Origin of the sequence: Actinopolymorpha alba DSM 45243, from assembly GCF_000373925.1 — a bacterium.
GTDB classification, from domain to species: Bacteria; Actinomycetota; Actinomycetes; order Propionibacteriales; family Actinopolymorphaceae; genus Actinopolymorpha; species Actinopolymorpha alba.
The window spans coordinates 1-57,065 of sequence record NZ_KB892745.1 but is presented as its reverse complement, the minus strand read 5'-3'; the positions used below and the strand labels follow the sequence as shown (position 1 = coordinate 57,065).

At 68.7% G+C, this 57,065-nt stretch carries 54 protein-coding genes, 1 tRNA gene and 2 pseudogenes (1 of these 57 running past the window's edge); 16 read left to right on the top strand and 41 right to left on the bottom strand.

Annotated elements, in window-relative coordinates; genetic code table 11:
- The 3 genes in view from B141_RS0111150 to B141_RS0111140 are tightly spaced (at most 47 nt apart) and all read left to right on the top strand, a layout consistent with a single transcriptional unit that may run on beyond the window.
- Positions 1-188: the end of an FGGY-family carbohydrate kinase gene (locus B141_RS0111150; protein ID WP_020575246.1), read on the top strand. The gene continues 1,282 nt to the left of window position 1, outside the view; 188 of the gene's 1,470 nt are visible here — the last part of the coding sequence; the start codon falls outside the window, past its left edge; the stop codon is at positions 186-188.
- Entirely contained in the window at positions 172-801 is a 630-nt protein-coding gene (locus B141_RS0111145; RefSeq protein WP_202805737.1) for a class II aldolase/adducin family protein, read from the top strand. Before B141_RS0111150 ends, B141_RS0111145 begins: the two co-directional genes overlap by 17 nt.
- Before the next feature lie 47 nt (positions 802-848).
- On the top strand, positions 849-1,820 hold the full coding sequence (locus B141_RS0111140; RefSeq protein ID WP_020575244.1) for a ketose-bisphosphate aldolase: 972 nt from the start codon (positions 849-851) through the stop codon (positions 1,818-1,820).
- A 45-nt stretch (positions 1,821-1,865) separates the two neighbouring features.
- Here B141_RS0111140 and B141_RS0111135 read toward each other — a convergent pair whose 3' ends face one another.
- On the bottom strand, positions 1,866-4,154 hold the full coding sequence (locus tag B141_RS0111135; RefSeq protein WP_020575243.1) for a hypothetical protein: 2,289 nt from the start codon (positions 4,152-4,154) through the stop codon (positions 1,866-1,868).
- Between the two features lie 169 nt (positions 4,155-4,323).
- On the opposite strand from B141_RS0111135, the gene nucS reads away from it, so the two are divergent.
- Entirely contained in the window at positions 4,324-5,001 is a 678-nt protein-coding gene (gene nucS / locus B141_RS0111130) for an endonuclease NucS (protein WP_020575242.1), read from the top strand.
- A gap of 51 nt (positions 5,002-5,052) precedes the next feature.
- Here the strand turns inward: nucS and B141_RS0111125 are convergent, their stop codons facing one another.
- Positions 5,053-6,003: a helix-turn-helix domain-containing protein gene (locus tag B141_RS0111125; protein ID WP_020575241.1), complete on the bottom strand. Its 951-nt coding sequence runs from the start codon at positions 6,001-6,003 to the stop codon at positions 5,053-5,055.
- Between the two features lie 105 nt (positions 6,004-6,108).
- Here B141_RS0111125 and B141_RS0111120 point away from each other — a divergent pair, with 105 nt between their 5' ends.
- Positions 6,109-6,939 carry a phytanoyl-CoA dioxygenase family protein gene (locus B141_RS0111120; RefSeq protein ID WP_237742676.1) on the top strand — a complete coding sequence of 277 codons (831 nt, stop codon included), beginning with the start codon at positions 6,109-6,111 and terminating at the stop codon, positions 6,937-6,939.
- 15 nt (positions 6,940-6,954) lie between these two features.
- Positions 6,955-7,242, top strand: a pseudogene (locus tag B141_RS52765) (DNA glycosylase AlkZ-like family protein); the annotation flags it as partial.
- Here B141_RS52765 and B141_RS50260 read toward each other — a convergent pair.
- The gene (locus tag B141_RS50260) at positions 7,236-7,409 is read right to left on the bottom strand and encodes a hypothetical protein (protein ID WP_020575239.1); all 174 of its coding nucleotides are present in this window, start codon (positions 7,407-7,409) and stop codon (positions 7,236-7,238) included. The pseudogene B141_RS52765 and the gene B141_RS50260 overlap by 7 nt on opposite strands.
- Positions 7,410-7,461: 52 nt before the next feature.
- On the opposite strand from B141_RS50260, the gene B141_RS52760 reads away from it, so the two are divergent.
- The 4 genes from B141_RS52760 to B141_RS40060 are packed head-to-tail and all read left to right on the top strand — an operon-like array spanning position 7,462 to position 10,608.
- Positions 7,462-8,088, top strand: coding sequence for a DUF222 domain-containing protein (locus B141_RS52760; RefSeq protein ID WP_420313587.1), 627 nt, complete (start codon positions 7,462-7,464; stop codon positions 8,086-8,088).
- Positions 8,057-8,905 (top strand): HNH endonuclease signature motif containing protein, encoded by an 849-nt coding sequence (locus B141_RS47310; protein WP_420313586.1) that lies wholly within the window; start codon positions 8,057-8,059, stop codon positions 8,903-8,905. Before B141_RS52760 ends, B141_RS47310 begins: the two co-directional genes overlap by 32 nt.
- 32 nt (positions 8,906-8,937) lie before the next feature.
- Positions 8,938-9,900 carry an FAD-dependent oxidoreductase gene (locus B141_RS0111100; RefSeq protein ID WP_020575236.1) on the top strand — a complete coding sequence of 321 codons (963 nt, stop codon included), beginning with the start codon at positions 8,938-8,940 and terminating at the stop codon, positions 9,898-9,900.
- Between the two features lie 54 nt (positions 9,901-9,954).
- Positions 9,955-10,608: a DUF1707 SHOCT-like domain-containing protein gene (locus B141_RS40060; RefSeq protein WP_020575235.1), complete on the top strand. Its 654-nt coding sequence runs from the start codon at positions 9,955-9,957 to the stop codon at positions 10,606-10,608.
- Between the two features lie 33 nt (positions 10,609-10,641).
- Here B141_RS40060 and B141_RS0111090 read toward each other — a convergent pair whose 3' ends face one another.
- The 5 genes from B141_RS0111090 to B141_RS0111070 all read right to left on the bottom strand — a co-directional run bounded on the left by B141_RS0111090 (position 10,642) and on the right by B141_RS0111070 (position 17,067).
- Entirely contained in the window at positions 10,642-11,373 is a 732-nt protein-coding gene (locus tag B141_RS0111090; RefSeq protein ID WP_020575234.1) for a GNAT family N-acetyltransferase, read from the bottom strand.
- 152 nt (positions 11,374-11,525) lie between these two features.
- Positions 11,526-14,063, bottom strand: coding sequence for a M14 family metallopeptidase (locus B141_RS0111085; RefSeq protein ID WP_040421004.1), 2,538 nt, complete (start codon positions 14,061-14,063; stop codon positions 11,526-11,528).
- A gap of 211 nt (positions 14,064-14,274) precedes the next feature.
- The gene (locus B141_RS0111080) at positions 14,275-14,538 is read right to left on the bottom strand and encodes a UBP-type zinc finger domain-containing protein (protein WP_020575232.1); all 264 of its coding nucleotides are present in this window, start codon (positions 14,536-14,538) and stop codon (positions 14,275-14,277) included.
- 34 nt (positions 14,539-14,572) lie between these two features.
- Positions 14,573-16,150 (bottom strand): Na+/H+ antiporter, encoded by a 1,578-nt coding sequence (locus B141_RS0111075; protein WP_020575231.1) that lies wholly within the window; start codon positions 16,148-16,150, stop codon positions 14,573-14,575.
- A 47-nt stretch (positions 16,151-16,197) separates the two neighbouring features.
- The gene (locus B141_RS0111070; RefSeq protein ID WP_020575230.1) at positions 16,198-17,067 is read right to left on the bottom strand and encodes a 3-hydroxyacyl-CoA dehydrogenase family protein; all 870 of its coding nucleotides are present in this window, start codon (positions 17,065-17,067) and stop codon (positions 16,198-16,200) included.
- A 120-nt stretch (positions 17,068-17,187) separates the two neighbouring features.
- Between B141_RS0111070 and murA (B141_RS0111065) the strand changes: the two genes are divergently transcribed.
- Positions 17,188-18,516 carry a UDP-N-acetylglucosamine 1-carboxyvinyltransferase gene (gene murA, locus B141_RS0111065; RefSeq protein ID WP_020575229.1) on the top strand — a complete coding sequence of 443 codons (1,329 nt, stop codon included), beginning with the start codon at positions 17,188-17,190 and terminating at the stop codon, positions 18,514-18,516.
- A gap of 28 nt (positions 18,517-18,544) precedes the next feature.
- On the opposite strand, the gene murA (B141_RS0111060) is transcribed toward murA (B141_RS0111065), so the two are convergent.
- Positions 18,545-19,816, bottom strand: coding sequence for a UDP-N-acetylglucosamine 1-carboxyvinyltransferase (murA, locus tag B141_RS0111060; RefSeq protein WP_020575228.1), 1,272 nt, complete (start codon positions 19,814-19,816; stop codon positions 18,545-18,547).
- Positions 19,817-19,910: 94 nt separating this feature from the next.
- Here murA (B141_RS0111060) and B141_RS0111055 point away from each other — a divergent pair, with 94 nt between their 5' ends.
- A complete protein-coding gene (locus tag B141_RS0111055; protein ID WP_020575227.1) occupies positions 19,911-20,498 on the top strand; it encodes a cob(I)yrinic acid a,c-diamide adenosyltransferase in 588 nt (195 codons plus the stop codon).
- A gap of 1,018 nt (positions 20,499-21,516) precedes the next feature.
- Here B141_RS0111055 and B141_RS40055 read toward each other — a convergent pair.
- The 15 genes from B141_RS40055 to B141_RS0110980 form a co-directional block, all read right to left on the bottom strand.
- Positions 21,517-21,765, bottom strand: coding sequence for a hypothetical protein (locus tag B141_RS40055; protein WP_020575226.1), 249 nt, complete (start codon positions 21,763-21,765; stop codon positions 21,517-21,519).
- Positions 21,766-21,923: 158 nt separating this feature from the next.
- A complete protein-coding gene (locus B141_RS0111045) occupies positions 21,924-22,361 on the bottom strand; it encodes a DUF2550 domain-containing protein (protein WP_020575225.1) in 438 nt (145 codons plus the stop codon).
- A gap of 187 nt (positions 22,362-22,548) precedes the next feature.
- Positions 22,549-22,941, bottom strand: coding sequence for a F0F1 ATP synthase subunit epsilon (locus tag B141_RS0111040; protein WP_020575224.1), 393 nt, complete (start codon positions 22,939-22,941; stop codon positions 22,549-22,551).
- Between the two features lie 183 nt (positions 22,942-23,124).
- Entirely contained in the window at positions 23,125-24,582 is a 1,458-nt protein-coding gene (gene atpD, locus B141_RS0111035) for a F0F1 ATP synthase subunit beta (RefSeq protein WP_020575223.1), read from the bottom strand.
- A gap of 5 nt (positions 24,583-24,587) precedes the next feature.
- A complete protein-coding gene (locus B141_RS0111030) occupies positions 24,588-25,499 on the bottom strand; it encodes a F0F1 ATP synthase subunit gamma (RefSeq protein ID WP_020575222.1) in 912 nt (303 codons plus the stop codon).
- A gap of 5 nt (positions 25,500-25,504) precedes the next feature.
- Positions 25,505-27,148, bottom strand: a complete 1,644-nt coding sequence (gene atpA, locus B141_RS0111025) for a F0F1 ATP synthase subunit alpha (protein WP_020575221.1) — start codon at positions 27,146-27,148, stop codon at positions 25,505-25,507.
- 45 nt (positions 27,149-27,193) lie between these two features.
- Complete coding sequence (locus B141_RS0111020; protein ID WP_020575220.1) at positions 27,194-28,015, bottom strand: F0F1 ATP synthase subunit delta; 822 nt, start codon at positions 28,013-28,015, stop codon at positions 27,194-27,196.
- The gene (locus B141_RS0111015) at positions 28,012-28,554 is read right to left on the bottom strand and encodes a F0F1 ATP synthase subunit B (RefSeq protein WP_020575219.1); all 543 of its coding nucleotides are present in this window, start codon (positions 28,552-28,554) and stop codon (positions 28,012-28,014) included. Before B141_RS0111015 ends, B141_RS0111020 begins: the two co-directional genes overlap by 4 nt.
- A 30-nt stretch (positions 28,555-28,584) precedes the next feature.
- Positions 28,585-28,797 carry an ATP synthase F0 subunit C gene (gene atpE, locus B141_RS0111010; RefSeq protein WP_020575218.1) on the bottom strand — a complete coding sequence of 71 codons (213 nt, stop codon included), beginning with the start codon at positions 28,795-28,797 and terminating at the stop codon, positions 28,585-28,587.
- 33 nt (positions 28,798-28,830) lie between these two features.
- On the bottom strand, positions 28,831-29,619 hold the full coding sequence (gene atpB, locus B141_RS0111005; protein WP_020575217.1) for a F0F1 ATP synthase subunit A: 789 nt from the start codon (positions 29,617-29,619) through the stop codon (positions 28,831-28,833).
- Positions 29,620-29,677: 58 nt separating this feature from the next.
- Positions 29,678-29,896 (bottom strand): AtpZ/AtpI family protein, encoded by a 219-nt coding sequence (locus B141_RS0111000; protein WP_020575216.1) that lies wholly within the window; start codon positions 29,894-29,896, stop codon positions 29,678-29,680.
- A gap of 108 nt (positions 29,897-30,004) precedes the next feature.
- Positions 30,005-30,454 (bottom strand): Cg1360 family ATP-synthase-associated protein, encoded by a 450-nt coding sequence (locus tag B141_RS40050; RefSeq protein WP_020575215.1) that lies wholly within the window; start codon positions 30,452-30,454, stop codon positions 30,005-30,007.
- A gap of 243 nt (positions 30,455-30,697) precedes the next feature.
- The gene (locus B141_RS0110990) at positions 30,698-31,819 is read right to left on the bottom strand and encodes an MraY family glycosyltransferase (RefSeq protein WP_026257107.1); all 1,122 of its coding nucleotides are present in this window, start codon (positions 31,817-31,819) and stop codon (positions 30,698-30,700) included.
- Positions 31,820-31,984: 165 nt separating this feature from the next.
- Positions 31,985-32,599, bottom strand: a complete 615-nt coding sequence (locus tag B141_RS0110985) for an arsenate reductase/protein-tyrosine-phosphatase family protein (protein ID WP_026257106.1) — start codon at positions 32,597-32,599, stop codon at positions 31,985-31,987.
- A gap of 85 nt (positions 32,600-32,684) precedes the next feature.
- Positions 32,685-33,326, bottom strand: coding sequence for an L-threonylcarbamoyladenylate synthase (locus B141_RS0110980; RefSeq protein WP_020575212.1), 642 nt, complete (start codon positions 33,324-33,326; stop codon positions 32,685-32,687).
- 54 nt (positions 33,327-33,380) lie between these two features.
- Here B141_RS0110980 and B141_RS49180 point away from each other — a divergent pair, with 54 nt between their 5' ends.
- Positions 33,381-34,001 (top strand): DUF1707 SHOCT-like domain-containing protein, encoded by a 621-nt coding sequence (locus B141_RS49180; protein ID WP_020575211.1) that lies wholly within the window; start codon positions 33,381-33,383, stop codon positions 33,999-34,001.
- A 4-nt stretch (positions 34,002-34,005) separates the two neighbouring features.
- Here the strand turns inward: B141_RS49180 and prmC are convergent, their stop codons facing one another.
- The 12 genes from prmC to B141_RS50645 all read right to left on the bottom strand — a co-directional run bounded on the left by prmC (position 34,006) and on the right by B141_RS50645 (position 48,018).
- Entirely contained in the window at positions 34,006-34,851 is an 846-nt protein-coding gene (gene prmC / locus B141_RS0110970; protein ID WP_020575210.1) for a peptide chain release factor N(5)-glutamine methyltransferase, read from the bottom strand.
- Positions 34,848-35,933 carry a peptide chain release factor 1 gene (prfA, locus tag B141_RS0110965; protein WP_026257105.1) on the bottom strand — a complete coding sequence of 362 codons (1,086 nt, stop codon included), beginning with the start codon at positions 35,931-35,933 and terminating at the stop codon, positions 34,848-34,850. The genes prmC and prfA overlap by 4 nt, the downstream gene beginning before the upstream one ends.
- A gap of 96 nt (positions 35,934-36,029) precedes the next feature.
- Positions 36,030-36,254, bottom strand: coding sequence for a 50S ribosomal protein L31 (gene rpmE, locus B141_RS0110960; protein ID WP_020575208.1), 225 nt, complete (start codon positions 36,252-36,254; stop codon positions 36,030-36,032).
- A gap of 123 nt (positions 36,255-36,377) precedes the next feature.
- Complete coding sequence (gene rho / locus B141_RS0110955; protein WP_020575207.1) at positions 36,378-38,387, bottom strand: transcription termination factor Rho; 2,010 nt, start codon at positions 38,385-38,387, stop codon at positions 36,378-36,380.
- A gap of 331 nt (positions 38,388-38,718) precedes the next feature.
- Entirely contained in the window at positions 38,719-39,705 is a 987-nt protein-coding gene (thrB, locus tag B141_RS40040; protein WP_020575206.1) for a homoserine kinase, read from the bottom strand.
- 10 nt (positions 39,706-39,715) lie between these two features.
- Positions 39,716-40,795: a threonine synthase gene (gene thrC, locus B141_RS0110945; protein WP_020575205.1), complete on the bottom strand. Its 1,080-nt coding sequence runs from the start codon at positions 40,793-40,795 to the stop codon at positions 39,716-39,718.
- A 139-nt stretch (positions 40,796-40,934) separates the two neighbouring features.
- Entirely contained in the window at positions 40,935-42,263 is a 1,329-nt protein-coding gene (locus tag B141_RS0110940; protein WP_020575204.1) for a homoserine dehydrogenase, read from the bottom strand.
- Positions 42,264-42,427: 164 nt separating this feature from the next.
- Positions 42,428-43,828, bottom strand: a complete 1,401-nt coding sequence (lysA, locus tag B141_RS0110935) for a diaminopimelate decarboxylase (RefSeq protein WP_026257104.1) — start codon at positions 43,826-43,828, stop codon at positions 42,428-42,430.
- A 312-nt stretch (positions 43,829-44,140) separates the two neighbouring features.
- Positions 44,141-45,478, bottom strand: a complete 1,338-nt coding sequence (locus tag B141_RS0110930) for an RNA polymerase sigma factor (RefSeq protein WP_020575202.1) — start codon at positions 45,476-45,478, stop codon at positions 44,141-44,143.
- Between the two features lie 22 nt (positions 45,479-45,500).
- Complete coding sequence (locus tag B141_RS0110925; protein WP_020575201.1) at positions 45,501-45,842, bottom strand: YciI family protein; 342 nt, start codon at positions 45,840-45,842, stop codon at positions 45,501-45,503.
- A 122-nt stretch (positions 45,843-45,964) separates the two neighbouring features.
- A complete protein-coding gene (locus B141_RS45475; RefSeq protein WP_051114040.1) occupies positions 45,965-46,978 on the bottom strand; it encodes an O-methyltransferase in 1,014 nt (337 codons plus the stop codon).
- Between the two features lie 2 nt (positions 46,979-46,980).
- Positions 46,981-48,018, bottom strand: a complete 1,038-nt coding sequence (locus B141_RS50645) for a hypothetical protein (RefSeq protein ID WP_026257103.1) — start codon at positions 48,016-48,018, stop codon at positions 46,981-46,983.
- A gap of 337 nt (positions 48,019-48,355) precedes the next feature.
- Between B141_RS50645 and B141_RS47290 the strand changes: the two genes are divergently transcribed.
- Positions 48,356-50,464 carry a glycosyltransferase gene (locus B141_RS47290; RefSeq protein ID WP_157180940.1) on the top strand — a complete coding sequence of 703 codons (2,109 nt, stop codon included), beginning with the start codon at positions 48,356-48,358 and terminating at the stop codon, positions 50,462-50,464.
- Between the two features lie 54 nt (positions 50,465-50,518).
- Here the strand turns inward: B141_RS47290 and B141_RS0110905 are convergent, their stop codons facing one another.
- Positions 50,519-52,693 (bottom strand): glycosyltransferase family 4 protein, encoded by a 2,175-nt coding sequence (locus B141_RS0110905; protein ID WP_020575199.1) that lies wholly within the window; start codon positions 52,691-52,693, stop codon positions 50,519-50,521.
- 111 nt (positions 52,694-52,804) lie between these two features.
- A complete protein-coding gene (locus B141_RS0110900) occupies positions 52,805-53,584 on the bottom strand; it encodes a DALR anticodon-binding domain-containing protein (protein WP_020575198.1) in 780 nt (259 codons plus the stop codon).
- A 49-nt stretch (positions 53,585-53,633) separates the two neighbouring features.
- Here B141_RS0110900 and B141_RS0110895 point away from each other — a divergent pair.
- Positions 53,634-53,705 (top strand) — tRNA-Arg (locus B141_RS0110895).
- Between the two features lie 421 nt (positions 53,706-54,126).
- On the opposite strand, the gene B141_RS50640 is transcribed toward B141_RS0110895, so the two are convergent.
- Both B141_RS50640 and B141_RS0110890 read right to left on the bottom strand, forming a co-directional pair.
- The gene (locus B141_RS50640; protein WP_202805735.1) at positions 54,127-54,531 is read right to left on the bottom strand and encodes a hypothetical protein; all 405 of its coding nucleotides are present in this window, start codon (positions 54,529-54,531) and stop codon (positions 54,127-54,129) included.
- Positions 54,532-54,696: 165 nt separating this feature from the next.
- Positions 54,697-55,380 carry a TetR/AcrR family transcriptional regulator gene (locus B141_RS0110890; RefSeq protein WP_020575197.1) on the bottom strand — a complete coding sequence of 228 codons (684 nt, stop codon included), beginning with the start codon at positions 55,378-55,380 and terminating at the stop codon, positions 54,697-54,699.
- A 126-nt stretch (positions 55,381-55,506) separates the two neighbouring features.
- On the opposite strand from B141_RS0110890, the gene B141_RS0110885 reads away from it, so the two are divergent.
- Positions 55,507-56,022 carry a hypothetical protein gene (locus B141_RS0110885; RefSeq protein WP_020575196.1) on the top strand — a complete coding sequence of 172 codons (516 nt, stop codon included), beginning with the start codon at positions 55,507-55,509 and terminating at the stop codon, positions 56,020-56,022.
- Between the two features lie 147 nt (positions 56,023-56,169).
- Here the strand turns inward: B141_RS0110885 and B141_RS47280 are convergent.
- Positions 56,170-56,505: pseudogene (locus tag B141_RS47280) on the bottom strand (DUF222 domain-containing protein); the annotation flags it as partial.
- Positions 56,506-57,065 lie beyond the last annotated feature (560 nt).

The following is a 57,065-nucleotide window of genomic DNA, read 5'->3' as shown; positions in this document are numbered from 1 at the left end:
CGACCGGCTACTTCGGTCCGATCGCCGAGGCCGGCGCGGCACTGCGCACCGGCGATCCACTCGTTCCCGATGCCACCACCCAGAGCTGGTACGCCGGCCAACGCGACCGGCACCACCAGCTCTATCCGCTCCTGCGGGACATCTCCCACGCAATGTCAGAAGGGACCACCAGTGTCATTGGCGAGTAAGGATCTCCGCGAGGAGATCATTGAGTACTGCCTGGCGTCCATGCGGTACGGCCTCAACTTCAACACCCAGGGCAACATCAGCGTCCGGTTGCCCGAGCACGACGCGATCGTGGTGACACCCACCGATCTCGAGTACGACAAGATGACGCCGGACGACCTGGTGGTGGTCGGCTACGACGGAACCATCCTCGAAGGTAACCGCGGCCCCTCCTCTGAGGTCACGGTGCACCAGGTCGTCTACCAACGGCGTCCCGACGTCAACGCGGTGGTGCACAGCGAACCCGTCTACTCCAACGTGTTCGGAGCGCTCGGGCGGCCGATCGAGGGCGTCCTGGTCAACATGGTGATCTACACCCGCGGCGCCGTGCCCATCATGCCGTTCCAGCAGAGCAACAACTCCTCCTTCGGTGAGGCGATGTGCGACGTCATGGGCGAGCGCAACGCCGTCATCTGGGGTAACCACGGCCTGCTCACCGTCGGCCCGAACCTCCGCGACGCGTTCAAGACCAGCATCGCGGTCGAGAGCGCGGCGAAGGTCCAGCACGCGGCCCTCTCGATCGGGACGCCGCACGTGCTGGAGTACGACAAGCTCGGCTTCACCTCTGCCCTGTAAACACCAATGCCCCAAAGGAAAAGAGGACCGTCAAGAAGGGCTTGCGCATGACATTCGTGACTCTCCTGCAGGCGCTCGACGAGGCGGCGGCCGGTGACTACGCGCTGGGTGCGTTCAACGTCTCCGATCTCGTCCAGGCCGAAGCCGTCCTCGACGCCGCGGCGGCCACCGCGTCACCGGTGATCGTCCAGGCGATCGCCGGCGGGTCCGCCCACGCCTCCGACGAGCGGTTCTGGGGTGCGCTGGTCGGGCTGATCAAGACCTACGACGAGGTCCCGGTGGTCCTCCACCTCGATCATGGTCCCGACTTCGCCACCTGTGCGCGGGCGATCGCGGCCGGCTTCACCAGCGTGATGATCGACGGGAGCCTGCGGGCGGACCGGCGTACCCCGTCGTCGTTCGAAGAGAACGTCGCGGTCACCGCCGAGGTGGTGGAGTACGCGCACGCGGGGGGCGTCTCGGTCGAGGGTGAGCTCGGCACCATCGGCGGGGTCGAGGGCGGCACCGGCGAGGCGAAGGAGATCGTGCTCGCCGATCCCGACCAGGCGGCGGAGTTCGTCCGGCGTACCGGAGTCGACGCGCTCGCGGTGGCGATCGGCACCTCACACGGGGCGTACAAGTTCGACCGCGAACCCGACGGTGAGGTGCTTCGGCTCGACCTCACTGAGCGGATCCACGCCCTGACCAGCGGCACCCACCTCGTCATGCACGGATCGTCCACGCTGCCCGCGGAGTTGCGCGCCGAGGTCAACGCGTACGGCGGGACGCTGCCGGAGTCGTGGGGCGTGCCGATGGCTGAGAAGGTGCGCTCGATCGGCATGGGTGTCCGCAAGATCAACCAGGGCATGGACTCCCACCTGGCGTTCACCGCGGCGGTCCGCAGGACACTGGCCACCGACGGGCTGAACGTCGATCCGGCGGGGTACGAACGCGCGGGGCGCGAGGCGATGCGGGCGCTGCTGGTGGACCGCATGCGGGACTTCCGCAGCGCCGGACAGGCGAAGCGGCCGCGCTCCTAACGGGCGCGGCCGCCGGCCGCTTCCGGCCCGGGTCCCTTGGGGTCCCTAGGCCAGGCCGTAGGCCCGGATCGAGGTCATGCTGACCAGGTGGCCGTTGTCCGTCCTGACCTTGATCCGGACCGAGACGTAGCCGCCCGGAAGGTTCGGGTGCGTGACCATCCCGTGCCAGAGGATCGAGGTGTCGCGGACGGTCGGGATGTCGCGCCAGGTCTTGCCGTCGTCGTACGACACCGCAAGCTCCGCCGAGATCGGGGTGCCGGATCCCTCGATCATCTCGATCGGGAGGTTCAGGCGGAACTCCTTGCCAGCCGGCGCCCGGCCGTACAAGTCGAACGCGCCCGTGGCATGGACGTTCAGCAGTCTCATGTCGTGCGGGCCACTGACGTGGCGGGAGCAGGTGAACTCCCAGTAGCCGTGCACGCTGGTGGCGTACTTCGACCAGGAAACGTCCCGCCGTCCGAGCAGGTCGAGGTCGTAGTTCAGCAGGTCAGCTGGCTGCATGCCGGCGTCGAGCGCGAACGGATCATCGGACTCGGCGACGACCTTGCCTTCCCGACGGAGCACGCTCTGGCCGTCGATCCGGGCGTCGTCCCAGACGATGACCCGGGCATCGGGTACCGAGGGAGAGAACGGCTCGAAGAACAGCTTCATGTGACCGTCCGTGTGCCGGAGTCCGCCGCCTTCGGGGCGGTAGCCGGCAGCGCTCCACGGACGTACCGTCCGCTGGCCGGCCGGGAAGAGGCGCGGCACGCGGAGTTCGGAGTACAGCAACTCCTCCAGGCCCCGGCGGACGTCGAGACTGGCGGCCCAGGGCAGCTTGTGTCCGGCGAAGCTGGTCGTGGCGAGGTGCACGCGCCGGCTCGGGAGGGCGATGTTGTAGTGCCACCCGAGGCCGACCTGCACGTCGCCGGGTAGCTCGGCCTCCCGGAACCACACGCCGTTGATGTCCAGGCCCGTCCCGGCCGTGTAGAACCTCGAGTCCACCTGCGACAGGTCGGCGTCTCGCACCCGGTAGGTCAGGTTCGACGGAATCCGGCGATCCCGGCCGACGAGCAGCTCGTACGTACCCGCGCTGCCGCTCAGGACCTGCAGCATGGCGAAGTTGTACGGACGGTTCGTGACTTCCGAGGTCGGCAGTGCGAAGACCGGGAACCGCTGCGGCCCCGGCAGCGCGATCAACGTCGTCCACGGCCGTCCCGCGAACATCTCGACGGTGCCGAACGTCGTCGCGAGCCGCTGCGCATCCGAGTGATCGGAGTTGATCTTCACCTGGCGGGCGTTCCGGGCGTCCAGCGTCACGGTGAGGTTGCCGGTCACGTCGAAGTCCGGCCTTGCCAGCAGGGAGAAGCTGGTGGGTTTGAAGGCGTACGTCGTCGCGATGATCTCGCCGAAGGAGTAGTGACCGCGGGGTACGTCCGCTCCGATCCCGCCGCTGACCGGGTTGAGGTCGATGACGTCCTCGGTGTCGCGGTTGAGGACGACCGGCTGGGTGAGGAACGCGTCGTCGAGGTTGGTGAGGAGCCGGCCGTTCCGGTCGATGAGCCGGAAGGTCAGGCGGTACGTGCCGTTCGAGGGCGTCTTTTTCGCCTTCGGCTTCGCTGGCGCCTTCGGCTTCGCTGGCGCCTTCGCCTTCGCTGGCGCCTCGGTCGTGGGCGCGTGGTGGGTGCCGCCCTTCGCCGGGAGATCGAGCGAGACGCGCTCGACACCAGACGCCAGCACACCGGCGCCCGGTCCCGGCTTCGCCCCCGTCTTGGCCCGCTTCCCGACGAGCCACCGCCAGAACGCGGGTACGTCCTTGAGACCTACCGTGACCGGCACCTCGGGCGTCCCGGCGATCGACCGCCCGACGCGTACTCCCTTCGGAACGCCGGCCAGCGACGTTCCCCGCGTACGTCGAAGGAGGAGCCGGATCTCGTGCACCTTCATGCTGTCGTACCCCGCCGCGACCAGACCGGCGACGTCGAACAACCGCGGATCGAGCCGGCCGGTGCGCAGCAGTGGCCAGGCATCCGCGGGGATCGCCTCGACCCGGTCGCCGGCGAACCGGATGCTGACGGGCGCAGCCTTCCGGCCGGCAGGTGCCACCGGTACGGCGGTTCGGGCGCCGTTCGGCTGGGTCGTCAGACGGACCTGGTCGCCGGTGATCAGAGTGGCCATCGTGACGGTCGTCTGGGACGAGGCTTCTTCATGGCCATGGCTCCCGGCCGGCGCCCGGGGCGCTGCTCCCATCGACGCCGGCTGGGGCGTCCCGGGAGCGGCGGCCGCCCCCGGCATCCCGACAACGGCGAGGGCACCCGCCACCAAGGCAAGCAACACCTTCCGAGAACCACGCATGGATTCCCCCTCCATATGGTTCAGAGCAGTCTGAGGCGATCGGAGTTTGGGCGGGAATCTCGGCCGTGGACCCAACAGACCAGTTGTCGCATTCTCCATTTGACCAGGTCAGACGACTCTTCAAACCTCAAACACCGCAAGAGGAGGGCAAGCGTTAGTCTGGGCCGTCGTGCGCCTCGTCATCGCTGCCTGCCAGGTCGACTACGTCGGCCGCCTGACCGCCCATCTGCCGCAAGCCACCCGACTCATCCTCGTCAAGGCCGATGGTTCGGTCTCGATCCACAACGACGACCGCGCCTACAAGCCGCTGAACTGGATGAGCCCGCCGTGCAAGCTCACCGAGCAGCCGGCCGACGGCGACCAGCCACTGCGGTGGACCGTCACCGGCAAGGACGGCGGCCAGCTGATCATCACCATCAACGAGGTCCTCCACGACTCCACCCACGATCTGGGCGTCGACCCTGGGCTGCAGAAGGACGGCGTCGAAGCCCACCTGCAGGAGTTGCTCGCCGAACACCCGCACACGCTCGGAGAGGGCTGGAGTCTGGTCCGCCGGGAGTACCCCACCGCGATCGGGCCGGTCGACCTGCTCTGCCGGGACGCGGGCGGCGCCGCCGTCGCGGTCGAGGTGAAGCGGCGCGGGGAGATCGACGGAGTCGAGCAGCTCACGAGGTACCTCGAGCTGCTCAACCGCGACCCGCTCCTCGCACCGGTCCGCGGGGTCTTCGCCGCGCAGGAGATCAAACCGCAGGCCCGGGTGCTCGCCGGAGATCGCGGTATCGACTGCGTTGCGGTCGACTACGACGCGCTCCGCGGCCTCGACGACCCGTCGATGCGGTTGTTCTGAACGCGGCTGTCCCTTATTCAGATGGCGGCCTGAATGATCACGTATACGTGATCATTCAGGCCGCGCGCTCCCCCGCCCACGCCGGTAGGCGCCCGGCGGTACGCCGAACCGCGCCCGGAAGATCCGGCTGAAGTGGAACGCGCTACCGAACCCCGCCGACGCGGCCACACTCCCGATGGGGAGGTCGGTCGCTTCGAGGAGGCGGGCTGCCCGCCCAAGCCGCGCGTCCCGGAGTGCCTGCATCGGCGTACGCCCGGTCTGCGCTGAGAAGAGGTGCGCCAGCCGCGACGGCGAGAGCGCGACGTGCTCCGCCAGCGAACGGATCGTGTGCGGCGCGGCCGGGTCTGCCGTGAGGAGCGCCTCGACCCGGCGTACCCGAGGATCGATGCCGTCCTCCCCCATCGGCTCGCCCCGGTCGATGCTGGCCGTGCTGGTCGCGAGCACCACCACCTCCTCGACCCGGCCCAGGGCGAGCTCGCGGGCCGGCGTTCCGGCCGCGACCACGAGCCACGCCTCCCGGGCATCGCGGCTGACCGCGTCGGGGAGCGGACCGTGGGCTGGCCATCTCGCGTCCGCGTGGAGGCGCCGGAACGCCTCCCCGATCCGGTTGTGAACGACGGTGGGTACGCCGGGTACGTGATAGACCCGGCCGCCCACGGCGTACGGGCGCAGCCATGCCTGCCATGACGGGCGGGCCTGGCAGTGCACCCACCAGAAGGACCACGGCCGCTCACCCGGCTCGGCCGCATAGCTGTGCGCGATTCCCGGACCGAGGGCCACGAGGTCACCGGGCCCCGCGCGTACGTCAATACCGCCTTGCCGGAACCGGCCAGCCCCGTCGACCGTCCAGGTCAGGAGCCAGCTCGGCGCGCCCCGGTCCCGGTGGACGACATACCCCGCGCCGACATCGAACCTCGCCGCGACGAGAAGCTCCGCCGACGGGGCCGGCGTGAGGTGGACCTGGAGGTCCGCAGCAGGATCCGGCAGGTCGTCAGCGGTCACGGATATCCCCTTACTCCCACGCGGAATCTACGGTCGAAAGACACCAGCCTGAGCGAGGCGACGGAGCCGACGCCACGAAGGTACCCAGCCGAGGAGGCACCCACCATGACCACCGTCCACCCGCCAGCGCCGATGAGCGCGCTCCCGGACGTCGAACGCCAGCGGTTCGCGGACGACGGCTTCGCGGTTGTCCGTGCGCTCTTCTCCCCGGAGGAGGCCGCGCAGATCCGGGACGAGTTCATGGCGCTGCACGCCGCGGGACCGATCCCGGGACACTTCGAGCCGGTGCCCGCCACGCCCGGCGAGCCGTACGACGTCCTCCGCGCGTACCCGCGGATGATGCATCCGCACGAGGTCAACGACCTGGCGCGGCGTTACCTGCTCGACCCGCGGATCGGCGCGATCCTCGCCGACCTGCTGGGTGAGGAGCCGCTGGCGGCACAGAGCATGTTCTACTTCAAGCCGCCTGGCGCCCGTGGGCAGGCGCTGCACCAGGACAACTTCTACCTGCGCGTGGAGCCGGGCACCTGCATCGCCGCCTGGGTGGCGTGCGACGTCATCGACCGCGAGAACGGCGGGCTCGAGGTGGTGCCGGGTACCCACCGGATGGACGTGTTCTGTCCCGAGGACGCCGATCCCGAGGTGTCGTTCACCCGGGAGTACGTCCCGCCGCCGCCTGGACTCGCGCCGGTCCCGGTGGACATGGAGCCGGGAGACGTCCTCTTCTTCAACGGCAGCCTGGTGCACGGGTCGGGGCCGAACGCCACGACCGACCGGTTCCGGCGTTCGTTCATCTGCCACTACATCGGGCGCTCGACGGAACGGATCGCGAGGTGGTACCCCACGCTCACGATGGACGGCGAGCCCGTCGTCCTGGCCGAGAGCATCGGCGGGGGCCCCTGCGGTACGGAGACCGCGATCGCCGGGCCGCACTGAGGTCGCAACAGCCAGGTGTGCTCCGCGATCGTGCGGGATGCCGTCGAACTCTTCAGCGGGTCGTACGCCGCCCGGGTCGACGGGCTTGCGCGCGACACCGTGGCGCGGGCACTGTCTGAGGATCGCTCGCTCATCAAGACCTGGGCGATGCGCGGGACCCACCATCTCCTTCCAGCACAGGAGTTCGCGCTCTGGCAGGCGGCGCAGCGCACCCGCCAGCACTTCCGCAAGCCTGTGTCGCTACGGAACTTGACCAGATCCTGGCGGCGCTCCCACCAGCGCATCCCGCGCCTGGCTCACTCCGCGAACGTGCGCTGCCGGCGAAGGTTCGCCGAGGCGCGGAACGCGAAGCCGACCGCTTGGCTGCCTACCTCGGCAAGGACCTGCGGCTGGAGTGGAAGGCCTGAGCCCGCAGAGTCGCGCGTCTTCGTACCACTCGGGTCACCAGCGGTCAGATTCAGCTTATCCACAAGGAGATTCTGGTCTCTGCGAGGTGATCGTTCCTTCGTTATACTGGGACACATGTTCGACCACGGGGATGTTGATGTGTCGGCGTTGGCTGAGGCCGCGCCCGGTCCTGAGCTTGCCGCCACGCTGGCGGCTATCGATTTGAATGCAGTGAACGGCTACGCGCGGGTCGTGGTGATGCAGGCGTGGCAGCGTCAGGCGTCGTGGGCGTCGTGCCGCATGTACGAGGCGATGTTCTACGTGGCGCGGTCACCGATGGGTGGCGAAGATGCGCCACCAGAACTCCTTGATACCTGCAGCGAGTTCGCTTCGGTTGAGATCGGCGCCGCCCTGACGTTGGCGCCCGGTTCGGCTGATCGTGAGCTGTGTTTGGCGCTTGACCTGACCGCCCGCCTCCCTGGTACCCGTGCCGCTCTGGAGGCGGGTCGGATTGATGTGAACAAGGCGCGGGAGATCGCCTCCGAACCAGCTTCCTGTCCGATGAGCTTGCCCGCAGGCGGAGGAGTGGATCCTGTCGAAGGCGCCGGACCTGACCCGGCAGCAGATCGAGCGCCGGTTGAAGGGGAATGTGGTGGCGCTGGATCCGGTGGGTGCCGAGGAGCGGCGGAAGGCAGCGAAACGCGAGCGTCGCATCAAGTTCAGTGCCGGTGTGAACGGGGTCGCGAGTATCTTCGGTTATGACCTACCGCTGGAGAGCGTCGTCCAAGCGAAGGCGTTCATCAAGGAGATGAGTGAGCATCTCAAGGCCGGCGGGGATGACCGCTACCTCGACGAAATCGAAGTCGACGTCTTCCTCGACCTGCTATGCGGCCGGCATCTGGACACGGGCGGCATGGCCGTCAAGGTCGAACTCGTCGCCCCACTCGACACCTGGCTGAAAGCCGCCGCTGGCAAGACAAGTGATGAAGCTGGCGAGGCCGGGTACGAGCCGGGTGACCTGAAGGACTTCGGACCCGTCTCACCCGAGGTGATCGCCGACATCATCAAAGCGGCCGAAGCGGGGTTCGAGTACTGCTGGACCGTCACCGAAGACGGTGTGGTCGTCTACCACCAGCGCAGCGCCTACCGGCCAACCAAGAAACAGCGCGAATTCGTGCAAACACGGGACCGCACCTGCCGCCACCCCGGCTGCGAACGGCCAGCGGCGAAATGCGAAGCAGACCACACCTTCGAACACCGCAACGGCGGGACCACCTGCGCGTGCAACCTGACGATGCTCTGCAAACGCCACCACCGCGCCAAACACGAAGGCGGCTGGTGGTGGACCCGCCAAGAATCGGGAACCATGCGAGCACAAAGCCCGCTCGGACACACGTACGACGTGGACCGCGATCCCCTGCCAGGCGGCACGATCCCACAACAGGCAAACCCCAACCAACAGGGACCCGGACGCCGGACCGTCGCCGACCACCTCACCAACCGGACGAGTCCAAGCAGTCCAGGACTTACGCGGGAAGAAGCCGGCACGCCATTCTGGGCAGGAAGGGCTGAAGCTTGAACCCTGTCAAGGCGAACCTGCATCATCGAACTATGGCCGGACTCCCCACCCGCACCCGGGTGATCGTCATCGGGGCTGGCGTGGTCGGCCTGACCTGTGCCGTACGCCTGGCCGAAGCAGGTTATGACGTCCACGTCCTCGCCCGCGATCTTCCCCTCGAAACCACGTCCGCGGTGGCGGCGGCCGTCTGGTACCCCTACCGCGCCCTCCCGCAGGACCGGGTCACGGCGTGGTCGGCGAGGGCGTACGCGGAGTTCGCCCGGCTGGCGGAGGTCGAGCCAGGCGCCGGCGTACGCATGCGCACCGGCCGCGAGCTCACCCGCGCGGAGATCCCCCAGCCCTGGTGGGCCGAGGCCGTCCCCGATCTGCGGCCGGTGAGCCGACCGCCGTCGGGGTACGCCGGGGGCTGGGAGTTCGAGGCGCCGGTCGTCGACATGAGCGTCTACCTCCCCTGGCTGGTCACCCGCCTCGAACGCCTTGGCGGCACCCTCACCCGGCACGCGCTGAGCGCACTCCCCAATGCCGCGCAGGTCGTGATCAACTGCGCCGGCCTGGCCGCGCGCCGGCTCGCCGACGACCGGACGCTGACGCCGGTCCGCGGGCAGATCTGCCAGGTCGAGCAGATCGGCCTGTCCGAGTGGTGGGTGGACGACTCCGAGCCCAGCCGCCCCGTGTACGTCGTACCCCGGCTCCACGACATCGTGGTCGGCGGCACCGCCGAGGAGGGCGACTGGGACACCCGGCCGCGGGAGGAGACCGCGCGTGCGATCCTGACCGTGGCCGAACGCCTGGTGCCGGCCCTGGCCGGCGCGCGGGTGCTCCGGCACCGGGTCGGGCTCCGTCCAGCGCGCCCGAGCGTGCGACTCGAAGCCGAGGACACGGGCGGCGGTAGGGTCGTTGTTCATTGCTACGGACACGGTGGTGCGGGCGTTACCATGTCCTGGGGCTGCGCGGATGACGTGATCGCCCTCGTCCAGGAACGCGTTCCGGCTTGACCGTCCCTTTCACCGTTCCGGGGCCCGGCTAGGAAGTTCACCCAAGGAGCCACCGTGGACGACGAACGCCCGCCGCCCAGCGAGCAGCTACCCGCCGCCCAGCCAATCCGCGCCTCCGACTCCGAACGCGAACGCGTCGTTGAGTTGCTGAGCGAGCACGCCGCCGCCGGCCGCCTGACCCTCGCCGAGCTCGAGGAGCGCGCCCACCACGCCTACCACGCCAAGACCCACGCCGAACTCGCCGTCCTCACCCGTGACCTTCCGGAGCGGATCACGCCGCCGAAGGTTCGGCGCAAGGTCACCCGCTGGTTCGTCGCCATCATGGGCGGCTCCAACCGGCGGGGCCGCTTCCGGCTCAGCGGAAGCGTCAACACGATCGCCATCATGGGCGGCGACAACCTCGACCTCCGCGACGCCGAGGTCGACGGCGACGAACTCGTGATCAACGCGTTCGCGGTCATGGGCGGCACCGACATCTACGTGCCCGACAGCGTCGAGGTCGTCGTCGAAGGCTTCTCGCTCATGGGCGGCAATGACGAACGCGGCAGCCGGCGGCCCGCCCGCCACGGTGCGCCACTCATCCGGATCCGGGCCTACTCCCTGATGGGCGGCATCGACGTCTGGCGACTGCCCACCGAAAGCCGCGGCAAACCACTCAAGGAGGCCCGCCGCGCGGCCAAGCAACTCGAGCGTGGCCTGGAGCTCTGAGCCTGAGCCACCGCCGGCCAGGCGTTCGGCCGGTCAGTCCCCGTCGGTGCGCAACTGGACGTGAACGTCGACCGGCCGGAAGCCCAATCGCCCATACATCCTGTGCAGGTCCTTCTGCGCGCACAGCCACACCGCCCGCGGCCGGAGCCCGAGCGCGTAGCGCGTGGCGGCCGCGGAGATCGCCGAGCCGAAGCCCCTGCCCCGCGCGCCGGGGACGACCGTGATCGCCGAGATGTACGCGGTGCCCGCGACCTCGCGGACCTGTGCGCAGGCGACCGGCACGCCGTCGACCCGGCCGACGAGATGGTGGTACGACGGCGCGGCCAGGCTGGCGGGCGACACCAGGGGCGTCAGCTCCTCGCCGTACACCGCCAGGAACTCCGCCGGACTGGTCGCGAGGGAAACCTCCAGGCCCTGCACGTGGGGAACGCTCGCGAGCCGATCGGCGCCACCGAGCAGGAGAACCGGCAGCTCCAGCCACGGCGTGAGACCGCGTTCGGTGAAGACCGGCTGGGTCACGTGCCGGCCCCGGGTCATCACCGCCCAGAGTCCGGGCACGTCCGCGTGCCCTGAAACCCACTCGAGGGCGGCGTCGAGCGCGGCCGGCCGCGGCGGGACCATCGCCTTCGCCTGGGTGGCCCAGGCCTGCTTGAGGGGGTAACTCACGCACGGGATTCCCGCCACCACCGCGCTGACGCCCGAATCTGCCGGGATCTCGGTCAGCGCGGCCTCGGCGCGCGCCAAAGCGTCCGCGACGTCAGTCATCGGACCGTCACCTCGGGCAGGGCGGCAGAAGGGGTGGAGTAGGGCACGCGGATCACCCTATCCACCCATTCTGCGCAATCGCCCAGGATTTAGATCACAGCGGCCGGATCGGGCCGCCCTCTCCAGCGGCGTCGTCCTCTCCGGCGAGTTTCCTATCCGGCCGAGCCGAGATACAACGCGTTGAACAACAGCTTGTACGTGCCGTGTGCCTGCGCGCGATGCTGAGTCCGGAAGCCCAGCAACGCCACCTGCCCATCGCCGTAGGCGACGTCCGCCACGGCGGTGGTGTTCGCGAGGATCTCCTCGCCGAGAATCCAGCCGCTCGCGAGCAGGTCCTGCGACGGGTAGCGCGCCGTGGTAGCCGCACCGTCACCCTGCAGTTCGAACGCCGGACTCTGCGAGAAGAAGGCGAAGGACCTCTCCGGCATGCCGTACCCCAGAGGTGTCGTGTTGTCGACGTTCACCCGCAAAAGCGAGCCTGGGATGTACAGCTTCTCCTCAGAAACCCCAGCCGTGACGTCCTTCACCGGAAGGCCGAACGCCTGGATCGGCAGTTGCGTGGCCGAGTCCATCGCGACCAGGGTGCCGCCAGCCTTCACGAACGCCTCGAGGTTCGCGACACCCTGCGGGCTCATCCCGCCGGTGTACTCCGCGGGCATCGACCCGGCGGCGTTGCCGTCACGCATCGACCGGTAGGTCGCATCGGGCAGGACGATCACGTCGTACTTCTCCCGCAGGTTGCCGGCGCGGATGGCGGCGTCCTGGAGCCGGGCATAGGGGATCTCGAACGTGTCGAAGATGTACCTCGTCCAGCCCTCGTCGTAGAAGCCGCTTCCCCACGCCTGGTAGAGACCCACCCGCGGCGCGCTTACCGGCTTGGCCGTCGCGGGAATCTCGGTGACGGTCCCGACCCGCAGGCCCAGCTTGCTCGCGAGTTGTTCGAGCCGGGAGCGGCTCTCCGGGGTGGCGGTCACGAGGAAGGTCCCGGCCGGCCAGGAACCCTGGTCGGTAGTAACCGTGCCGGTGGTCCGCCGCACCTGATCGCCGGCCGCGAGCACCTTCGCCACCGCTGTAAAGGTGTCGTTGACACGCGAGTCGAGAGCGTACGCCGCAGCCGGACCAGCGCTGACGGTCCCCGCCGGCGGCTGCGCCCAGCTGACCGCCTTGGTCGGCGCGGCCACCCGCTCGCCGAACTTGTCGACATCGACACCCATCTGCAGCGAGAGGGTGTACCCGGTGATGTCGTACGGCTCGTCCAGCGGGCACGTCGGGCAGGCCCGGCGTTCCGGATACACCTGCGGGTTGAGCAGGTCGGCGAGATACGGCCGGAACGCCTGCGCGCCGCGGACCAGGAAACTCCCGGCGGGATAGGTGCGCCCGCCCGCCTCGAACGCCGCCGTGGCCTGCTCGATCTCGACGCCGCCGCGACGCAGGGTGTTGACCAGCTTCACCGCGGTGGGAACGTCGGCCTGGTCGGCGGGAATGACGTAGGTCTCGTCAGCGCCCGCACCAATCGCGGCCCGCCCCATGCGATAAATGCCCTCGAGCCATTCGGTGCGCTTCTCATTGGCCAGGTCGAGCATGGCGAGCGAGGTCGAACTGACATATTCGCAGCTCTGGCTCATGTGCCACCACCCGCCCTGGTAGGGATCGGGATACGACACCGACGGAATCTTCGTCGACTCGCCGTTCTCGAACGTCGCGGGGAATTTCGCCGGATCGTTGAACGCCGGCGTCGGCGAATTGTGCGAGGTCTCGGTCAGGATGCCGATCATGTTGTGGTAATACGGCGCGGACCGCATACCGCCGTTCCACCACATGTCGAACGAGATCCGCGACACCGCACCCGGTTTTCCTTCGGAGGTGAGCCGCCGGGTCATCGCGTCACCAACCAGGTTGACGCCCCGCGTCACCTCGGGAGGGATGTTGGGATTCACTGGATCCTCGAACGGCGGAACGAAGATCCGCGACGGATACGGACCCGACTGGTGCTGGTTGTGGACGATCTGCGGGAACCACTCACGGTAGAGCTGATCCGCGATCGCCCGGGATTCTGGGAGGTTGAACATGTACCAGTCACGGTTGTTGTCGTGGCCGGCGTACTTCTGGTAAAGCTCGGGCAGCCGGAGTTCCCACGGCTTTTCCTTGTGCTCGCGGTACCACTCCGTGACCTGCGTTCCGCCGTCGGGATTGAGATTGGGAACGACGAGCGTGATGACGTTCTCCCGGATCTCACGGAGTTCCTTGGTCTCCCCCGAAACCAACTGGTAGGCGAAGTCCGGCGCCTCCTGCGTGGGCGCGGTCTCGGTCGCGTGGATCCCGAAGTCGACCCAGGCGATGGTCTTGCCCTGCTCGGCAAGCCGCTGCGCCTCGCCCGGGGTCAGATCCTTGGCCAGCGCGAGCCGGCGCGCGATGTCCTTGTAGCGTTCGAGGTTCGCCGGCTTGAGGTTTTGTTCGGAGGAGATGACCGCGAGCAGTAGATCGCGGCCCTCGCTACTCTTTCCGATATCGAAGAGCCGCATCCGGTCGCTTGCCCGGTCAAGCTTCCGGTAGTAGTCGGCGATCTGCTCGTAGGTCGCCATCTTGTAGTCAGTACAGGGTTTCCAGCCGATCACCGACTCCGGTGTCGGAACGGCTCGGGCAGCTGCCGCCCGCGTCGGTGAAACCGACTGCTGGATGGGCACGAACATCGCGGCCACGGCAACCAAACAGAGGAGCGCACGAACGGAACGGAACATACCTGTCCTCCGCGATTCGGCGTCAGGATGTTCCCACTCGTACACCCCACTTCCCGCACCGTAAAGCCGATGCGGGGGCATGACCACACCTGGCCGGCCCTCGCCGGTGCGGCCGTGTCGGGCGTGTGACAGTCGCTACGAAGACGTTCGCTGGTTAACGGCCCTAACCGAGGCGTTCATCCAGATAGCACCAACGCCACGTCTCGCCCGGCTCGAACGAGCGCATGACCGGATGCCCCGTCTCCATGAAATGGGTGGTCGCATGCCGCCGGGGCGAGGAGTCGCAGCAGCCGACGTAGCCACAGCTCAGGCACATACGCAGATGGACCCAGTCGTCCCTTCCTTCGGCCAGACAACCTTCGCAGCCTTCGGTCTCCTGGGTCGGCGCCTCAGTCGGCGCCTCGACCAGGTGTGCGCACGGGTTCATGCGTCCTCCCTCCCCTTCGTGAGTTCTCTCCCCGTCATTCGTCGTCCCTCCGGCGCCGGCGCGACAGCATCATTTCCTCGAGATCCTGTTCGAGTTCGACCCGGTTGCGCACCTCGTCAGGCAGTATTCCCCGGTCGCGAGCGTCGATGAACTCCTGGCGCTCGGCCTCCAGCATGGCAAGCCGCAGCCGGCGGAACGCCTCGGAAGGGGGCTCCCGGTCGGGGTTGCCCAGGCGTTCCCACGCTTCGTTCGCGCGGTTTTCCGCAAGGGCGTTCAGGCGCTCGACGACGTAGCTCGGCGCACCGACCTTCGCGGCCTCCTCCTCCAGCCGGCGCTGCGCCGCGCGGAACGCGGCCTGGCGTACCTCCGCCTCCGCGAGCGCGTCGGCCTGCGGGTCGTCGCGCGACACCCGCAACCAGCGGGCGAACCAGGGCAGGGTGAAGCCCTGCCCCACCAACGTCACGAGGATGACGACGAATGTCACCCAGACCAGCAGGTCCCGGCCCGGGAAGGTGAACGGGAGGCTGAACGCCGCCGCCAGGGACACGACACCCCGCATACCCGCCCAGGAGACCACCGCGACGTTCGCCGGAGACGGCTGTGGTTCCCGGGCACGCACCCGCGGCAGCAGCCGGGGAAGGTAGACACCCGGAAAGACCCAGACGAAGCGACCCACCACGACCACGCCCACGACCGCGGCGGAGACCACGAGCACCATCGGCCAGGCGTACGACAGCCGGTCGACGATCCCGCGCATCTGGAGCCCGACGAGCAGGAACACGAACCCTTCGAGCAGGAACTGCGTCACCCTCCAGAACGCGTCCATCTGCAGCCGCGACGCCGGCCCCATCAGCAGCGGGCGGCGGTGGCCAACGTACATACCGCACACCACGACCGCCACCACCCCGGAGGCGCCGAACCGCTCCGCCGGCACGAAGGCGAGGAACGGCGTGAGGATCGACACCGTGTTGTCGATCAGGGCGTCGTCGGTACGCCGGTGGAGCCAGGCGGCCAGCCACCCGACCACCCAACCGATGAGCACGCCTCCGATCGCGGCGATGGCAAGCTCACGCAGCGCGGCATCCCAGCTGAGAGCGGCACCGACAGTGGCCGCCACCGCCACCCGCAGCGTCACCAACGCCGTGGCGTCGTTGACCAGGCTCTCGCCCTCGAGGATCGTCACGGTCTTGCGCGGAAGCCCGATCCGCCGCGCGATCGACGTCGCCGCCACCGCGTCCGGCGGCGACACGATGGCGCCGAGCGCGAACGCCGCCGCGAGCGGGATCCCCGGCACCAGAGCGTGGACGGCCAGCCCCACCACCAGCGTGATGAAGAGGACGTGACCGAACGCCAGGAGCCCGATCGGGCGGAGGTTGCGCCGGAACGCCGGCACCGAGGTCTGGATCGCCGCGGCGTAGAGCAGCAGCGGAAGGATGCCGCCCAGCACGAGTTCCGGCTCGAGGTGAAATGCCGGGACAAACGGGAGGTACGACATGATGATGCCGACCATCACCAGCAGGATCGGGGCGAGCAGACCCACCCGGCGGGCAAGGCCCGAGACCGCGCCGACGATGGCCAGCAACAGCACCCCGTCGAGGAGAGTCGCGCTCACGCGCCGAGCCTAATGCGGCGCCAGGCGCGCACTCCCCCCGCGGGCCGTCAGCCGTCGTACGAATAGAACCCGCGGCCCGACTTACGGCCCAACTCGCCCGCCTCGACCATCCGGGTCAGCAGCTCCGGTGGGAAGAACTTCGGGTCGGCCGTCTCCTCCCAGATGTTCGCCGTCGCGTGCCGGAGGACGTCGACGCCGGTGAGGTCGGTCGTGGCCAATGGCCCCATCGCGTGGCCGAAGCCGAGCTTGCAGGCGATGTCGATGTCCTCCGGGGAGGCGACGCCGCTCTCGACCAGGCGGACGGCCTCCACCACCAGGGCCGAGATCAGCCGCGTGGTCACGAATCCCGCCACGTCGCGGTTGACCACCACGCAGGTCTTGCCGACCGACTCGGCGAACTCCCGTGCCCGCGCGAGGGTCTCGTCGCTCGTCCGGTGGCCCCGCACCAGCTCGCACAGCGCCATCATCGGCACCGGCGAGAAGAAGTGGGTGCCCACGACGGACTCCGGTCGCGCCGTCACCGAGGCGATCTTGGTGATCGGGATGGCCGAGGTGTTGGTCGCGAGGACGGCGTCGTCGCGGCAGAACCGGTCAAGCTCCCGGAACACCTCGTGCTTGACCTCGATCCGTTCGAAGACCGCCTCGACCACGAACGACGCGTCCGCGGCCGCCGCCTCGAGGTCAGTGGTCGTACGGATCCTTGCGACCGCCGCCTCGGCCTCCTGCGCCGAGAGCCGGCCCTTCTCCACAAACTTGCCGAGCGACTTCCGGATGCCGTCGAGCCCGCGCTTGAGTGCCTCGTCGGTGACGTCGCGCATCGTGACCTGCCACCCGGCCGTCGCCGCGACCTGGGCGATCCCTGCGCCCATCAAACCGGCGCCGACGACCGCGAGCGTGCGAGGAGTGAGTTCCGCCATGGGGGCACCCTACGAGAACTCCGGGTGGCCATTACGGTATGTCGTGCTTCGCATGCGAATTCGAGTCGTAGGCCACGCGCACTGGGGCCATACGCCGCATGCTCTGGGAGGGATATACGCATGACCGTGGACACCTTGGTTGTGTCGGGGGGCACACCACTCGTCGGCGAGATCGCCGTCCGAGGAGCCAAGAACCTCGTACCGAAAGCCATGGTGGCCGCCGTGCTGGGCGACCAACCCTCGATCCTGTCCAACGTCCCGCGCATCCGGGACGTCGGGATCGTGAGCAATCTGCTCGAACTCCACGGCGTCACCGTCCGTGACGGAGAGACCCCGGACTCGCTCATCCTCGACCCGTCCCGCGTCGAACAGGCCGCGGTTCCTGACATCGAGGTGCACGCCGGCGCGAGCCGCATCCCGATCCTGCTGTGTGGCCCGCTCCTGCACCGGCTCGGGCACGCCTTCATCCCCGACCTCGGGGGCTGCAAGATCGGCGACCGCCCGATCAACTTCCACCTCGACGCGCTCCGGCAGTTCGGCGCCGTGGTCGAGAAGCGGCCCGAGGGGCTGCACATCAGCGCACCAAAAGGCCTGACCGGGACCAAGATCGAGCTCCCGTACCCCAGCGTCGGCACGACGGAACAGGTGCTGCTCACCGCCGTCCGCGCCGAAGGCGTCACCGAGCTACGCAACGCCGCGGTGGAGCCGGAGATCATCGACCTCATCTGCGTCCTCCAGAAGATGGGCGCGATCATCAGCCTCGACACCGACCGGATCATCCGGATCACCGGCGTCGAGCGGATGGGCGGCTACATCCACGAGGCCCTACCCGACCGGATGGAGACCGCCTCCTGGGCCTGCGCGGCGCTCGCCACCGGCGGCGAGGTGTTCCTCAGGAACGCCCGCCAGGTCGACCTCATGACGTTCCTCAACGTCTACCGCCGGGTCGGCGGGGAGTTCCAGGTGACCTCGGACGGCATCAGGTTCTGGCACCCGGGCGGCAAGCTCAACGCCCTGGCCCTCGAGACCGACGTCCATCCGGGCTTCATGACCGACTGGCAGCAGCCGCTCGTCGTCGCGCTGACCCAGGCGACCGGCCTGTCCATAGTGCACGAGACGGTGTACGAGAACCGCCTCGGCTACACCGACGCACTCGTCCGCCTCGGCGCCCACATCCAGGTCTACAGCGAGTGTCTGGGCGCGACCCCGTGCAGGTTCGGGCGGCGGAACTTCTCCCACTCGGCGGTGATCTCCGGACCGTCGTCGCTGCACGGCGCCGACCTCACCATCCCCGACCTTCGGGGCGGCTTCTCGTACATGATCGCGGCGCTGGCCGCGCAGGGCCGGTCGACGCTGCGCGGCATCGGCATCTTCCAGCGCGGCTACGAGAACTTCCTGCCCAAGCTCGAGGGACTCGGCGCCCAGGTCGACCTCGACGAGTCGGCCTGACGAGCTCAGCTGGCCGCGCTGGCGGCGGCTACCTCCGGAACTCCGCGTCCGGCTCGCGCATGACCTGCGCACCCAGGCGGTGGAGCACCCCCACGAGGTCGGGGTAACCCCGATCAAGGTGATGCACTCCGGACACCACGGTTTCACCCTCCGCCGCCAGCGCGGCCAGCACCAGCGCCGCACCGGCTCTGATGTCAGTCGCGTCCACCGGAGCCCCGGACAGGAGCGGCATGCCGCGGATGACCGCGTGGTGCCCGTCGGTGCGTACGTCCGCACCGAGCCGGGCCAGCTCCTGGACGAAGCGGAAGCGCCCGTCGAAGAGGTTCTCCGTCACCATCGCGGTGCCCTCACTGACAGCCGCGAGGGTCACCATCATCGGCTGCAGGTCGGTCGGGAACCCCGGATACGGCAGCGTCACGATGTCGACGGCCTGCGGGCGGCGTTCCATCCGCACCTCGAACCCCGTCGCGGCCGGCTGGATCGACGCGCCCGCCCGGGTCAGTTTGTCGAGCACGATCTCGAGGTGGTCGGCGCGGGCGTTCCGTATGGCCACCCGCCCACCCGCGATCGCGGCCCCGATTGCCCAGGTGCCCGCCACCATCCGGTCGGGTATGACGGTGTGCTCGACAGGCGCCAGCGCTTCCACGCCCTCGATCTCCAGGAGGGACGTGCCGATGCCGCCGATCTTGGCGCCCATCCGCGACAGCATCTCGGCGATGTCGACGATCTCGGGCTCGCGGGCGGCGTTGTCGATCACGGTCGTGCCCTTGGCGAGGGTCGCGGCAAGCAGGAGGTTCTCGGTCGCGCCCACACTCGGGAAGTCGAGGAGGATCGTGCTGCCGTGCAGGCCACCGGATGCCTCCGCCACGACGAAGCCGTGCTCGACGCGGATGTCAGCACCCATCCGGGCCAGGCCCGCGACATGCATCCCCACACCGCGCGAGCCGATGCTGTCGCCGCCGGGGAGCGCCACCTTGGCGCGGCCGCACCGCGCGACGAGCGGACCGAGCACCGTGATGGATGCCCGCAGCCGGCGCACGAGGTCATAGTCCGCTTCGTACTCGATCGACGAGGGTACGTCGATGCGCAGCGTCCCGCCGTCGGCGTCGAGCCGGCAGCCCAGTCGCTGGAGCAACTCGCCCATATAGCGGACGTCAAGAATGTCTGGCACTTCGTGCAGGACCGTAGTGCCCTGTGCGAGAAGGGCCGCCGCCATGAGTTTCAGAGCGCTGTTCTTGGCGCCGGACACCGTCACCTCGCCGACGAGGTGGGACCTGCCCTGGATTCGTAACCGTTCCACCCGCGCATGCTACGAGCCGGGCCGCGGGCGCCGCTGGGACACCCGTAGATTCGTCGGTGCGCTCGCTCCTCCGGACAGCGCCTAGGCTGCCCTCATGGTCAAGCTCACGCGCATCTACACCCGCACGGGCGACGCGGGTACCACCCGGCTCGTCGACAACAGCCAGGTGCCCAAGACCGACGCCCGGCTCCAGGCGTACGCCGATGTCGACGAGGCCAACGCCGCGCTCGGGATGGTGGTGGCGCTGGCCAGGCCCACGGACGAGGTTGTCGCCGTGCTTCGCCGGATCCAGAACGACCTCTTCGACGTGGGCGCTGACCTGGGCAACCCGGTCGACCCCGATGTCGTACCAAAGGTTCCGCCGCTGCGGATCACCCCGGCGTACGTCGAACGCCTGGAGGCCTGGTGCGACGAGTTCAACGAACGACTGGAACCCCTGCGGTCCTTCGTACTTCCGGGCGGGACGGCCGAGGCGGCCCTGCTGCACGTCGCCCGCACCGTCGTACGCCGCGCGGAGCGCTCGGCGTGGGCCGCTGTCGAACTCCATGGGACGGCCATCAACGCCGAAGCGGTGAAGTACCTCAACCGGCTGTCGGATCTGGTGTTCATCCTTGCCCGGCTGGCGAACGGCCCACAGGGCGATGTGTTGTGGCAGCCAGGCGGGCCAGTCGACACGGACTGACTGCACTTATCGACGGCTATTGCCGGTTTCGTGACGATGCCAGAGCGGACCGTAGCCGATAAATCGGGACAGAGCAACACTTTCTCGTTGAAGCACCTCGCATGAGGAGGTATTCGACCGCTAGGTTGTTCACTTGCGCCGGGGGCGAGCTGTGGCCGGGGGGCTGCGCACCGCGGGCATCCAAAGCATCGTGCCGTAGGTCAACGCTCAACGAAGAGCCAGCCGAAAGGTGAGGAATGGACGGCAGGCGTCCTGGTCGGACCCAGCACTCCGCATCTGAGCAAGAGGCCTGGCGCCCCCGACACTCGGCCCAGCCGCGGCCAGATCAGCAGCCCGACCAGCAGGCTGGAGCGCATGCCCGCCCGGCACCCTGGCACACCGAAGTGCTCTCCAACGCGCCGGGACAGTGGGCAGCCGCGGACGATTCTCGAGGCCATGGCCACTACGTCGGCCAGCGACGAGCCACGGTCTCAGGGCCTGCTCCCGAGGCCGGGCCGGGACGGCGCGCTGCTGACACACCTGGGGCTAACCGCGTTCGGCGCCGGCACCGGGCCGCTCGACCCGCACCGTCCAAGACGAGTCGCTGGGTCCGCCAACTCGTCGTTCTCCTGCCACTGGCACTCGCCTCGAGCTCGTGGGCGAGCCTCGGTGGCTCCGACAACGGCCACGGCTCGTGGTTCCCCGAGGGATACCGCGTCGCGTTGGGTAGCGACCGCGCATCACCTTCCGATGCCGGGAGCGACGAGCCGGCGTCCGCCCCCGACGTCGACACAGACACCGACAGCACGCAGCCGGCGCCGGGCGACACCACTCCCACGGGACAGACGCCCCGGCGCCCGCCCGTGACGCTTCCGCCCGACGACGGCCCCGACGGCCGGCCGGGCCCGGGCCCGCGTCCCACCAGCTCCACGTCGGATCCAGCTCCCGTCCCCTACCCGACAGGCGGGCCGACGACCGAGCCGCGCCGGCCCAAGCCGGGGCCCACCTCCGGTGACCCTGGGCCGCGTCCCACGTCCACTCAGACGTCCGCGCCGGCGCCGGTGCCGACGAGCTCGCCGACCACCCGCCGGCCGCCGGCCCCCACACCGACTCCCACGTCGTCCCGCGGCCCCGGCATTCCGCTGCCGCCGTTGCCGTTGCCGTTGCCGCTTCCGCTGCCGACGGAGATCCCGCTGCCGCTTCCCCTCTTCTCGGGTGAAGTCCTGCTGCCAGCAGCCGTCAGCCCTTCGAGTTCGCGGACTGCCCCTGGCCCCAGCACCCTCGACATCTACAGCTTCGGCTTCGGCTTCGGCGCGAGCGAGTAGGCACGGCGGCAACACCTCGACGACAGGCCCGGGTCCGCGCAGAGACATACGTGGGCGCGGGCCTTGTGCCTCCCAAGGCCCGCGCCCGCGGTGAACTCGCTTTTGTCAGGGTATCGATGATCTACAACGGTGCGTGAGTACGCCCGGGTGGTGCGGCTTCGAGCCAGGCGAGGAAGCCGGTGAGGGCGTCCTCCGCCATGGCGAGCTCGACCACGTGTCCCGCCTCGACGCATTCCACGACCACATGGCCGGCGTACAACCCGAGCGCCTCAGTCGCCAGCGGGTGCCGGCGAGCGCGGACCGCGAAGTTGTCCCGTGAGAACACCCGGCGGGGTCGAAGACCGAACGAAAAGACCCGAAACCACTCGACCCTGTCGCCGGAGTACCGCGCGACCCCCAGCACCCAGCCCTTGCCACCCGAGCCCTTGTGCAGGCGGACGCTGCAGTCGAAGGTTCCGCCACCACGCTGGAGCACTCGCCGGCGGATGGCCAGCCCCGCCAGCGCCACCACCACGAGCGCGAGAATGATCCCCGCCGAATCCAGGACGATCTCGATCATCCGGTGCCGCCCAGGGGTCGGCGGCCGCGGAATGGGTGTCGGCGGACCCACCCACGTGGCGTGTCCGCTCTTCGCGCTCTTACGACGTCCCCGGTCCGGGGCAGCTGGGCAGCATGATGGTCGGCTTGCCTATGAGGCGCTCCCGCCGTCTCATCAATCGCTGCCACACGCCCACCACACCCGAGGCTTATGACGTCATCTCGACGGCGCGGATGCGCGCTTCGGCGCGGCGTACGCGTTCGAGCGCATCCTCGTCGTACTCACCCGCAGCCCGTGCGCGCTCAAGATCATGGCGCGCCTGCTCGAGATCGATCTCATGCGCGAGCTGGGCGTACTCAGCGAGAACTGACACCCGATCATTGGCGACCGAGAGGAACCCACCATGAACGGCGGCGACCCAACACTCTCCACCGGCGGCGCGGATCTCGACCACGCCGTCCGCGAGCAGGCCGAGAAGCGGGGCATGCCCGGGCAGGACACCAATATCGCCCTCGGTCGTCCGCGCGATGACAGTCGCCGCCTCGCCGGACCAGACCGTGCGGTCGGGCGCGACCAGCTCGACATGCAGGGGCTCTGCCACCGTAGACCCTCCTGGCCTGAATCGTTCTCGGGAGAATACCCACCCGCGGGGACTTCGCCCCCACGTACCCCCACCAACAAACCGAACCTGCGGGGGCTTCGCCCCCACGTACTACACCGAACCACCTGTCATCGGCCTCCGGTAGGTGGGACTCCGGAGGCCGACGTCACCTCAGGGTGCGGGTCAGAGCTCCTTCTGGATCTCCGCCCACTTGCGCTCGACGTCATCGAGGCCACCGACGGAGTAGAACGCCTGCTCCGCCACGTGGTCGTACTCGCCCTCACAGATCTTCTTGAACGCCTCGATCGTGTCCGCGAGCGGAACGAACGACCCCTCGACGCCGGTGAACTGCGTCGCGGCGAAGGTGTTCTGGGAGAGGAACCGCTGGATGCGGCGAGCCCGTGCGACGGTGATCTTGTCCTCTTCGGGGAGCTCGTCGATACCGAGAATCGCGATGATGTCCTGAAGCTCCTGGTTGCGCTGCAGGATCTGCTTGACGCGGATCGCGGTGTCGTAGTGCTCCTGCGCGATGTACCTCGGGTCGAGGATCCGCGACGTCGAGGTCAGCGGGTCCACGGCCGGGTAGATCGCCTGCGCCGCGAGGTTACGGGACAGCTCGGTGGTCGCGTCGAAGTGCGTGAACGCGGTCGCCGGCGCCGGGTCGGTGTAGTCGTCCGCCGGCACGTAGACCGCCTGCATCGACGTGATGGAGTGGCCACGCGTGGACGTGATCCGCTCCTGCAGGATGCCCATCTCGTCGGCGAGGTTCGGCTGGTAACCCACCGCGGACGGCATCCGGCCGAGCAGCGTCGACACCTCCGCACCCGCCTGGGTGAACCGGAAGATGTTGTCGATGAACAGCAGCACGTCCTGCTTCTGCACGTCGCGGAAGTACTCCGCCATCGTGAGTCCGGCCAGGCCCACCCGCAGACGGGTGCCCGGCGGCTCGTCCATCTGGCCGAACACCATCGCGGTGTCGCCCAGGACGTTGCCCTCCTCGAACTCCAGGATGAGGTCGTTACCTTCACGGGTGCGCTCACCGACGCCGGCGAACACCGAGGTGCCACCGAAGTTGCGCGCCACCCGGATGATCATCTCCTGGATGAGCACCGTCTTGCCGACACCCGCACCACCGAACAGGCCGATCTTGCCGCCCTGGACGTACGGCGTGAGCAGGTCGATGACCTTGATGCCGGTGACCAGCATCTCGGTCTTGCCCTCGAGCTGGTCGAACGCCGGCGCCGACCGGTGGATCGGCCACCGCTCGGTGATCTCCAGCTGCTCGCCGTCCTTGAGGTTGAGGCACTCGCCGACGGCGTTCCAGACGTGGCCCTTGGCGACCTCGCCCACCGGCACGCTGATCGGGCTGCCGGTGTCGCGAACCTCCTGGCCGCGCACCAGGCCGTCAGTCGGCTGCAGCGACACCGCCCGGACGACGTTGTCGCCCAGGTGCTGCGCGACCTCCAGCGTCAGGACCTGGGACTGGCCCATGATCGACACTTCGGTCCTGAGCGCGTTGTAGATGTCGGGTACCTCACCGGCGGGGAACTCGACGTCGACGACCGTGCCGATGACGCGCGCGACCCGGCCGATGCCAGCCGCCGACTCCTCGGCGGTCTTCTCCGTAACCGTGGCAGTCATGTCTCTCACTCACTCCCGGCGGTCGCCTCGGCGAGCGCACTCGCGCCCCCGACGATCTCGCTGATTTCTTGGGTGATCTCGGCCTGGCGGGCCTGGTTGGCCTGGCGGGTGAGCGTCTGGATCAGCTCCTCCGCGTTGTCGGTGGCCGACTTCATCGCGCGCTGCCGGGCCGCGAGCTCACTAGCCGCCGCCTGCAGCATGCAGTGGTAGATGCGGTTCTCGACGTAACGCGGCAGCAGCGCGTCGAGAACATCTGCCGCCGAGGGTTCGAACTCATACAGCGGCAGCACCTCCTCGGACGCCGGCGGAGCCTCGCCCTCGACAACCTCCAGCGGCATCAACCGGATGACCTCCGGCCGCTGGGCCATCATGCTGACGAACCGGGTGTAGACGATGTGGATCTCGTCGACCCCGCCACCTTCGCTGCCGGCGAGGAACGCCTCGATGAGGGTCTCGCCGACCGCCTTGGCGTCGGAGTACGCCGGCTTGTCGGAGAAGCCCGTCCACTCCTCCGCGACGTCCCGCCGGCGGAAGCGGTAGTAGGACGCGGCCTTGCGGCCACAGAGGTAGGGCCGCACCTCCTTGCCCTCACTACGCAGCAGCTCGGTGAGGCGCTCACCCTCCCGGATGACGTTGGAGGAGTAGGCACCGGCCAGGCCACGGTCGCTGGCGATGATCAGCACCGCCGCCCGGCTGGCCTCCGGCCGCTCGGTGGTGAGCGGGTGGTCGACGTGCGAGAACGTCGCCAGCGCGGAAACCGCGCGGGTGAGTTCACGGGCGTACGGTGTGGCCGCCTGCGAACGCTCCTGCGCCTTGCGGATGCGCGATGCCGCCACCAGCTCCATCGCGCGGGTGCTCTTCTTGATCGTCGTCACCGCGCGGATGCGCTGGCGGTAGATCCGGATCTTGCCTGCCATCGTGATCAGCCCCGCTTCTGCCGGACGATCTTCTCCTGCTCGACGCTCTCCTCCTCCAGCGCCTCGAACTCCTCGCGACCGGCCTCGAGCAGGCGGCCCTCCGACGTCTCGAAGGTCTGCTTGAAGTCGGTCACCGCCTCCTCCAACGCCTTCACGGTGTCGTCGGAGAAGTCGAGGGTTTCGCGGATGGAGGCGAGGATGCCGTCACGCTCACGGCGCAGGAAGTCGAGGAACTCGGACTCGAACCGGCGTACGTCGTCGACCGGCACGTTGTCGATCTTGCCGGTGGTGCCGAGCCAGATCGAGACCACCTGCTCCTCGACGGGGTACGGCGTGGCCTGCGGCTGCTTGAGCAGCTCGGTGAGCCGCTGACCGCGCTCCAGCTGGCGCCGGGAGGCCGCGTCGAGGTCGGCCGCGAACATCGCGAACGCCTGCATCTCGCGGAACTGCGCGAGCTCCAGCTTGAGCTGGGCGCCGACCTTCCGCATGGCCTTGGTCTGCGCCGAGGTGCCGACCCGGGACACGGACTGACCGACGTCGACCGCGGGCCGCTGGTTGGCGTTGAACAGGTCGGACTGGAAGAAGATCTGGCCGTCGGTGATCGAGATGACGTTCGTCGGGATGTACGCCGAGATGTCGTTGGCCTTGGTCTCGATTACCGGAAGGCCGGTGATCGACCCGCCGCCCAGGTCGTCGGACAGCTTGGCGCACCGCTCGAGCAGCCGGGAGTGCAGGTAGAAGACGTCACCGGGGTAGGCCTCACGACCCGGTGGGCGGCGCAGCAGCAGCGACATCGCGCGGTAGGCCTCGGCCTGCTTCGACAGGTCGTCGAACACGATGAGGACGTGCTTGCCGGCGTACATCCAGTGCTGGGCGATGGACGAGCCGGTGTAGGGGGCGATGTACTTGAAGCCCGCCGGGTCAGAAGCGGGGGCCGCCACGATCGTGGTGTACTCCAGCGCGCCGTTCTCTTCGAGCGTGCGCTTGACCTCGGCGATCGTGCTGCCCTTCTGGCCGATCGCGACGTAGACGCAGCGAACCTGCTTCGTGGGGTCGCCGCTTGCCCAGTTGGCCTTCTGGTTGAGGATCGTGTCGACCGCCACCGTGGTCTTGCCGGTCTTGCGGTCGCCGATCAGCAGCTCCCGCTGGCCCCGGCCGATCGGGATCATCGTGTCAATCGCCTTGATCCCGGTTTGCAAGGGCTCCTTGACGGGCTGCCGCGCCATCACGCCGGGGGCCTGTAGCTCAAGGGCCCGACGCTCGTTGAGCCCCTCGATCGGGCCCAGGCCGTCGATCGGCTTGCCCATGGCGTCCACCACGCGGCCGAGGTAGCCCTCACCGACCGGCACCGAGAGGACCTGGCCGGTACGCCGGACCGTCTGCCCCTCCTCAATACCAGTGAAATCACCCAGGATGACGGCACCGATCTCGCGGACGTCGAGGTTCAAGGCCATCCCGAGGGTGCCGTCCTCGAACTCCAGGAGTTCGTTGGCCATCGCCGAGGGCAGGCCTTCGACGTGCGCGATGCCGTCGCCGGCGTCGGTGACCCTGCCGACCTCCTCGCGCGCAGCTGCCTCCGGCTGGTAGCTCGAGACGAAACGCTCGAGCGCATCCCGGATCTCCTCCGGGCGAATCGTCAGCTCCGACATCTGTGTGGTCCTAGCTCTCTCGGCAATCTCAGCTCAGGTTCGTGCTCAACCGGCTAGCCGGCGTCGCGCCTCGTCCAGCCGGCTGGCGATCGTGCCGTCGACGACCTCGTCGCCGAGTTCGACACGGACGCCGCCAATCACGCCTGGATCAACAAGGATGTTCAGGTGTACGTCGTGGCCGTACTGGCGCCGCAGCGCCTGGGCCAACCGGGCGCGTTCGGCATCGCCCAAGGCCACGGCCGTATAGACAGTGGCCACGAGGCGGCGACGCCACTCCGCCGCCACCTTGGCGTACGTGTCGAGCGCCTCGGTGAAGGAGAGTCCACGCGGGGCCACCACGGCCTGCTCCACCAAGCGTACGGTCACCTCGGCCGCCTTCCCTTGGAGCAGGGTGCGGGCGAGTTCGGCCCGGCGGCTCGACGCGATGGTCCGGTCGGTGAGTGCACGGGCAAGTGCGACATCGCCCTGGACAAGACGGGCGAACCGGAAAAGCTGGTCCTCGAGATCGTCGAGGCTGCCGGCTTCTTCGGCCGCGCGTACCGACGTGAGCACCCCGAGGTATTCGAGGGCGTCCACGAGGTCACGCACCCGGGACCACTGCGCACTGACCGCGCTCGAAACCAGGTCGACCCCGGCCTGGCTGACATGCTGGCGGAGAAGGCTCGCCACCAGGCCAGCCCGCTCGTCGGGAGTCCGCGCGGGGTCAGTGAGCGCCCTGCGCAGACTCGGCTGGCCGTCGAGCAGGCTGGTGACGGCGAACAACTCGCCACCGAGCGCGATCAGGTCACTCGAACCGCCCGGGAGCGCGGCGATCTGCTCCCGGAGCGAGGCGAGCGAACTGCGCGAAACGCCACGAACGTCGGTCATCGGACCTCTCCGACCGGCTCCTGTTCCTCAAGCTCAGCGAGGAACCGCTCGACGATCCGGCGCTGGCGAACCTCATCGTCCAGCACCTCGCCGACGATGCGGTCGGCGAGCTGGATGGACAGGTCACCGATCTCGGTGCGGAGCTGGGCAAGCACCTGTTGACGCTCGGCCTCGATCTGGGTCTGTGCCTGGTCGACGATGCGCCGCGCCTCGGCCTGCGCCTCGGCACGCAACTCCGCGATGATCGCGGCGCCCTGCTCCGTCGCCTTCTCGCGGATGCGAGCGGCCTCGTGCCGGGCCTCGGCCAGCTTCTGGGTGTATTCGTCGAGTGCCGCCTTGGCCTTGTCCTGCGCCTCCGCGGCTTCCTTCAATCCGCCCTCGATAGCGGCGGTGCGATCGGCGTACGCCTTCTCGAACCGTGGTGTGACGAACTTCCACACCATGAAGAGGATGATGAGGAAGACCACCCCGCCGAGGATCATCTCGGAAGGGTGCGGAACAAGCGGGTTGAGCTGTTCCTCTGCGGCGATCAGTGTCATGGCGACAGTCCGTTCGTGCGCGGAAGGCTTTTAGCGGGCCGGAATAGCGAAGGCCAGCGCGATTCCGATGATCGCCAGCGCCTCGATGAGCGCGAACCCGAGGATCGCGATCGGCTGCAGCTTGCCCTGAGCCTCGGGCTGACGGGCGACACCGTTGATGTAGGCCGCGAAGACCAGACCGACGCCGATACCCGGGCCGAGGGTCGCGATGCCGTAGCCCAGCATGTTGAGGTTGCCGATCATTCCTCTTTCTTCCTTTCGGTTATTTCCGCCGGCTCAGTGTTCTTCGGCGAGTGCGCCGGCGATGTACATGGCGGTGAGGAAGGTGAAGACGTACGCCTGAAGGACCTGCACCAGGATCTCGAGGAACGCGATCGCGATACCGAACGCGAACGTGAGAACCCCGGCCGGCTTCGCGATCAGCCCACTCGCCTCGATGAGGAGGAACTCCGCACCGAGCGCGAAAAGCATGATGAGCAGGTGACCCGCGAACATGTTGGCGAAGAGTCGCAGCGCCAACGTGATCGGCCGGAAGATGATGTTGGACGCGAACTCCATCGGGATGATGAGCGGGTAGATCGCGACCGGCACCCCCGAAGGGATCGTGCTGTGCTTGAGGTAGCCGAGGAAGCCGTGCTTACGGATCCCGACGGTGTTGTAGACGATCCAGGAGATGATCGCCAGTGCGTAGGCGTACCCCGCATGGGAGAACGTCGGGAACTGCACGACCGGGATCGTCGCGAAGAGGTTGTTGACGAGCACGAAGAAGAACATCGCGACGAAGAACGGCACGAACTTGAGATACTCCGTGCCACCGATGACGTCCCGGGCGATGCCGTTGCGGACGAACCCGTAGGCCATCTCACCGGCGTACTGCCACCGGCCCGGCACGACCGCGGCGCGACGCGACGTGAGCATCAGGAAGCCCACGATGATGATCGCCGACAGCAGGACCAGCATCATCGGCTTGGTGACGCCGGCGATGACCGGCGGCAGGTCGAACGACGCAGGTCCCGGCGGCACAAAACTGCCGCCGCCGCTGGCGCTGACGACCACCGTGCTCACGTGCGCTCCTCTCGGGCGGGCTTGGTGTGGGTGCGAGAAGACAAGGACCGGCGTGGCTTCAGGACTTGCGGGCGTATCTCGCGATCAGGAGATACATCCCCAGCACCGAACCCAGAACCAGTCCAACAGGAAGCAGGAAGGACACGTCCAACCAGCGGTCGAGTAACCAGCCGAGCCCGCCATAGATCGCTGGTCCGGACACGAGGTACCCAACTGCCCCCCAAGCGGCGTTGGATTCCGCGGCGGCCGGCCGAGGGGCCGGCTCGTTCTGGTTCATCGCGCTCCGGACTGTAGCAGTCAGCTCGGGCGGGGCTTATGCCAGGGTAAAGGAAAGGTAATGCCCTCCGGCCCGCGGCGCCGAGGCGTCTGCGCGGTGCGTGCGACCTCATGACGCCCGCCCAGGGTCCACGGGGTGCGCCGCCGGCTCGTCAAGGTCGTAGGTGGGGACACGAAGCCGGGTATATGCCCAGATCTCCCCCGCCATCCCGGCGAGCACGCAGGCGACGACCGTCAGTGCGGTCGCACCCCGATGGATGACCGAGTCCACGCCGTCGATCGACCCGACGATCTCGAGGATGATGCCGAAGAAGAGCACCCGGAGCAGGTAGCTGCTGAGCGCCACCAACATCAGGGTGGCCGGCGGTGTCGACCGCACCGCGCGGACCGCCAGGAACCCCACTCCGGAGAAGATCACGGCCGTTGCCGCACCGATCAGCGCACCGAGGGCGCCCCGGCCACCCGCGACCACCGCACTCACGATGATCGAAACGCCGCCAACGGCCAATGTTGGCACCAGCGCTCCGCGAAGCAGCGGGGTCACCCTGTCGGTCGTCATAGCGGCGGCCGTCCCTGTTGCTCGTGTGGGTAATGCTCAGATGGCTGGTGCTCGGGTCGCGAGCGCTCGGCTGTGAATGCGCGCTCACACCCCCACCTCTTGTTAGTGGTTCCGGCCCCACGCGGGCTTCGCCCGCCCGGGCCCACCCCCACCTCAGGTTTGTGAAACTTAGCACAAGGTTGGGTCAAAACCGAATCAGGCGCGTCCGAGGTGGGCCATCCGAACCCCGCCCCCGCTCGCCGCTCAGCGCGGTCGGGCGACCTTCCGCAGGCGTGGCACCAGCGCCGTACACAGGATGGCGAGAACCACCACGAGACCGACCAGACCGACGGTCAACCAGGTCGTCCACAGCCCGATCGCCACCACACCGAAGGCCAGCAGACCCGCCCAGAGATACATCACGAGCACCGCACCCGGATGGGAATGTCCGAGTTCGAGGTGGAGGCGGTGATGCAGGTGCTTCTTGTCCGCGTCGAACGGCGAACGCCCGGCACGGGTCCGGCGTACGACCGCGAGCATCAGGTCGATGAACGGCAGCGCCATGACCGCGATCGGTAACACCAGCGGCAGCAGGGCCGGCAGCAGGCTCTGGCGTACCCCGTCCGCGGCCATCACGCTCGGGTCCAGCCAGCCGGTGAGGCTGATCGTGGAGGCGGCGAGCAGTAGACCCAGTAGATAGGCGCCCGAATCGCCCATGAACACCCGCGCCGGGAAGAAGTTGTGTGGCAGGAATCCCACGCAGGCCCCGGTCACGACCGCGGTCACGAGGGTCGCGGTGGTGGCGCGGTTGAGGGAGTTCTGGAACGCCAGCAGGTAGGAGTAGCTGAAGAACGCCGCCGCTCCAAGGCACACCACGCCCGCCGCCAGGCCGTCGAGACCGTCCACGAAGTTGACCGCGTTGGCCATCATGATGATGATCAGCGCCGAGATGATCGCGCTCTGCGTCGGCGACAACGACAGCGTGGTGCCGTCGGGAAGTGGCAGCCAGTTCAGCTGGACGCCGGACACCACCAGGATGCCGGCCGCGACCACCTGTCCCGCCAACCTCGTGATCGGGTCGAGGTCCACCACGTCGTCGACCCCGCCGACGACCGCGATCACCAGGCCCGCGAGCAGCAGACCCCACGCGTCTCCTCTGATCTCGGGGAGCATCCCGAGGAACGGCAGGTGCGTCGCCACGACGAACGCCGCGACCACCCCGCCGAGCACCGCCAGCCCACCCAGTCGCGGGATCGGGACGGAATGCACGTCCCTGTCCCGGATCGGGGTGATCGCGCCGATTCTGGCCGCGAAGCGGCGGACCAGACCTCCTAACAGGTAGGTCGTGGCCGCCGCGACGAGCAGGACGAGGAGATACTCACGCACGAGGGTGTCCTGCGTCAGGAGTTCGTTGCTGGAACTGGCGTCCAGGTGGATGGATCGCAAGGCGGAGGAGGAGCCAATAGTGGTGTTCTATTGGCGACGACGACAACGCCGCGAGGCGCCACCTGGACGCCAGAGACGGCGACAAGGAACTTCTGACGCAGGACACTAGTGCCTGACTCCCACGCCGACCAGGGCGGAGATCGTGGCGTCGACGGCCTGCGCGATGACCGCGCCGGTCGACTGGTAGACCTCCATCGGCCGGCCGATGGGGTCGGGAATGTCGTCCTCGTCCGGCCGGCTTGGTCGGACGGTGCCCCGTCGCCTGGCCGCCGCGGCGACGAGCGCACGGGACCGCTCCACCGGGTCGAACGGCAGGTCGGTGGGCGGCGTGCTCGCCAGGACCGCGCTGCTGGTCCGCGCGAACTCGGTCAGGGTGAAGCTGCGGCGCAGCGCCACGGGGTCGACGGTCACGACGTCGCTGCGGTGTGCCCGGGTGGCGGTGAGCACCAGGTCCGCGGCGGCGACGTGCCCGGGCGTCAACTCGGAGGAGAGAAAGCCGTTGGGATCCGCGCCGTACGCCGACGTGACCGCGGCCGCCTCCGGGGTCATCGCGCGCCCGTTGCGAGTGCCGGTGCCGGCGCTGAAGACCCGGAACCTGGCCACGTCGGGGCCAAGACGCCGGGCCAGCAACGACCAGGCCAGCCGCTCGGCCATCGGCGAGCGGCACATGTTGCCCGTGCAGACGAACATGATCGAGAACGTGTTGAGCGTGGTCTCCACCGTTGGTCCAGCCCCTCCATCGTCGTGATCGACGTACGTCACTCCGCTGGTGTTGGTACGTCGTTGTCCGTGCGGCGTACTCCGCTTACTCCGTGAGGTCCGGGACCACCGTGCGGAGCCGCTCCAGCGAGAGCACGCCCGGTCGCAGCACGCGCGGCGTCGGGCCGGTCAGGTCGACGATCGTCGAGGGCACCGCCCCCGGCGTCGGACCCGCGTCCAGGTAGACCGCCACGCTGTCCCCCAGTTGGGCCTGGGCGTCGGCACAGTCGGTCGCCGGCGGCTGGCCGGTGAGGTTCGCGCTGCTCACCGCCAACGGACCCGTCATGGTGAGTAGCTCCAGTGCGAGGTCGTGATCGGGCATCCGCACCGCCACCGTGCCGCCCGTCTCGCCGAGGTCCCACATCAGGCTCGGCTGCTGGTGGCAGATGATCGTCAGCGCACCCGGCCAGAACTTCTCGACCAGCTGGCGGCCGTAGTCCGGAATGTCCGCCGCGATGCCGTCGAGCGTGCTGATCGATCCGACCAGCACCGGTGGCGGCGCCGCCCGGCCCCGTCCCTTCGCCGCCAGCAGGTCGGCCACCGCCTCGGGGACAAACGCGTCGGCGGCGACGCCGTACACCGTGTCGGTCGGCATTACCACCAGATCGGCCCGCCTGATGGCGGCCGAGGCGATCTGCAGCCCGATCGTGCGCTCATCTTTGTCTTGGCACGCGTAGCGCTCGCTCACAGTCGCTCATCGTGCCATGCCAGTGCGCATGCCATCGGCACTAGGCTGGCCCGCGTGACCGATAATCTGCCGGACCGCGCCCTCCACCGGGCCTCCGACTCCGATCGGGAGGCGGTCGTAGAGCACCTCCAAGCCGCCGCCGCGGACGGGCGGCTCGACCTCACGGAGTTCGAGGAGCGGATGGCTGAGGCCTACCGCGCCAAGACGTTCGGCGAGCTCGCGCCTCTGACGGCTGACCTGCCTGAGACCGCCGCGCACGCTGGGCCGCCCGAGATCACGCTGCACGCCGTCGGGTCCTCCGTGAACCGCAGCGGGAACTGGGTGGTACCCCGCAAAGTGGTCGTCAAGGGCAAAGCCGGCACGACCCGGCTCGACCTCACGCAGGCGACGCTGCTGTCCCGCGAGGTCGAGATCGCCCTCGATGCCGTGGCCGGCTCGCTTGTCGTCATCGTGCCGCCCGACACCCACGTCGACGCGAGCGAGCTACGTACCAGCTTCGGGAGTGTCAACATCCGCACCGACACGACTCCCGGATCAGGTGGCGCACCACGCTTGAAGGTCACCATCACGGGGAGCGCCCACATGGGCTCGGTGGTCGTACGCCACCTGTATTTCTGGGAACCCTGGATCCGTAACGTCCTGCTCCGGTGGCGCCGCGCGCTGCAGAGCCGCTGAGCGCTCAGCCGACGCGGCGGGCCGTGGCGAACCGCGGCCGCCCGGCGAGGTCGAGGTGGTCGCGTACCTCCGCCCAGCCGCCCGACGCCGCGAACACAGCCGGCGCGCTCTCGCCCTGCACGTCCGCGTGCTCCACCACGACGAGTCCGCCGGGGCGCAGCAGTCGGCCGGCCGTGCGTTCGACCATCCGGATCGCGTCGAGCCCATCGTCGCCGGACCACAACGCGAGCGCCGGGTCGTGGTCGCGTACCTCCCGCTCGACGGATTCCCACGCCTCCAAAGGGATGTACGGCGGATTCGCGACCACCAGGTCCACCTGACCGTCCAGCTCTGGGAAGGCAGTCGCCGCGTCGCCATGGACCAGCGTCACGGAGCTGCCCGCGAGGTTGCGCTCGGCCCAGGCGTGGGCGGCCGGGTCGAGTTCGACGGCGTGGACGCGGGCCGCCGGCACCTCGTCGGCGATGGATGCCGCGATCGCTCCGGAGCCCGTACACAGGTCCACGACGACCGGCGCGGGACCCGTCGCCGCCAGGGCGTCGATCGCCCACCCTGCCACCACCTCGGTCTCCGGGCGCGGCACGAAGACGCCGGGACCGACTGCCAACTCCAGATGCCGGAACGGCGCCGTACCCGTGAGGTGCTGCAGCGGCTCCCGGGCCGCCCGCCGCGCGATCAGGTCGTCGTACTCCCGCGCCCGCTCCGCCGGGACGTCCGCGAGGAGCCGCAACCGCAGCCGCGGAACCCCCACGACATGGGACAGCAGGGCCTCGGCATCGTGCTGCGGGGACGCGACACCCGCGGCCGCGAGGCGTTCCCGCGCCCGGCCGAGCAGGTCGCGCGTCGCGATCATCCGGCCGAATTCTCCAGTGCGGCAAGGCGTTCGCGCTGATCGGCGTCGAGCAGGGCACCGATCACTCCGTCGAGTTCGCCGTCGAGCACCTGGTCGAGGTTGTAGGCGGTGTAGCCGACGCGGTGGTCGGTGATGCGGTTCTGGGGGAAGTTGTACGTACGAACGCGTTCTGACCGGTCGACGGTGCGGACCTGGCTGCGCCGGGCCGCCGCGACCTCCTTGTCGGCCTGCTCCTGCGCGATCGCGAGCAGCCGCGAACGCAGGATCCGCAGCGCCTGTTCTTTGTTCTGTAGTTGGCTTTTCTCGTTTTGACACGAGACCACGATGCCGGTCGGGAGGTGGGTGATGCGGACGGCGGAGTCGGTCGTGTTGACGCTCTGCCCACCCGGACCGGAGGAGCGGAACACGTCGATGCGCAGGTCCTTCTCCTCCAGCTCGACGTCGACGTCCTCCGCCTCGGGCAGCACGAGCACTCCCGCCGCCGAGGTGTGGATCCGTCCCTGCGACTCGGTGACGGGGACGCGCTGCACCCGGTGGACGCCACCCTCGAACTTCAACCGGGCGTACGGCGTCTCGTCGGATTCGGCAGCCGCGCCCTTGCCCTTCAGGGCAACGGTCACGCTCTTGATGCCGCCGAGGTCGGACTCCGCGACGTCGAGGGTCTCAGTCTTCCATCCCCGGCGCTCGGCGTAGCGGAGATACATCCGTAGCAGGTCACCGGCGAACAACGCCGACTCCTCGCCGCCTTCGCCGGCCTTCACCTCGAGCAGGACGTTCTTGTCCTCGTTCGGATCCCGCGGCAGCAACAACAGCCGCAGCCGCTCCTCGAGCTGGGCCTGCTCCTCCGCCAGCCGCTCGGCTTCCTCGGCGAACGCCGGATCCTCATCGGCCAGCTCACGCGCCGCGGTGAGGTCCTCGCTGGCCTTGTGCCAGGCGCCGTGTGCGGCGACAACCCGCTGGAGCTCCGCATAGCGCCGGCCCACCCGGCGGGCAGTCGCCTGGTCGGCGTGGATCGCCGGGTCGGCGAGCCGCCGTTCGAGCTCGGCGTGCTCGGCGAGCAACGTCTCGACGGCTTCGAACACCACGGCCTCCTTCGGAACAGATGGGCTCGTACGACACAAACAGCGCCGGCCAGGCAGAACCCACCAAGGGTCCCACCGGCCGGCGCTGAGAGGTCGCTACTTTTTCTTGGTGCCCTGGGCCTGGGCGTACCGCTTCTCGAACCGCGCCACACGACCACCGGTGTCCAGAATCTTCTGCTTGCCGGTGTAGAAGGGGTGGCAGTTCGAGCACACATCGGCGTGGATCGTGCCGTTGGTGGCGGTGCTACGCGTGGTGAAGGTGTTGCCACACGTACAGGTCACCGTGGTCTCGACGTACTCGGGGTGGATGTCGGGCTTCACTGCTGTCCTCCGCTCTCATGGCGCCGGGTCGTCCGCGGCAGCGGGCGTGAACCGGAGCCGGCGAATTAGTGTGCCATCTGGGGCACGTGCACTCTCAACCGGCCTGGGCCGGTGAGAATTCCGTCAGTCCTCGTCGCCGGACGACGACTGGGCGCCAGGCATCGTCTTGTTGATCTGCATGAGGAACTCGACGTTGCTGCGGGTCTTCTTGAGGCGTTCGAGCAGCAGCTCCAGAGCCTGCTGACCGTCGAGCCCGGAGAGCACCCGGCGCAGCTTCCAGACGATGCCGAGCTCCTCCTTGCCCATGAGCAGCTCTTCGCGCCTGGTGCTGGACTGGTCGACGTCGATCGCGGGGAAGATCCGCTTGTCGGCGAACTCCCGCCGCAGGCGCAACTCCATGTTGCCCGTGCCCTTGAACTCCTCGAAGATCACCTCGTCCATCTTCGAGCCGGTCTCGATGAGGGCGGTCGCGAGGATCGTGAGCGAGCCGCCGTTCTCGATGTTGCGGGCCGCACCGAAGAACCGCTTCGGCGGGTAGAGCGCGCTGGAGTCGACACCACCGGACAGGATCCGGCCGCTGGCCGGGGCCGCGATGTTGTAGGCGCGACCGAGCCGGGTGATCGAGTCGAGCAGCACCACCACGTCGTGACCGAACTCGACCAGGCGCTTGGCCCGCTCGATCGCGAGCTCGGCGACGGTCGTGTGGTCGTCAGCGGGCCGGTCGAACGTCGAGGCGATGACCTCGCCCTTGACCGTGCGCTGCATGTCGGTGACCTCCTCAGGCCGCTCGTCGACGAGCACGACCATGAGGTGGGCCTCGGGGTTGTTCTGGGTGATCGCGTTGGCGATCGCCTGCAGGATAAGGGTCTTACCGGCCTTCGGCGGCGAGACGATCAGACCACGCTGGCCCTTACCGATCGGCGTGACCAGGTCCATGATCCGGGTGGTCGGGTTGGTCGGGTCGGTCTCGAGGCGCAGCCGCTCCTGCGGGTAGAGCGGGGTCAGCTTGCCGAACTCCGGACGCTGCTTGGACAGCTCCGGGTCGGCGCCGTTGACCGTGTCGACGCGGACCAGCGGGTTGAACTTCTCCCGGCGCTCGCCTTCGCGGGGCTGCCGGATCGCGCCGCTGATCGCGTCACCCTTGCGCAGGCCGTACTTCTTGACGACCGCGAGGGAGACGTAGACGTCGTTGGGGCCGGGCAGGAAGCCGCTGGTACGGACGAACGCGTAGTTGTCGAGGACATCGAGGATGCCGGCGACCGGAACGAGAACGTCGTCCTCACCGAGCTGGGGCTCGGCGTCGAACCGGTCACGCCCACCGCGGCGTTCGCCACGGTCCCGGTCGCGGCTGTCGCGGCTGTCGCGGTCGCGGAAGCGGTCGCGCGAACGACGACGGCGACGGCGGCCGCCGGCGTCCTCATCGTCGTCCCGGTCACGGTTGTCGCGGTCGCGGTTGTCGCGCTGGTTGCCGTGCTCGCGGTTGCCACGGCCACCGCCGTCACGGCTGTCGCGGCTGTCACGGCCACCCGAACGACCGCCGTCCTCGCGGCCGGAGTCGCGACTCTCGCGGTTGTCGCGGCCGGACTCGCGCTCGCGGGTCCGGTCACCCGGCGCCTCGCTCGCGGCGTCAGCACCACCGTCGCGGCCATCCCCCGCCACGGGCGACGGCGTGCGCTCAGAGGCGGCCTGGCGCGGGGCGCGGCCTCGGCGCGGCGTCTCGGTCCGGGCCTCGGCCCCCCCGTCGCGAGCCCGCGCGGACGGCACGGTCGAGGTGTCAGCACCAGCCGGCTCGGCGCTGCTGGCGATCTCGATCTGAGTCTGCTCCGGGCGAGCCTGGGAACGGCTCCCCCGCTTCGCGGCCGGACGGGAAGACGCGCCCTCTGCCGCGGCCGCCGGAGCCGACGTGCCACCAGACTGCGCCGCCTTGATGGCGTCGATCAGCTGGCTTTTGCGCATCCGCGCGGTCCCGGTGATGCCCAGGCCCTGCGCAACCTGCTGCAGCTCGGCGAGCACCATGCCCGTGAGGCCGCTCGCACGACGCCGGGCACGCGCCGGCGCACCGTTGTCAGACGCGGTGCCGTTGGCACTGGCGTCGGAGGCCTTCGGGGTGGTGAGATCAGTGGTTTCGGTCACGTGAGGTCCTTCCCACGCGTGGTGTCGGCCGTATCGATCGCGTGCCGACCTGTCGATGCCGGCTAATTGCCGGGTCCTCCCTGTTGGAGTCGTGCGCAAAAGGCACGGGCTATTCGTATCTCGGCGAATCCGGGTCCACCGCCTGTGTCGTTCATGGTCGTTCATGCACAAAAAGTGCATACAGCCACAGGGGAGACGCCACAGAATCTGATGACAGCGGAAGCCTTCAGTTTCCCCTTAGGACTTCCCGGAATCGTGGCGAGATGGCGCCAAGCCATAACAAGGGCTCCGGCCCGTCAGGAGCTTAACAGAATCCTCCCGGCCTGGCGTCTCACCCCTCCCCAACATCCCGCGGGCGCTCATCATTCCCAACGTCGCCGACCATCTCGGAAGCTCCCGTCCGGTCGATCGGTAACACCCGAGCAACAAACCCGTCCGGTGTCCGACCCACCACCTCGCCGGCACCGCTCTCCTGGGTGAACGCCAGAACAGTAGGACCTGCTCCCGACACCACCGCGGGGATTCCGTGGGACCGGAGGTCGTCGACAAGCGCGACAGAAGCGGGCATGGCCGGCATGCGGTACTCCTGATGGAGCCGGTCGAAGGTCGCGGCCAGCAGGAGATCGAGGTCCACCTCGCCCGCCGGCGTCGTACCCACCGCCCCGGCGAGCACGGCGACGAGGAGCCCAGCGCGGCCGGCGTTCATCGCGGCGTCGGCATGGGGGACCGTGGGCGGCAGGAGTCCTCGCGCCGCCTCCGTCGACAGTGGCGTGGAGGGTACGAACGCGACCGGCAGCACTTGCGCGGGTTCCAGCCGGACCGCGTGTACGCCGCCCGGGCCGCGGTCGGTCCAGGCGACGGTCAGCCCGCCCAGGAGGCAGGCGGCGACGTTGTCGGGATGCCCCTCGAGTTCGGAGGCGAGCACGAGCGTCGCGGTGTCGTCGAGAACGCGCTCGGATCCCTCGACCAGCGCCCGACCGGCCAGCACACCGGCCGCGATCGCCGCCGCCGACGAACCCAGGCCACGCCCGTGCGGGATGCGGTTGGTGCAGGACACCTCGAGGCCGGAGGGCTGGCCGCCCAACCGGTCCAGGGTCGCGCGCAACGCACGCACGACCAGGTTGTTGTCGTCCCGGGAGACGTTCTCCGCGCCCTCGCCGGTGACGTCGACCGCGAGTCCAGCGGGGGCGACCCTGACCTCCACCTCGTCGTACAACGCGAGGGCGAGGCCGAAGGCGTCGAACCCCGGACCCAGGTTGGCGCTCGTCGCCGGCACCTTCACCCGCACCATGTCGGTGCGGAACGACGGTCCACCCATCCGGGTCCGCTCAGTCCAGTCCGAGCGCGCGGGCGGTGGCCTCCGCGTCAGGTGGAACGACCACCTTCTCCACCTCGCCGGCCGCCGACAGTGCCGTCTCGACGTCCTTCAGCCCGTGTCCGGTGACCGTGATCACGATCGTCTGGCCCGGATCAACCAGCCCCGCCTCCCGCGCACGAAGCAGCCCGGCCACACCCACCGCGGACGCGGGCTCGACAAAGATGCCATCGCGAGCGGCCAGCCCGGCCTGGGCCGCCAGGATCGCGTCGTCGGGTACGGCGTCGATGCGCCCACCCGACTCCTCGAGTGCCGCCACCGCGTCCTGCCAGCGGGCGGGGTTGCCCACCCGGATCGCGGTCGCGACGGTTTCGGGCTGGGAGACCTGGGCGCCGCGCACGATCGGCGCCGCACCCTCGGCCTGGAAGCCCCACATCCGCGGGAGCCGCCGCGACCGGCCGGCCGCGGCGTACTCCTGATAACCCAGCCAGTAGGCGGTGATGTTGCCAGCGTTCCCGACCGGCAGGATGTGGATGTCTGGGGCGTCCCCGAGCGAATCGACCACCTCGAACGCCGCGGTCTTCTGGCCAGCCAGCCGGAAGCCGTCCTCATTGGCTGAGTTGACCAGCACGACGGGGTACCTCTCGCACAGCCCGCGCGCGACCTTCAGGCAGTCGTCGAAGTTGCCCTGAACCTGCACGAGCCGGGCGCCGTACACGATCGCCTGTGCGAGCTTCCCGGCCGCGATCCGCCCCTCAGGGACGAGCACCACCGGGGAGAGACCCGCGCGGACGGCGTACGCCGCCGCCGACGCGCTCGTGTTACCGGTCGAGGCGCAGACCACGACCTTGACGCCCGCCTGCGCGGCCCGCGAGACGGCGACCGTCATGCCCCGGTCCTTGAAGGATCCGGTCGGGTTGCTGCCCTCGACCTTCACCCACACCGAGCAGCCCGTCACCTCCGACAGCCACGCCGAAGGGACGAGCGGCGTGCCGCCCTCGCCCAGTGTCACCACCGGCGTTTCCGGGGTGACCGGCAACCACTGGCGGTACTCCTCGATGACACCCCGCCATGGCCGAGGCGCTTCTGCCATCAGGCCTCCTCGCCTATCCACGTTCACGTTTGGGTGGCCAGTCACCTGTCCGCCAAGCCCCCCACACCGATGGTCGGGTTCGGCTCCTCGTTCGCTCCGCGGCCGGCCACGCTCGTCCCTCGCGTACCGCCCACTTCACTCACTTGTCACCGAGACCCTCCACCCGCATCACGCTCGTGACCTCGCGCACGATGTCGAGTTCCTCGAGGTCTTTGACGGTAGCGGCTAGGGCGCGGTCGGCGGCCTGGTGGGTCACCACGACCAACTGCGCGTCCGCACCTCGGCCCTCCTGGCGCACGGTCTGGATCGAGACGTCGTGGCGGGAGAAGACGGCGGCGACGTTCGCGAGCACGCCCGCACGGTCCTCGACGTCGAGGGAGATGTGGTAGCGGGTCCGTGCCTCGCCCATCGGGCTGACGTCGAGTTGCGCGTACGTCGAGGCGCCCGCGGCGCACACGCCCTGGACGCGGTTACGGGCCACCGTCACGAGGTCACCGAGGACCGCGCTGGCCGTCGGGGCACCACCCGCCCCGGCGCCGTAGAACATCAGTTGCCCGGCCGCAGCACTCTCGACGAAGACCGCGTTGTAGGCCTCCCGCACGCTCGCGAGGGGATGAGTCCTCGGGATCATCGCCGGGTGGACGCGGACCCCGACCCGGCCGTCGGAGGTGAGCTCCGCGATCGCGAGCAGCTTGACCACGCAACCCATCGCGCGGGCGCTCGCCACGTCGGTCGCGGTCACGCCCGTGATGCCTTCACGGTGCACGTCGGAGGCGGTGACCTGGGTGTGGAACGCCAACCCCGCAAGGATCGCGGCCTTCGCGGCGGCGTCGAAGCCCTCCACGTCGGCCGTGGGATCGGCCTCGGCGTACCCCAGGGCCTGGGCCTCGTCGAGCGCCTCCGAAAAGCCCGCGCCCTCGGTGTCCATCCGGTCGAGGATGTAGTTGGTCGTACCGTTGACGATGCCGAGGACGCGGCGTACCCGATCACCGGCGAGCGACTCCCGCAGCGGCCGGATCAACGGGATCGCACCACCGACTGCCGCCTCGTAGTAGAGGTCGGCGCGGTGCTTCTCGGCAGTGGCGAACAACGTCGCACCGTCCACGGCGAGCAGGGCCTTGTTGGCGGTGACGACGGACGCGCCGCTCTCGAGCGCCGAGAGGATCAGCGTGCGAGCCGGCTCGAGGCCACCGATGACCTCGATCACGATGTCGATGTCGGGGCGGCGTACCAAGCCCGCGGCGTCCGTGGTGAACAGTGCCGGATCAACCGGCACATCCCGGGCCCGCCCCTCGCGGCGTACGGCGATGCCGGCCAGCGTGAGTGGGGCGCCGACCCGGGCCGCGAGGTCGTCCCGCTGCTCGGTGAGGAGACGGACCACCTCCGTGCCGACGACACCGCAGCCGAGGAGGGCCACCTTGAGTGGTGTGCCGACCTGCTTGTGAGGCTCGGAGGACTGCTCACCCATCGACGCCCGGCCCTTCGTCTCCCTCGTCACTTCCGCGTGCCCGCGTGCCCCAGTCTCGGAGAAGCCGCAGATATTCGCCCGACTCGTCCAGAGTTCGAGACAAGGTCTCAGGTTTCGGCTCTGCGGCCGCAAATCTCCCCGGCCCACCAGACATCGTGGTCGGCCTACCAGACGTCGAGGCGGAGCAGGTCCTCCTCGGTCTCCCGGCGTACGACGAGCCGGGCCTCCCCCGCGCGCACGGCGACGACCGGCGGTCGGGGAACGTGGTTGTAGGTGCTGGCGAGCGCCCTGCAGTAGGCACCCGTCGCCGGCACGGCGAGCAGGTCACCCGGTCGGACGTCGCCGGGGAGAAACTCGTCCTTGACGATGATGTCGCCCGACTCGCAGTGCTTGCCGACGACCCGGCTCAGCATGGGCGCGGCCTCGGAACGCCGGGACGCGAGCGTGCAGGAGTAGTCCGCGTCGTACAGCGCGGCCCTGATGTTGTCGCTCATGCCGCCGTCGACGGCGACGTAGGTGCGCGCCGCCCCGGCGTCGAGCTCGACCGTCTTGACGGTGCCCACCTCGTAGAGCGTGAAGACGGCGGGTCCGGCGATGGCCCGGCCCGGCTCGACCGACAGGCGCGGCCTGGCAACACCGTACCCACGGCACTCGTGGTCGACGATCGCGCCGAGTTCGGCGGCGAGCTGCGCCGCGGACTCCGGATCGTCCTGTGTCGTGTAGGCGATGCCGAATCCGCCACCCAGGCAGAGTTCGGGCAGCTCGACGCCGTGCCGGTCGCGGATCTCCGCGTGGAGTCCGACCACCCGGCGCGCCGCGACCTCGAAGCCCGAGCTGTCGAAGATCTGTGACCCGATGTGGGAATGCAGGCCGCGCAGCTCCAGTGCGGGCTCGGCGAGTACGCGTTCCACCGCCTTCGCGGCGGCACCGCCGGCGAGGGAGAACCCGAACTTCTGGTCCTCGTGCGCCGTCGCGATGTACTCGTGCGTGTGCGCCTCGACGCCAACGGTTACGCGGACGAGTACCGGCGCCCGGACACCACGGTCAGCGGCCAACTTGGCGAGCCGGGTGATCTCGTCGTAGGAGTCGACGACGATCCGGCCCAGTCCGGCGTCGAGAGCGCGGGCCAGCTCGGCTTCGGACTTGTTGTTGCCGTGGAAGGCGATCCGGCCCGGAGGGAAGCCGGCGCGAAGGGCCACCGCCAGCTCACCGCCGGTGCAGACGTCGAGCCGCAGGCCCTCCTCGTGTATCCAGCGCGCCACGGCGCCGCAGAGGAACGCCTTGCCGGCGTAGTAGACGTCCCAACCGGCGAACCCGTCGCGAAACTCCCGGCAGCGCGTCCGGAAGTCGTCCTCGTCCAGGACGTACGCCGGAGTGCCGTACTCCTGGGCCAGCCTCGTGACCTCGACGCCGGCGACCGTCACCACCCCAGCGGCCGGCTTTGTCACGTTGCGCGGCCACAAGGACTGGCTTAGGGCGTTGGGATCCTCCGGCGGCCGCAACCAGGCGGGCCCTCGATGCCCCGCCCCGGCGTGGAGGGCACCGGCCTCATGCGCTCTGCTCACGCCACCATCCTGGCGGCAGCGTTCTTCTCCCCCGTGACCGGGGGCCGAGGGGCACAGCGCGCGCGCTTGCCGAGGGCCGGCGCGGCAGTTTGGGGGTTCTGGTCAATTCAGGGTGTTGTCTCACATTGTGTACACCCTGGCGGGTGCTTCACACGGCTAGTACCTGCTTTGCACGGCATCCATGCCATGTGAAGCCCTAATGACCACGTATACGTGATCATTAGGGGTCGCCTCCACCACCCGTGGCATCCGGCGGCGCGGCGACGCTCATCGGGCTCAGCCCTCTCGTACGTCGGGTCGCGTTTCCGGGTGTCAGGTTGTGGGCGTCGTTTCGGGAGTACCGAGATCTCGCAACCTCCGGCGCAGGTGGGCGCGCTCGGGTTCGGTGCCGGCCAACTCCAGCGCCCGCTGATACGCCGACGCGGCTTCGGTGACGCGGCCGAGCCGAGCCAGCAGGTCCGCCCGCGCCGCCGCGTATGGATGGTGGCCGCGCAGTTGTGGCTCGCCAGCCAGCCCGTCCAGCAGCACCAGGCCGGCCTGCGGACCGTCGCGCATCGCCACGGCGACGGCCCGGTTGAGCGCGACGACCGGGGATGGAGTCATCGTGAGCAGTACGTCGTACAGCGCCACGATCTGCGGCCAGTCCGTCGCCGCGAACGTGGGGGCCTCGTCATGCAGCGCGGCGATCGCGGCCTCCACCGCGTACGCGCTGGGCGGCCCGCCAGTCAGCGCGGTGACCACCAGCCGGCTGCCTTCCTCGATCATCGCCCGGTCCCAACGACCGCGGTCCTGCACATCGAGCAGCAGCGGCTCCCCGTCCGGGCCGGTCCGCGCAGCCCGCCGGGCGTGCGTGAGCAGCATCAGCGCGAGCAACCCGGCGGCCTCCCGGTCGGCCGGCATCAGGCGGCGCAGGATGCGCGCCAGCCGGATGGCTTCCTCAGCGAGGGCGAGCCGCTGCAGCCCGGGGCCGGAGCTGGCCGCGTAGCCCTCGGTGAAGATCGAATAAATCACCTGCAACACCCCGGGTAGCCGCTGGGGCAGTTCGTCGGAGTCGGGTACGCGGAAGGGGATGCGGGCCTCGCGGATCTTCTTCTTCGCCCGGGTGATCCGCTTGGCCATGGTCTCGACCGGAACGAGGAAGGCCCTGGCCACCTCGGGCGTGGTGAGCCCGGCCAGGCAGCGCAGCGTCAGCGCCGTGCGGTCTTCGGCGGGCAGAGCCGGGTGCGCACACGTGAAGAACAACTGCAGCCGCTCGTCCGGTAGATCGCCGGCAGTGTCGCCAGGTGTGTCGGCGGATGCGCCCGCACCGGCGGCGGGCCCGGCCCGGTCCAACTCTGCCCGCATCTCCAACTGGAGTACGGCCAGCCGGGCGGCGTGGACCCGGTCGCGGCGCAGCCGATCCACGGCCTTGCGCCGGGCCGTGGTCATCAGCCACGCCCCGGGGTTGGGCGGAACCCCGTCGGTGGGCCAGTGCGCCAGCGCCGCCGCGATCGCCTCGGAGGCGACCTCCTCGGCCAGATCGAGGTCACCGAAACGGCGGGCGAGGGCGGCCAGCAGCCGGCCGTGCTCCTCACGGAACACCGCCTCGACTGTTGACCGCACGACCGAACCATCGGTCGATCCCGCCGCTTCGGCGAACCTCTCGCTCACGATCTTCGACCCTTCCGCCCGCTCAGAACTGGGCCACCGGCCGCACCACGATCGTGCCGGCGCGCGCTCCGGGGCAGCGCGCCGCCCAGTCCAGCGCCGCATCCAGGTCCGGCACGTCGATGACGTAGAAGCCGCCGAGGACCTCGCGGGCCTCGGCGAACGGCCCATCAGTGATGATCCGCTCGCCGGCCGCGTCAACTCGCACCGTGGTGGCGGTCACCAGGTCGGCCAGCGACTCCCCGGACACGTAGATTCCGGCGTCCTTGACAGTTTTGTCGTACGCCATCCACTCCTCGACGGTCGTCTCGACCGCGCTCTCGGGGGCATCGGTCGCGGCGGCGTGGATCAGCAACATGTACTTCATGGTTCGAACAACTCCTTCGGTTGGTTCATGGTCCGGGACGCGGCCCGCTTGACGTACGCCATCACCACGAGCGGGGCGGCACCGAATGGACACGCTCCCGAAGGAGGTTCGTGTGGCCTCGATCACATCCGCGGCACGTCGCGGCGGAGGAGGGCGGCGTTCTTCTCCAGCCGGATCTGCTCGGCCGAGTAGCTCGGGTACGCCTCGAGCCAGGCGGCGAGCACCTCCTGCTCGTCGGTACGGATCATGTCGTCGAGCACCACGAGCCCGTCGGGATGGAGCCGGTCACCGAGCAGCGGGAGCGCCGGGAAGCGTGCGTGAGGGCCAAGGTCACCGGGCGGGCCGTCGACGAAGAGCAGCTCGATGGCGTCCAGGTCGGACCAGCCGTCGCTGGCGTACCACTGGAAGGTCCGCCCGTCGAGCTCCACCTGCGTGAGCGGCGCGTACCGAACCTCCACCAGATCGGCGACTCCGTGCCTCTCCAGCATCGCCTTGGCCTTGTCGACGTACGCCGCCTGGTGTTCGAGCGCGACGACCCGGCCCTTGATCTCGAACTGCCGCAGCAGCATGGCGAGCCACACCGTCGACGTACCGCTCCCGCACTCGACGATCAGCGACGGCTGCGTGCGGGCGACGAGATCGGCCAGGAAGAGCAGCAGGTCAGGCGACGACGCCCAGCCGCGGGTCTGGGGCAGCGGGCGCTCGACCGGCGCGATCGCGTACAGGTTGTGCAGCGCCTCGAGCTGGCGGTAGGTCATCAGCAGGTCGGCGGCGACACCCTTGCGGGTGCGGTTGATCACGTTGGTGGCGGTCTCACCCATCGCCTTGCCGAACTGCTCGGTGCTCAGGGCACGGGTGGCCAGGGAGTCGAGGCGCCCCCGCACCTCATGGAGCTCCCGCGCCGCCGCCGCGATGGTCCTGCTCTGGTGGTCAAGACGGCGCAACACCGCGACCTGTTTGCGGTGGGCCGCAAGAAGACCGGCGAGCAGCGGGCCCATCGCGAGGAGTACGACGGTGGTGCCGAGCGGGGTCTGCGTCCTCCATGCGAAGACGGCGGTCGCCACGGTCCAGCCCGCGACGAGGGCGGGGATGATCCAGGCTGGCACCCTGGCCAGTCCCGTGGTTGGTTTGGTCACTGTCACCGGGTTTCTCGCTTGGCTGTCGTGCTGTCCAGTCGCCGCCGCAGATCCTTACGCACCTGCCAGTAGCGAACCGTCAGGCTCCCCAGCTTCGACGCCCGCAGCCGGGCGTGCGTGCGTTCGAGGGCGGCATGCTTGGTGCGGAGTGCGGCGAGATCGCGTTCGGTTGCCTTCCGGACGGCGCGTTCGGTCTCGAGTTCCTTCGTGAGGGACCGGAGGTGCCCGAGCAACACCGCCTCGCTGTCGTAGTGGTTCTCGCCCTCGTGGATGTCGCCCTCCTCGTCCTCCTCATCCTCGGCGGCGCGCCAGTACGCGACCGCCCGGAGGGTTGCCGCTACGGCCGCCAGCGGCCCGGCGAGGTCCGGTGTTTCGAGGGCGGACGGGGAGGTTGCGGCATCGATGGCGCCGGCGTTCCCGCTCGGGGCCAGGACGGCGCAGGGAAGGTCGGCGAGCAGAGCGACCCCCTGCCAGGTGAGTCCGGTCGGTTGACCGAGCGGCGCGGGATCGGACGCCGGGACGGGATCGGACGTCGGAATGGGATCGGACGTCGGAATGGGATCGGACGTCGGAATGGGATCGGACGTCGGAATGGGATCGGACGTCGGAATGGGATCGGACGTCGGAATGGGATCGGACGTCGGAGTGGGATCGGACGTCGAGGTTGGGTCGGACGTCGAGGTTGGGTCGGACGTCGAGGTTGGGTCGGACGGGGCTTCCCGGTCGGGCGTCATCACGACGAGGACACGCCCGCCGGGCCGCACGCAGTGCCGGACGCGTTCGGCGACCGCGATCTGCCGAGGCGCCTCTGATCGGCCCAGATCGATCACCACCGTGTCATAGCTTCCCGGAAGGAGTTCTTCGGCCAGGAAGTCGGTCCGGCTGATGTCCTCGAAGGAAAGCACCCGCGCCCGGCCGAAGGGCAGAGCAAGTCCACGTCCCGTCGCCGGCTCGGACGTGATGACCAGCAGATCCTGATCGGGTCGCTGGTGTACGGAAAGGTCGACAAGATCAATGGAACGGGTCGCGGATGGTGGCACGTTCGGACCTCCTGCCGTGCCGGATGGCGCGTTGAGCCAGGCCAAGATTAGCTAAGGAGCTTACGGATATCCGGGCTCAGACACGCCGCCGAATTGGTAACCTACGCGCGCGGCCCAAGGCGAACTCGACCACCAGGCACGCGACCTCACTGACAATCCAGCTGGTCTCGAGGGGCCACCAGTCGCGGGATCACCTTGTGACACTCGTCCTGGGGGGAAACACGTGGTGAACGGAAAACACCCCGAAGGTAAATTCGATCCGCCGGACCGCGCCGACCCGCGCCCATGGCAAGTCGACACGTCCTCTCCACTCAGCTCGCCCCTGGTGGACGAGTGGGTGCGAAGTCTTGAGACGTTACGGCGTACGCCACGCGCGAGCCGGCGCCAGGCACCCGAATTCCCCACCACGGCCGGCATCAGCGTGGTTGTGGCGTACCACCCCGGTGACAATCTCGAGGCCTGCCTGGACTCCCTTGTCGAGCAGACGCTCTCCCGCGACTGCTTCGAGGTGATCATTGTCGTCGATGGTCATGCCGGTGATCACGATCCCCTTCTGGCGCGGGTCGAGCAGCGCGCACCCGGCCTACGACTCAGGGTCGTCGAAGTCCCGCACAGCGCGGCCTTCCGTTTCCGCGAGCTCGGCATCCACGCGGCGAGGCGGGAACACACCGCATTTCTTGACGCGAATGATCGGGTCGCACCGGTCTGTCTCCAGAACCTTCTCGAGGCGGCCGACGAGGGCACGATCACCGTGGCGCGGATGATCAATTTCGGTGGTAACGGCACACCGCCCGCGGATGACACCGAGATTCCGCGGATCGACGAGGAGGCCACCGACCACGAATTCAGGTTCACCTCCGGAAAGCTCGTACCAACCGCGCTGGCCAAACAGGTCGAACGCGACTTCGCGCCGGAGAGTCCCACGACTTTCGTTTTCTTCCTCGCGTTGCTGGTCCGCCATCATTGCGTCGTACGCCAGGCAGGCGGAGTGGTTTGTTACCGCGCCGCATCCCACGTCGATGATCACGAAGTGCGGCACCACACCTTCGACGAGAGTGTCGTCGCACGGATGAAGATTGTCGCGCAGTTGGACTCACTCGCGGCGAAGAGCGACGACACGACACTGCCCCTTCTCCGGGGTCACGTCGACGTGCAGGCCGACGCGATCAACACCTATCTGCGTGACAATCCCGAGCAGCACGAACGCGTCGCCGAGGTGATCGACACCTACGACCTGAGGTATTTCCCGAACCACCGGCTCAACCGCGGCCTGGCCAAGGCGCTGGCGATCGCCTACTGCTTCGCGCCCTACAACGACTCCAGCGCGGTCGTGATGGCCAAACGCGTGCGCGAACGCCACGACGTCGTGGACGTCGTTTACAACGCGATGGACAAGAACCGCGACAAGGATCCGAGCATGCGGCGGATCTGCGCGCCGTACGTCGAGAACGAGATCGCCATCGACTCACCGACGTACTTCTCCAACTGGGCGGCGATCGAGGCGTTCCGCGTCACCGGCATGATGAAGATCACCGACCTCGAACGCACCAAAGGCCCGTACGCCCGGATGTACAGCCGGGCGATGTGGCCGGCCTCGCATTTCCTGGCCGCCGCGTACAAACTCCACAATCCGTCAGTGATCTGGGCGGCGGAATTCTCCGACCCCGCGGCGCGCGACGTCACGGGTGCCGAGCGCAGCGCACCAATCGGCGCGAGCACTTTCCTGGATGACGTACGCGTCGAACTCCAGCGGCGCGGCCTGCCGGTCCTTGAGTCGGAGAACTCCCTGGTCTGGTGTGAGTACCTCGCCTACGCCTTCGCGGACGTTCTGGTTTTTACCAACCAGAATCAGCTCGACTACATGCTCGGCTACTGCCCCGTCCCCGAGGTCGCCGAACTCGCCCGGGACAAGGCCCTGATCTCGCCCCATCCCACCCTCACGCCGGCGTTCTATTCCATGGTCGAGGAGTCGTATCCGCTCGATCCGACCGTCGCGAACCTCGCGTATTTCGGCACCTTCTACGCGACGCGCGGGCTCGACGACGTACTCATGGCGCTGGCGGCGCTGGACCAGGAGACGCGGGAACGCATCCGGCTCCACGTGTTCACCTCTCGGCCCGACGACCTTCGCGAGCACGTCGACCGGCTGGGAGTCTCGGAGCTCGTCCGGATCAATGCGTACGTGAGGTTCCTGGCGTTCCTGAACCTCTCCACGAAGTTCGACTGCCTGATTGTCAACGACGCTTTGACAGCCGAGAGCCATGCCCGCAACCCGTACCTGCCGTCGAAGTGGAGCGACTACCACGGGAGCGGCCGGCCGGTGTGGGGCCTGGTCGAGGAGGGCAGCCCGATGAGTACGCGGCCGCTCGCGTTCGTCTCACCAGTCGGAGACGTCGCCGCGGCCCAGGACGTGCTGCGCAAGATCGCCGCCGAACCCCGGAATTAGCAAGGTTGCGCCCTGAATGATCACGTATACGTGGTCATTCAGGCCGCCGAAGCGTCATCGTCCGAGCAGGATGCCGCGAAACCGTGGCCGGACGACGGACCAGTCGAAGCGCTCGACCACGAACTTCCGCGCCGCCCGGCCGGCCTCGTCCCGCTTGTCCAGGTCGGCGTACGCAAGGATCCGCGCGGCGGCCTCGTCAGGGCTGTCCACCACCCACTCGGCCGGAAAGATGCCTCGTGCCCCGTCGTACCCCGCATACATCGGCCAGTCGCGGATCACGGGTACGGCACCTGACGCGGCGCCCTCCGTCGTACCGACCGGGAACCCTTCCCGCCGGCTCGCGCTGAGGATGAACCCCGCGCCACGGAGCACCTCTGGCAGGTCGGCGGTGTAGCCGACGTACTCCAACCCGTCGCGTACGTCGTCGGCGCGCGCCCGGTCACGGAACTCGTCGCGGTACCGCAACGCGCCGAGGTGCTGGCGTGACGAGAAGTCTCGCCCGATGAGGAGGAGGCGCCAGAGAGGGTCGGTCCCGCGCAGCCTGGCGAGGACCTCCAGCGCCCACAACGGATCCTTGACCCGCTGGGCCCAGCCGACCATGGCGATCGTCCGCTCGGCGCCGACGGGCTTGGGGAGGCCGAAGCGCTCCAGCCGCATCTCGTTGGGTACGACGTGGATCCGCCCCACCCGGACCAGCCCGGGGACGGCCCGCTCGACGACCTGGCGGACATGATGCCCGACGAAGATCACGTCGGAGACCCGGGACCAGTCGATCATGTGCGGCTGGTGCGAGATCGCTTCCAGGCTGTGGAACCTGACCACCAGCCGTGCCCGCGCTGGAGCGTGCAGAGCAACCCACTGGGCGGCGTTGTCGCACCAGTCGACGAAGATCGTGTCCGCCCAGCCGAGGAGTTCTGCGTCCTCCTCGCCGACGGGATCCACCGGCCGCCCGAGCGCGTCGTCGAGCCGGTCGGTGATCAGGTGGTGCCGGTGGGTACGCCGGGGCGGCGAGGCTGGCGAGCGCGGCCGGAGTACGCGCACGTCGATCTCGTCGTCGTCCTCCAGCGTGCGGATGATCCCCTCGGTGAAGTGCGGATAGTCCCCGGTTACGACGAGGAGCCGGGCGCTTCGGCCGCGGACGCGTGGCGGTGCCTCTGCCACCGCCGGCGCATCGGCCTTCGCCGGAGGCTCCGGCCACCCGGCGTTCCGTCTGTTTCTCGCCGCCGCCGACAACACCCCTTCCATCGAACCCGCCCGCGCACCCAACGTCCGGAAGGTCAGAGAGTCATAGAGCGGTGCCACGTAATCCACCGGATTGGAGACCAGCGGGCTGCTGAGGACGTCCGCGTGCAACTCTCGATGGAACACCACCTCCACGACCTGGAGCACCGTCTGGGCGACCTCGTCGGTCCTGCCGTCCCGAAGCGCGTCGTCCGCGCGGCTCAGCACATCCCGGATCACGGTGGCAAGCTCGCCGGCGGGATACTCCCCCTGGGCGATCTGGCTCGTGAGGAGTTCCAGGCGGAGCAGGTCCTGGACCGGGCGCGGCGTGGACAGGTTGATCGCCGACCGGGCGAGCGCCTCGGCCGCTTCGAAGACGTTCGTACGCCGGAGCGCCTGGACCAGCCGGACGGCGTTCACCACAAACCCACGAAGGTACGGGTCGCCCGGATGGGACTCCACCGTCTTCCACGCCTCGAGCAGGTCGCCGGGTCCGTTTGCCGGCCGGCCGGTACGCAGGACCCGCTGGAGCGGCATCGCCGCGCGGGCCCGGATGAGAACGGCTTCCAGAGCGGGGTCGTCGATGGAGAGGATCGGTGGGTCCTGGCCGAGCACGGCGGCATGCCGGGCGGCAGGTGCCGCCTCGTCGTCGGCCACGAGGACGATGTCGGCGTTCCGTGCGGTGCTACGAAACCATGGGTCGTACCTCGCGAGCAGCCAGGTCCGCTGGGCCGGCGACCCGACACGGACGCAGCCGCGGACGACAAGGTTGCGTACGACCACCTTGCTCCAGCGCGGCGAAAACCTCGGCGGGGCAACGCCGTTACGCCTTCCGGTCAGACTCATCCGCAGCCGACGGCTCACGGCAGCCCGTGGTGTGGCGGGTGGGCGGGGGTCGTAGGCGGACGCGATTCGGACGACGAATCCTGAGGTGGCGAGCCGCTCGGCATACTCGGCGACGTGCGACCAACTCGCCGGATGGCCGGTGATGAGCAGCACCTCGGTCATGGACTACCCCCGCGTGGAACGACGCCTCTGCAGGATAGCCAGCGCTTCTCCACCAGGGGTATCGCTCGCGACGACCGTGTCCTTACCGGGACATCGCCATGATGTCGCCGTCTACATCCGATCGGGTGCTACCAAGCCACACAGGGATATTGCGTTCGCCAGAACGATCCGGCTGGCGTTGACGAGCCCGAGTTGGGTCGCGTGGGAGGGGGAAGGTTCCTCGTCTCCGCGCGGGAGAATTCCACCTGCGGCTTCGAGCCCTTCTATGTCGGCGAGAACCTCCACGAGATAGCGGTCACGCCATCGAACGCTTCCGCCCTTGGTCGTGCGTTCGACCACTCCGGGAAACTCGGCCAGCGCGCATACCAACGGGCGTTGGGGCGGCGTACCCAGGAGTTCGAGGTCGAGCCGGTCCGGGTCGGGTCGGACACCGAGCGCCGTACCCGCTCTGAGGTAGCCGGCCAGCCGGGCGTGCGCGTACCGCAGGTCGGACGCCAGAGTGGGTGGAAGCTGGGGTACGACAGGGCCGCCGGCGATGTCGCCCGGAACACCGTACGTCGCGCCCGCGGACACGATCCCGCGGACGATCTCGGCCAGGCCGCGAGGCGCGAGTTCGATGTTGACGAATCCCGGCCCGGCGACGTGCGACGCGGCGATCCCGTCCGCCGTGCCCAACCTGGTGGCGAGCAACTCGGCCAGCCGCCACGCCGGCTGATCGACCGAGCCGGCCAGGCGCAGGGCCACCGGGCTGGCGAAGTCACCACGAGTGGGGCGTACCGGACGTTCGACCCGCACAGATGGGAGTACGACGGTGGACGGGGTCACCGCGCCGGCGGCCACCAGATCGGCGAACGCGGCGCTGATCTCGTCGGCCAGGCGCGCGGGGAACACCGCGCCAGCGTAGCCGCCGGGGCGTACTGGTAATCTGTCTCCGCCCCGAGCCCCCGTAGCTCAGGGGATAGAGCAACGGCCTCCGGAGCCGTGTGCGTAGGTTCGAATCCTACCGGGGGCGCACCTCTCTGATCAGCGCAGATAGGCGTCTGACCTGCGGAAATGTCCCGCTCGGCCCCCTGGTAGCTGTCTCACCAGATCTCACCGACGCTCAATGGCTCTCGCCATCTGTGGGGCCATTGCGGGGCGCTCACGGGGCGCTCGACTGCTCCCCCGCAGGGTCTAGCGCCCGCTCGACAAGCCTGTTGTTCCGGTCGTGCCGGCCATCGAGGCACTTGGCATATCTCTTCAGGAGGACCTCCACGCTGTTGCCAGCACGTTCGGCCACGTCGGTCGGGTCTACTCCCGCATTGAGCCAGGTACGCCCGCGGTCGTGAACCTCCTGCGTATCAGTCCACTGCTTTCCGCTACTCGGTCAGGTCTCTGCGACCGTTAGCGACCCCAGCCATCTCGCGGGAGGTAACAGTCAGACTTTCGGAGGCCTACGCATTCTGCCGGTCGTAGCCCGGCGAAGTAGAGAGTCGCGAAGAAAGCCACCAACCGCCGCCACGAGCACGTTTCCAGCTTCCGGCATACAAAAGCGCGACGAGAAGTTCTCCGGCTTGGCGCAGGTTGACAACGACTCGGCGGTCCACCGAGCTCAAGTGTGCAAGCCTCTTTCGTTTAATCCCCTTAAGTGGATTCGTGGCGAGGCGGCCGATCTCCACGGCTCGGGTGGCAGTCGCGAGCCCGTCCACCATGCTGTCACGCGATTTGGGCGTCGAATCCCGCCATCGCTCCGCTACATATTGCCGGGCGAAGTCAAACCAGCTTTGCCGGTTCACTTCACTTTCACTAATCTTAGGCTCGTTCCCACCGGGCTTTCGCACGAACGGCATCCCAGCCATGTCGGCAACGCTGGCATGCTTCCCGGACGCCGGCGATGAAGGTCCGTACCTCCCGGGCCGAGAGCTTGCCGAGCCGCTTCTTCCTCAGGCCGGGGACGAGATGCAGTCGGACAATGCTCTCGGAGGCGACCGGGATTCCGTTCGCACGAATGTCCGTGGTTCTCTTTACAGCGGTTGTGGGGCGAGTTGCCGTTCCAGGCCGTCGAGGAGGGCTTCGAGGCCGAACTCGAAGGTGTCGTCGGGGGATGCGGCGTACTCAATCGCCGCTGGGGTTTCGAGCCGGGCGCGTAGGCGTGGGTAGTGCACGGCGATCGCCTTGGCCTCGGCCATCGCGTCCTGGAGTTGCTGTTCGGCGGCGGCGCCGTACCGGTTGAGTTTGCGGTTGAGTGAGGCGGTTGCGGCGGCACCAGCCGCGTTGCCGAGGGCGTAGGTGAAGACGGCGGCGGCGGCTTGGTCGGCCTGGTCCGCGGTGAAGCCGGCGGCCTCGTAGACGGCGAGGCTGTGGTCGTCGTGGCGGGACTTGCCTTCGCCGTAGAGGACGTGCGCGGCGAACGCCTGCACCAGCCAGGGGTGCCGGGTGAACATCTGGTACAGGTCGGTGGCCATCGTGGCGGCGGCGGCTCGCCAGTCGGCGGGGTTCAGCTCGGGCAGCGTGAGTTCGCCCCACACGTGGTCGGCGGCGAGCAGGACGAGGTTGTCCTTGTTCTTGACGTGCCAGTAGACGGCGGTCGCGGCCGAGTCGAGTCGTTTGCCCAGGGCACGCATATTCAGACCTTCGAGGCCCTCGGCGTCCAGGAGTTCGACGGCGGCGCGGACGATCTGGTCCCGGCTGAGGGTGTCGCGTGGCATGTCCCCTACCGTACGCAGCGGCTTGCACAAAGTTCAAGAAAGGGCTTGCACATAGTTCAAGTAACTGGCTACGGTTCCTTCCCGTCAGCCAGTTGAACTAAGTGCAAGTCGAAGTGGAGCCTTCGAATGAATACTCTCGCCGCCGTCATGCAGCTGCTCGTCGCCGTCGCCTTCGTCAGCATCCCGGTCGTCCGCCACCGCTACGGCCCCGCGGCCGAGGCCGCCGCGGTCGCGGAGCTGCGCCGCCAGAATGTCCGCCCGGAGGTGCTGGAGGAGAACAAGATTCGCTTCGACGCCGGAGGGCACGAGACCGCCGCGCCGGTCACCGTCGCCGCAGTCATGATCGCGACCGCCGTCCTGAACTTCGCCGACACCGGCCTGGCCCCGCTGATGACCTGGATCTTCTCCTCGCTTGTCCTGCTGATGAACGCCGGGATCGTCTACAGCAACCTCACCGCGGCGAAGTCGGTGCAGGCCGCCTTCCGCCGCAAGGGCGACCCTGAGCTGGCCCGCGTCGAGGTCACGCCGTTCCTCACAGCCGCCGAGAACGCCTTCCCCCACTGGGTGCGAGCCCAGACCTACATCCGCAACACGGTGGTCTTCGCCGGCTCCGCCATCGCCTTGGTTGCCGTCTCCTTCTGACAACCCCTCCTGATGAACAAGGTCTACGCAGCGATGCCTAGGCCACGAAGATCCTGGTCGTGTGGCGCTCTCGATAGATCCGATCTCGCGGCGCGCACGGCGTTCCCGTTGCGCTCGCAGTGCCAATCGGATGCCGAGCACGTCCTTGGGCAGCAGGTCGATCGACTCACGGATGATCTTCACATGCAGCGCCGAGATCCTGCCCGCGGCGAGTGCTTGGCCGGTGGCTTGAAGGTTGGTTTCTAATGCTTTGGCGAGTTTCACGTCCGCGCCGATCGCACCGGGGTGGAGGTGCAGCTTGTGCCGCAGCCATGCAGCGGTGGAGGTCGCTCCCGCTTGAGAGGCAAGCTCGTGGGTGTCAACGTCGTGGATGGTCCGGAGCCGAACCGCTTCAAACTTCCCAGCAAGCTTATGCGCCAACTCCACAACCTCGGCCCGCTCAGTATCCGACCAGATGGGGGATTCCAGAATGTCAGCGAGCATGGAATCGACCGCGCCCATCAAGCCCAGCACTGGGTGCGTGGGCGGGGAACCAGTCGTGACATCCCTGACCGGAACATTATCGGCGACCACCGACAAGAACCGGGCCCAAGGAGCCCATTCCAAAGCTTCCCGGAATGTAATTTTGGGTAGCTATGAATTGCTTTCCGTAACCCCCGCGAAGGTTCACTAAGCGATCCGCGGCCCCATTGAATAGACCGACGCTCAGGTTGGTTGATACCCAAATCGACAGCCGGGGTAGGCAGTGGAGACTTTTCCGGGTCAGGGAGCCTGTTGCTTTTTGTGGTGGTGGCGGTTGGGGGCGTGTCGGCTGGCGGGGTGGGTGGGTCTTTGACAGGGTCGGTGGGTGGCTATGGGGTATCGGCCTGTGGATCGGGCTCAGGAGTTTTTGTTGCCGCCGTCGATGGTGGATTGGCTGCCGGAGGATCATCTGGTCTGGTTTGTGATCGCGGCGGTGGATCGGTTGGACACTGCGGCGTTTCATGCGTTGGCGAGGCTGGGTGGGGTCGGGCGTCGTGGTTTTGACCCGGACATGTTGTTGA

Bases quoted from the DNA above. Each gene is read 5' to 3' on its own strand.
- B141_RS0110890 (WP_020575197.1), bottom strand. From the start codon at position 55,380: ATGCCACGCGACACCCTCAGCCGGGACCAGATCGTCCGCGCCGCCGTC.
- atpD (WP_020575223.1), bottom strand. From the start codon at position 24,582: ATGACTGCCACGGTTACGGAGAAGACCGCCGAGGAGTCGGCGGCTGGC.
- B141_RS52760 (WP_420313587.1), top strand. From the start codon at position 7,462: ATGTTCGACCACGGGGATGTTGATGTGTCGGCGTTGGCTGAGGCCGCG.
- prmC (WP_020575210.1), bottom strand. From the start codon at position 34,851: ATGATCGCGACGCGCGACCTGCTCGGCCGGGCGCGGGAACGCCTCGCG.
- murA (WP_020575229.1), top strand. From the start codon at position 17,188: ATGACCGTGGACACCTTGGTTGTGTCGGGGGGCACACCACTCGTCGGC.
- B141_RS0110885 (WP_020575196.1), top strand. From the start codon at position 55,507: ATGAATACTCTCGCCGCCGTCATGCAGCTGCTCGTCGCCGTCGCCTTC.
- B141_RS40050 (WP_020575215.1), bottom strand. From the start codon at position 30,454: ATGACGACCGACAGGGTGACCCCGCTGCTTCGCGGAGCGCTGGTGCCA.
- B141_RS0111020 (WP_020575220.1), bottom strand. From the start codon at position 28,015: ATGACCGACGTTCGTGGCGTTTCGCGCAGTTCGCTCGCCTCGCTCCGG.
- B141_RS0111015 (WP_020575219.1), bottom strand. From the start codon at position 28,554: ATGACACTGATCGCCGCAGAGGAACAGCTCAACCCGCTTGTTCCGCAC.
- B141_RS40055 (WP_020575226.1), bottom strand. From the start codon at position 21,765: ATGTCGAGGGTGCTGGGGCCAGGGGCAGTCCGCGAACTCGAAGGGCTG.
- B141_RS0111000 (WP_020575216.1), bottom strand. From the start codon at position 29,896: ATGAACCAGAACGAGCCGGCCCCTCGGCCGGCCGCCGCGGAATCCAAC.
- B141_RS0111055 (WP_020575227.1), top strand. From the start codon at position 19,911: ATGGTCAAGCTCACGCGCATCTACACCCGCACGGGCGACGCGGGTACC.
- B141_RS50640 (WP_202805735.1), bottom strand. From the start codon at position 54,531: ATGGCTGGGATGCCGTTCGTGCGAAAGCCCGGTGGGAACGAGCCTAAG.
- B141_RS0110925 (WP_020575201.1), bottom strand. From the start codon at position 45,842: ATGAAGTACATGTTGCTGATCCACGCCGCCGCGACCGATGCCCCCGAG.
- B141_RS0111030 (WP_020575222.1), bottom strand. From the start codon at position 25,499: ATGGCAGGCAAGATCCGGATCTACCGCCAGCGCATCCGCGCGGTGACG.
- B141_RS0111070 (WP_020575230.1), bottom strand. From the start codon at position 17,067: ATGGCGGAACTCACTCCTCGCACGCTCGCGGTCGTCGGCGCCGGTTTG.
- B141_RS0111135 (WP_020575243.1), bottom strand. From the start codon at position 4,154: ATGCGTGGTTCTCGGAAGGTGTTGCTTGCCTTGGTGGCGGGTGCCCTC.
- atpA (WP_020575221.1), bottom strand. From the start codon at position 27,148: ATGTCGGAGCTGACGATTCGCCCGGAGGAGATCCGGGATGCGCTCGAG.
- atpE (WP_020575218.1), bottom strand. From the start codon at position 28,797: ATGATCGGCAACCTCAACATGCTGGGCTACGGCATCGCGACCCTCGGC.
- B141_RS0110905 (WP_020575199.1), bottom strand. From the start codon at position 52,693: ATGACCGAGGTGCTGCTCATCACCGGCCATCCGGCGAGTTGGTCGCAC.
- B141_RS0110940 (WP_020575204.1), bottom strand. From the start codon at position 42,263: ATGGGTGAGCAGTCCTCCGAGCCTCACAAGCAGGTCGGCACACCACTC.
- B141_RS0111120 (WP_237742676.1), top strand. From the start codon at position 6,109: ATGACCACCGTCCACCCGCCAGCGCCGATGAGCGCGCTCCCGGACGTC.
- thrB (WP_020575206.1), bottom strand. From the start codon at position 39,705: ATGGGTGGACCGTCGTTCCGCACCGACATGGTGCGGGTGAAGGTGCCG.
- thrC (WP_020575205.1), bottom strand. From the start codon at position 40,795: ATGGCAGAAGCGCCTCGGCCATGGCGGGGTGTCATCGAGGAGTACCGC.
- B141_RS0111090 (WP_020575234.1), bottom strand. From the start codon at position 11,373: ATGACTGACGTCGCGGACGCTTTGGCGCGCGCCGAGGCCGCGCTGACC.
- B141_RS0111080 (WP_020575232.1), bottom strand. From the start codon at position 14,538: ATGAACCCGTGCGCACACCTGGTCGAGGCGCCGACTGAGGCGCCGACC.
- B141_RS0111045 (WP_020575225.1), bottom strand. From the start codon at position 22,361: ATGATCGAGATCGTCCTGGATTCGGCGGGGATCATTCTCGCGCTCGTG.
- B141_RS0111100 (WP_020575236.1), top strand. From the start codon at position 8,938: ATGGCCGGACTCCCCACCCGCACCCGGGTGATCGTCATCGGGGCTGGC.
- B141_RS0111085 (WP_040421004.1), bottom strand. From the start codon at position 14,063: ATGTTCGTGCCCATCCAGCAGTCGGTTTCACCGACGCGGGCGGCAGCT.
- B141_RS0111140 (WP_020575244.1), top strand. From the start codon at position 849: ATGACATTCGTGACTCTCCTGCAGGCGCTCGACGAGGCGGCGGCCGGT.